Genomic DNA, 57671 nt, shown 5'->3' on the forward strand with positions numbered 1-57671 from the left:
CAGACCTTCCGCTTCCCAGGTGGAGGCGCTCGCGTGTGAGCACTCCCTCCTCCTGCAGAAGGCCCATGAGCCGCACAGCGTCAACTCGGGGGTCTTCGAGCGACGAGCTGACTGTTTCATGGGCGCTGTCGGCGCTCATGCTCTCGCGGCCAAGCCGGGACAACTCGTCAAGGAGAGCGTTCAGTGCATGGCGGACATGGGCCTGTGCTGCCTTCAGTTCGTAGCTTGAGGTTGCGTCGGGGCGGAGGCGGCGAGCTACCGTGCGGATCTTTGCGTCGAGGTAGCGCTCGAAGATGGCGACGCGGCCCTGGTGGCCGGTTGGAAGCGAGTGGGTGTCGGCCTCCGAGAGACTTTCGCAGTACAGGCGGAGGAAGAGTGGCAGCGTGAACTCGGGCGTCAGGAGCGGGATTTTGGGGGCTTCAAGACCATAGTGATCGAAGTAGCGCTGTGTCGCCTCGACTTCCCGCTCAGCGAATCCCGGATGTGTGCGGTGAACGTAATGTCTGTCCTCGGTGCCCTCCAGCACGAGATCGCGGTAGGTGTCACGACAGGAAACGACGAGGGCGACGTGCGGATGCCGGGCGACGGCAGCCCGCAGCCTCGGGAGGTGCGTTCGCCAGAAGTCCGCTGGTGTCGTCTCGTTGAGCGCATCGATGAAGATCAAGAAGCGGCTACCAGACGTCGCGGCAGCTTCGCCGGCGGCATCCATGGCGCTCAGGAGCACATCGCCGCCGACCGGCTCCAGGCCGAGTTGGTCCGCGACGCTCGCCCAGAGGTCACCCCTGCCGAACTGCGCACCGGCCAGGAACACTGCGGGCCGATCAGCGAGCAGAGCACGGTGGGTGGCGTCAAGTAGCAGGTGCGTCTTGCCCGACCCTGCCTTCCCTGTCAGAAAGTAGGTGCGCCGCCGGAAAGCTCGGCCAACCGAAGACTCAAGCCACGAGTGCAGTTCGTTGATCGCTTTGTCCAGCACACCGACGCCATAACCCTCGGCGCGTTGCGGAGGGCTCTGGTTCCGCTTGGGGTCGTCGCTCGGCAGCTCCCGCCACTCGGCCTTCGCCCGTCGCTCGTAGTCCCTGGCAGATTCAATGGCTTCAGCAGTGGCCGACAATTGATCTGTGAGGTGCAGGAGGGTAGTTGGAGGGTCCCCAGCTTGTGCTGCGATGGCGCTCGCGGTCGACTTCAGGGCTGCTGCCGCGTCATGGATGGCTTGATAGGCGAAGGCGCCAGGGTCGTCCTCATCCTTGACCAGGACGTGTAGATCGTTTACAGCGGTGATGACGTCGCGGCGCAGACGATTGAAATGAGTAAGGACCGCCTGGTCGAAGCCGAGCGCGATGAGGTCTTCCTGGATGGGAATGTCGACCTGCAGGTCGGGCCGGTACTTCTCGCCGGCAGCGTCGGCCTGCTCCTTATAGCGCTGCTCCAGCCAGTCGCGCCCGAGTACGACGTGATGCCACCAGAACCAGCGCCGACCGCGGTGCTCCGGCTTGGACAGCTCGTCCAGCAGGTCGCTCTCCTGCACCAACTCGAACTGAATCCTGTCGGCACCGGAGATCGTTTCCTTCCAGGTTGCGACCTTTGCCTCGTACTTCTGCCGCTGAGACTTGCGCTCCCCACCGCGCGTTCCGGTGGCAAGGTTCCAGGAGATCGCGAACGTCAGCTTGCGGAGTTCCGGTCGCTCCTTGGCTACCCGCTTCACCGAATCCGTCATGGCGGTCAGCAGCGGATCGATGCCCTCCACATGCTTGGCCTGCCAGCCCCACTCCGTGCCGTCCTGAAGCGTGGCGTACCACTCCACGCCGCCGTCAGGGTTGCCGGTTCGGATGGCCTGAGTACCTGTTGGCACGCGGTTCTTGAGCAGTTGATACGACAGCTCTTCGAATGCCCGACTCTGCTCGCCGTTCCACGCACGTAGCGTCCTGAAGCTCAATCCGCCTCCACCCCTCGTGTTCCCTTCCGGCTTGTAGACCCAGATGCGATCGCCCCTACGCCCGTCGGGGCCGATGCCAAGTCACGGGACTGGCGGAGCAGGTGAGGAGCCATGGTAGGCCAGGCGCTGGTTGCAGCTCCTTGGCCTCGCCACTGAGCCATGACCACATGTCTGGCCTCAAGCGCACAGGGGCCGAGCCCGATCGCCAGGCGATCTTTGCACCGGAAGGAAGGGTGCGCATCATGCACGGAATATTTTAAGGTATGTTTCTGCGTATACTGCGTTGAGTTGTGTGGTGCTGCACGCTGAAGAGCCTGAGCGCGGGAGGTGGGTGTCATCTTGGATGACATCGTCGACTTGGTGGCGCAGCCCGCCATGTTGACGCTGGCCCGTGAGTCGCGTGGCTGGACACAGGCTGACCTGGCACGGGAGATGACGGGCTGCGCGGCCAACGAAACGGTGTCGCAGGGGTATGTCAGCCGAGCCGAAGCCGGTCGCCTGGCAGTGAGGGGCGAACGACTCGCCCTGTTCGCCGCAGCTCTCAGGTACACGCCGGAGATGCTATGCCGCGCCGCTGACAACGGCGGGGTTGGCGTTGGGCTCGTTCACCATCGTAAGCGCGCCTCCATGGGCGCACTGGCACTGCGACGCGTTCACGCGACGCTGGCGGTTACACGCCTCCAGGTGGAAGCCCTGACGGCCGCGAGCCACGACGACGAAAAGCATACGTTCAGGCATATCGCGGTCGACGACTTTGATACGCCGGCCGATGCCGCGGAGACCCTGCGGTTGGAGTGGGGGCTCCCGTCTGGCCCCGTCCCGAATGTGGTAGAGGTGCTCGAAGCCGCCGGCGCACTGCTCGTGGCCCGCGATCTCCAAACTCGTGAGCTGGATGCCGTGAGCCAGTGGCCGCACGGTGAACGCCCGCTCGTTCTGCTCAACTCGACTGCCCCTGCGGACCGTTATCGTTTCAGCCTGGCGCACGAACTCGGGCACATCGTGATGCACACTGAGCCTGGGGACGGACGCTTGCAGGAACAGCAAGCCGATGAATTCGCAGCCGAGTTCCTCATGCCGCACGAGAGCATCGTGGCCGAGCTCCGGCCGCGTGTGGACTTGGCGCGGTTGTTGGAACTGAAGCGTCGGTGGAGGGTCTCGATGGCAGCACTCGCCCGCCGAGCCAAGTCACTTGGCATCCTCACCGAGTGGCAGTACCGCTCGCTCATGGTGGAGATGTCCGCCCTGGGCTACCGAACCACCGAACCCGTCACCCTCGGGTTCGAGAACCCGCGCCACCTTGCCGAGGTCGTGACCCGACTGAGGCGACAGCACCACCTCGACCTGTCCCAGGCAGCCCACCTGGCCGGCCTGGAACTCGAGGAGTTCACCGAGATCTACTCGTGTCCTTCCTCCACCCCCGGTGACCCCACGGCCACCGGATTCACCAACAGGTAGGTGACAATGGCAAACTCGCCGTTCCCCGGCCGCGCCCCCGCCCTGCGGGTCCTCGATGCGTCGGTACCGGCCACACCCCTGCTGCAGGGACGTGTACTGCTGCATGAGAACGCCCGCTTCGTACCGCAGATGCGGACTCCGCTCGACGATGACCTCGGTGGCGTCGTCACGACCGGGGAGAAGGCGGGTGAACGCGCCTACCAGCTCCGGACCTCCGGCTACACAGGCGCCCTGCTGATCGACACCGCGGCCTACAAGACACACACGGCGACAGCCGATGAACCCTTTCTGCTGGACGGCAACGATCTGTTCGACACCGTCGGCACCTCGCTTCAGCTGCAGAAGGCCCGCGGTGCCAGCGCCGCTCTCACACCGACCGGATATATCCCTCCGGGGGCCTCCAGGGCGCTCAAGGCAGTCATGCGCCAGTCCGAACGCATCGAGCGGGCAGACACAATCGTCAACCTCCCGATCGACATCGCCTGGCTCACCGACGAATTCCTCAGCCAGCTGATCGCCGTCTGCAAACGCATCCCGCATCCGAAGGCTCTGACGCTGTTCCGGCAGTTCGATCCGATGAAGCAGGCCAAGAGCGTGCCCGCCAATCTGCGCCGCGTCGTAGCCGAGCTGCCTGACGTCGCCCTGCTGCGGACCGATCTGGCCGCGTTGGACGCACTCGCGCACGGTGGACTGTTCGCCGGTATCGGTGCCGACAGCGCCAGTCGGCACAGCATTCCGCCCGGCGAGCGGGCATTGTTCAACCCCAACGGCGGTGGACCCCAATATCCGTCAGTGCTGATGCCGAGCCTGATGTGCTTCAAGGGCGCTCAGTCCCTGACCCGCCTGTACGCCAATCACCCACCGGCAACGTGTAGCTGCGATGTCTGCGACGGTCGCGGCCTGGACCGATTCAACGATCCGGGCGGCGAGGCGCGACGCGAGTCGGAAGACCACAACATCAGCACCTGGAGCACCTGGGTCATCGAGATCGCCAGCAGGAAGCCCGGGCTGGAGCGTAAATCGTGGTGGCGCGACAAGTGCGCCGCAGCCATCGCGCACTACGCCCTGGAAAACCAGCGCCTGGGGCTGTCCGCAAATTCGAAGGCGGGCTTTGTAGTCCCTGACCCCCTGGAGGCCTGGGCGACGCTGCCGATCACGTGAGGCACATCACCGAGCGTAGAGCTGCTTATACGCCTCTTCCACGAACCTCCAGCCGGCCACGGTGTGCCGGCGCCGAACGAAGGGACGAGGCGGGACAACGACCTCAACGTCATTGCCGGTCGCGACGAGCAGCCCAATGCCGTAGAACTCTGCCTCCATCACGGCGTCATCTCGACGCCGCAGAGGCCGGTCGATGAAGACGGCCCGTGCGCAGAACGGCGTGAACCATTCGGCTTTTTCCTTGGCGGAGGCCCAGCCTTTGCCCGGGACAACGGCCAGATCGACTCGGATGGGGTGGGTTGCTTCGCGAACGACGACGTTGTCCTGACGGGCAACCGTTCCCGCGGGCATCCGCCGCAGGACACGCTGCTCCGAGTCGCTCAGCGAAGTCGCCGGAACAGGCTCGCCCAAGGGAAGGTTCATCAGCAGGTCCAGTGCCCGAGGATTGGTGAGCTCCCGCGTGCCGACGCGAGCACGTCGCTCGATCTCGTCCTCGTTTTCGCTGTACGCAACTACGGCATCGATACCGAACATGTTCAACACGCCGATATCCGCACCCCGAGGGAACAGAGTGCCAGGCGCCGCCGCACCGGAGATCGCTTCCGCCGGACCCCGCGCCGCCACAGCCATGCTGCTACCTCTACCCTCGCCTCGAGGAGGCTCGCCCTTCACAGACGACCGCCTACTTACCTACCGGTAGGAAACCTTTCACGGAATGGGCTGAACGCGCCAGCACTGACGGCCGCGGCTGCCGCACCCATGACGACCACGCTGCCTGCCAGGCACAACTGAGGCACTACGTCCCGGGTCACGGGCACAAGCCTCTGTCTTCAGGTCAGGCTAGTGCTGTCATGCCTGCCCCGCCGACGGAGTGACAGCGATGACCCTAGTGCGAGCCCTCAGCGGTCCACAACGGTCGTCTTACCATGCAATCCAAACGTTTCCCGCTCTTGATCGATCATACGGAATGCTCGCTCAAGTCGTTCAAGGCTGGGGCACTGAACTGATACGAAGATCCCGCTCTAGCGCAGGCTGATGTCGTGGACAGACCAGCCGCGGGCCGTCATCGCCTCGATGTGCGGTTCCGCTCTTGTGCGGTGCGCGGCGAAGGCGAGCAGGTGGGTGGGGCGGGTGGCGCCGACGAAGACGAGTTGCGCCGCGCGCTGGATCGTGACCTGGGCCTTGGAGGCGTCCTGCTGTCGGCTCAGGAGTCCGAGGACTTCGTGTACGTCGTACTTCTTGCCGCTGCGTTCCAGGCATTCGAGGATGAGTGTGGCCGCGTGTGTTTCGCCCTTGGCGCTCTGGATCGATCCCGCAACCGACGCCACCACACCCTGGTCCGCATCAGCCAGCGCATCGGGCACGGGCGCTGGCTGGGCGACGTACGGGATGTGAGCAAGGGGATCTGCGAGACGGGCGACGCCCTTCAAGGGGCTCTGGGTCAGGTCCGGCAGCAGCCGCAGCAGCCGGGCGGTGAGGACAGCCCATTCGGCGTGGCTATCGAGTGGGCTTGTCAGCAGGTCGTGCAGGAGCAGTCGTGCCCGGCCTCCGGCGGTGGCCGGGTTTCGGTCCAGTCGTCTCAGCGGGGGTAGGCCGCCGGCACTGGCGAGTCGGGCCACATTACGGATCGCGTTCCACAGGAGGGTGACGGCTGCGTGGTTGTCGCCGGATTGCCGAAGTGCCTGGGCGGTGCGGGTCGCCGTGATGAGACTGCCGGTTACTTGGACGGGCGTGCTGGTGAAGCCGGGTACGTAGCAGGAGAGGGATTGTGGAAAGGCCTTGGCGCTTCCCCGGATGAGGCGGGCGCCCAGTACGCGGGGCGGGTTGTCCAGCAGCAGCTGGCGGGGGACCGTGACCGCTGCCATCCGTTCGAAGGCCGGTACGACCTCGGTGACAGTGTCGTCATCGAAGAGCAGCAGGGCGACGGTCCCGTCGTGGCCGGCGCCGTCGATGTGTTGGCGGCGGTGGACCGTGAGGTCACTCGCGAGTGCTGCGATCTTGCTGCCGAACCTGCGGCTGACGGGGAGTTGGGCGGCGTGAGGCAGGGGGAACGACGAAGGCTGTGCGGCATCCGGTCCGTCGGCGAAGATGCGCTGGTTGACGTCACCGACTCGCTGGACGACTGTGCTCGGCGAGCCGAAGACCTTGTCGAGCAAGCGTTGTTGGAGGTCACTGGTGTCCTGCATTTCGTCCAGGAGGACGAAGGGGAAGCGGTGGGCGGCGGCCAGCGCGAGCTGGGGGTGGTGAAAGAGGTGGTGCTCGGCGAGGGCGAACATGTCGTGGTAGCGGAAGACGCCTCGCTCGGTGAGCGTTTCTTTGAGAGCGGCGAATTGTTTGCCACTGTCGCTGGATGCTTTGAAGGGCGGGGTGCCGTCGGGTCCTGTCGCGACCAGTTCTCCGGCGTCGCACACGTAGCGGGCCTCGGCGACGAGCCCGGGGCCGTTCGTGCGATGCCCGAGTGCATTGTTGAGTTTGCGGAACCGGGGGTGGCGTTCGAGCAGCCGAAGGGCTTCGTCCGCGTAGGCCAGGTCGTCCACGGTCTGGACTTCAATACCCCGGGACCGCAGGGCCGGCAGCGCCAAGAAGGTGTTCGTGAAGGCCTGGATCGTGCCAATGAAGTGCGGGTAGTTCAGTAGACGGCGTCCCGCCAGCGTGACGGCAAGGCGGTGGGTGATCTCGTCCTTGGCCGTGTTGGTGTGGGACAGGACGCAGATGCCGCGCGTGGGCGAGGCCCATCCCTGGCCCAGGAGGGCGAGCTTGAGCCCGATCAGGCTGGTCTTGCCCGAGCCGGGAGCTGCTTGGAGATCCAGGGATTCCGCGCTCTGGATGAAGTCCCACTGTTCCTGGTGCGGCAGTTCGAGGCCGAGTTGTTGGGCGAGTGCCTCGACCTTGTCCTTGATGAAGACGTCAGGGGCGTAGGGGGGTGTCATCGCTCAGACCTCGCTGCACAGGTACGTGAAGGCGGCCACGAGATAGGGCGGCAGATCGTCCTCGGTCACGGGCGTGGTATGGAGCAGCCGGGCGGCGTGGTGGGCGGCGATCGGCTTACTGGCCCGGCTCATGCGCAGGGGTTCGTAGATGTCCAAGGCCGCCTTTTCCAGGGGCACTTTGCTCTCGCGCCACTTGGTGACCTCCTCCTTGGCCAAGCGGTCCAGGTCGGCCAGCTTGTCCGCGGTGGGCCAGGTGGTCTTGGAAGCGACAGCGGCGCGGACGGCCTGGTGCATGAGGGTCGCCATGGTCCAGGAGGCGGCGGCCAGGTCGTATTCCAGCGTCCAGCGGTTGGAGACGAAGGTGCGCACGTGCCCGCTGTCCTCTTCCTTCAGCGCTGCGACGTGATCGTCGATCTGCTGCTGGGTCATCTCCGCCGAGCACTTCAGCTTCTTGCGCATCTCCTCCGAGGTGCCGGCGGGGACCAGGTCCCGGTCACGGATGCAGGCCACCGCGACCGGGATCTGCTCACCGTCGCGTTGGAAGATCCGGCTGTAGCGGAAGAGACCGACGCCGCCGACGTTGACAACGCTGACCCCGCATTCACTGAAGGACCGGCCCACCGCCTGGGCGAGTGCGGGCAGGACGATGGCTTCAGCATCGCCCTCGACAATGGCCACACTGCGGGCGAAGAACAGGTTGGCCTTGGTCACGTCGAGGAAGCGAGTGAGAAAGGCGTAGTCGCCCTCGTCGAGCCGGGTCAGTCCCGGGGCCAGGCGGTAGGTGGATCCACGGGCGACGAGGGTGAAGTGTTCGACCGGGATGGCCGAGGCCAGGTTGGGGCTGTGGGTGGTGAGGATGACCTGGACCGGCGGCGTCCCCGCGGTTTTGGCGGCCTCGGCGCGTTCGCGCAGGAGGTCCATGATGCGGGTCTGCAGCTGCGGGTGGAGGTGGGCTTCGGGTTCCTCGATCAGCAGCAGGGGCGCGAAGGCGCTGTTGCCGAGCAGGAGCAGTTCGGCTGCCATGAACAGGGCGTTGTTGTATCCCAGTCCGTGCCTGGTCCACTCCCCCGTGCCCGCGAACAGGGTGAGTTCCAGCCGTTCCAGGGCGCGGGCGAGGGTGGCGTCGCCGGCGACGCCGATCTCGGCGCGCAGGGCGTCGGAGCCGATGGAGAACTTCTGCAGGTAGCCGGTGTTGATGTCGTTCCGGGCCGCCTTCACCGCATCGTTGTCGCTGATGTGGTGTTCCGCGCGGCGCAGGATTCCGACCAGCGTGCTGGCGCTGCCGGTCTCCTCGTCGTAGTCGTCGTCGCCTTGTGCGCGCATGGCCGGGTAGCCGGCGAGGATCTGCGAGAGGCGCGATCCCCGACCGGAGCGCAGTTCGGCCTCGGCATCCCGCAACGGGCGCAGGTAGGTGGCCTTCAGTAGTTCGCGCGCGGCACCGTCCAGAGCGGGTCCCTGTCCGTCGCGTCCGGTGCGCGTGGTTACCGAGACCCTGTGGGGAGGCAGCGGCTCCATCAGCTCCGCTTTGACGGTGACGTAGAGGGCGACGTTGCCGTCGTCGTCGGTGGTGAGCAGTTCCAGGAAGACCCCTTGTTCTTCCGTCGTCAGGTCCTTGAAGCCGCAGGTGATCTTGAAGGTGCCTGCTCGGCCGTCCGGTCCTACGTGGAAGTCGTCACGCGTGATCCGGTAGAAGTCAGCTGCCGTGGTCAGCAGGCACAGGCGGATCGCGTCGATGATGGCCGTCTTGCCGCTGTCGTTCTCGCCGACGAGGACGTTCGCGGCGGGACCGAACTCCAGATTCAGACTGGCGTCCGCGTCGCCGCTCTTCTGCGGGGACGAGCCGAAGATCCTGAAGTTTTCCGCGTACAGACAAGCCAAGTACAACGACGCCCCCGAGAGCCTGAGGCCCATGCCCTCGACAGCACAGGCGGCTGCAACCGCCTCATGTGCCCCACCCGCACGCGGTTTTGACGCATCATACGATTTCTCTCGACACTTGTGCCCCAAGAACTAAATACATCCCCGGCTGCTAAAAATGGACATGCCAAAATCGTGTCGGTCGCCTCCCGGGTCGGAGCGCATCAGCCAGGTCACCCGGGCGCGCCGGAAGGGTGGCCGAAGGAGCGCCCAGGGTCGGCCCGACAACAGGCCGTCCATGCGCCGCAGTACAACAAGGGCTGGCCGCCTCGGCGGCTTCCTGTACACCACACGCGCGAGCCTCAGGACGGACCGCGAGACAGCGAGGACAGGCCACGACCCCAGCACCGCCTGACGAAATCACGATTCTCGGATTGTCACCTCGAACCATCGCGGGCGGAATTACCGGATTCTTCCTGGGCGATGTGATTGACGAGTTTCCCCGGTTCCACATCGAGTCCTGCAGCGATGTCCAGGAGCGTAAGAACGCTGGGGCTGCGCTGTCCGTGCTCGATATAGATGAGGCCGCGGAAGCTCAACCCGCTGCGTTCTGCGAGTTCTTCCAGGCTGTATCCCCGCTCCTCTCTGAGGCGACGGATTTGCATACCCAGGGACAGGAGTCGCGGGTCCGGTGACGGTTCACGTGCTGGCACACGGTGACTCGACCGTCACACCTTTGCGTACACCATGAACAGGTGTGCATAACTACTGGTTGTAGCGGACAGCATCGCCCTGACGGACAGCAGCAAGGCCGCCGCGCACGTCGCCAGGCCAGGACGGAAGGCTCGGCGACGAGTCCAGCACCCAGCTCAGTTTCGCGGGCAGGACACATGAGCAAGCCAATCGAGCCGTTCGACCGCTGGCACAAGAGATATCCAAAACCAGAACGCGGTGACACACCGTGCCAATGCGGTACGCCACAGCAGCCTCTGTACCCGTCTGCGGACCACGGCCGCGGCCATCGCTGGCAGGCCCGGTACACCGACTCCGCAGGAAAGGAGAAACGGCCGACCTTTGCCACCTGGCAGCAAGCCCGCGACTGCTTGGACAAGGTGCTCGCGGATACTGAAAGACGGACGCCGCGAGACAACAATCCAGGCAGCCTTTCGGTTGAATACTTCGCAACCGAGATGATGGAGAGGAGGCGCAAGCGGAAGAAGAACACAAATACCTGCGACACTTACGAAAGCCATCTCCGCAACCACATCCTGCCGTTCGCCGGCCACCGCACCGCAAGCAGCCTGCGCCGCCCCGATTCCATGGCCTTCGTCGACTACCTCCTCGACAAGCAAGGCATCGACTCGGCCTGCACCGTCGTCCAGATCTTCAAGACCTGGCGCATCCTCGTGCATTACATGCTGGACGAGGACGTCCCGCTCCCTCCCAACATCGTGGCGCGGATCGACCTCCCGGACGTCACCCCCCGCGTCAAAGTCGCACTGTCTCCTGGGCAGGTCGCCGCGGTCGCGGCGGCAATGCGGACGGTCGCGCCGCGCTACGAGGTCCTGATCTGGCTCGGAGCCTGCGCCGGATTACGCCAGGGCGAGGCCTTCGGGCTGAAGCGAAGCCAGGTGGCCTGGAAACACGACCTGCTGCACATCGAAGAACAACGGCAGCGCGGTAAGGCCGTACGCCTCAAGACCAAGGCCAGTTACGCGACCTTGCCGGTGGATCGCTTCCTGACTGAGCGGCTGACACACCACGTGTCACGCTTCTCCGAGCCCGAGCCCGTTTCGCCAGCCGCCCAACGCCGCCGCCAGGCACGCGGCTACGTCGAGCCGCCGGACGAGGGCTTGATCGTCACGAACCGTTATGGCCGGCCCGTACTGATCAGCGACTTCCACCAGAAATGGCGAAAGGCCGTGAAGCAAGCCGGGCTTCCGGAAAGTACCCGCTTCCACGACCTCAAGCACTTCTACACCACCACGCTCGGCGGCTCCGGCATGCACGACCCGAAAACCGTGCAAGCACTCTCCCGGCACGCCAAATTCTCCGAGACCTGGGATACCTACGCCCACCCGCCCCTCGCCGTGGAGGAGGTCATGGTCACGGTGTTCGGAACCGCGTTCTCACACATCGACGCTCCGACGACGTCGTTGCGGAACGGGTCTGCCTTCGTGGCTTGCGCGGCGTCCGCGTCCTGAGCGCCTGCCCCTCCTGCCTCCAACTCCGCGTCCAGGAGCAGTCTCAGTCCTTGCTTCGATGGCCGTCTCAGCAGATTGACCGCGCCTCCCTCTGTAGTCCTCACAGGGATCCAGCCAATTCGCAGCGGTACCCGGTTGCCCCGGTTCGAACTTTCGACCGGGGTTCGGCTCCTGGCTGGGCCCTGGCCGCGTCGAACAGCACGGCAGCAGCTCTGGCGTCCGTTTTCGGACTGTGCGCGGGTATGTCCCCTTGTGTGCGCCCGTCGTATCCGACCTAGCGTCTCGATCTTGTCGTGACGCCACCGATGCGACGTAGGGGGAACAGCCGTGGCAGAAGCAGCACAGGTGCTCAAGGAGCTCGTGCAAGCCTGGAATGTGCAGATCGACTCGACCAGCGCGTTGGCGGGAGCCGTTGCCGATGCCGCCGCGAAGGACGACAAGGAACGACGGGAGGACGGGCGCGAACCGCTTCGGCGGAAGCCGGGGTTGAGGGCGTTGCCGGCCACCGAGGTCGGCCCGTCGGTCAGGTTCACGCCCTGGGACGTGCTGCACGCGCTGGGGCGTGCCGCTGTGCTGTCCCGGCAGGGAGCCGGGCGTGGGCTGGCTGAGCACTGGGGTTGTCTGAAGTACTGCCAGGCACTGGACGGCAGCCCTGGTCGGTATATGGCGCTGTCGGAGGAAGGGTTGAACCCCAGGCGCCACTACAAGACCGTGCAGTCCGGCGAGTTGGGCATCGGATTCGCGCTCGCCGTCGCCGAGCGAGCGCTCAAGAAGCGGTACCCAGACCACTTGATCTCGGTCGTGGACGCGGACATCGCCCTGCAGGCGGGCTGGGCGTTGGTGGGCAAGGACGTCAAGCGACGGGACTGGGTGAAGCTGCGCCCCGACTTCCTCCTGGAGGCGTGGAAGCCTGGCGAGCCGTCGAAGGTCGTCCCTCTCGCGTGCAAGGGGACCCATGCGAAGGGCTCTTACGCGCACACCCAACTGGCCGCTGACTCAGCGCAGGTCGAGGCGGTACACATCGGCCCCTGGGATCAGACGCCGACCCTGGTGACGTCGACGGAGCTGCTCGGCCAGGGCGGCATCATCATCCACGTGCTACATGCCCCCGGTGACGGCTCCCTGCCCATGCCACCGGACGTCCTGGACGCGGATCGCGAGCTGGAGGACCTGAACATCTACCCCGACGTCCGCATCCCGGGCACTGACGGCGAGGACGAGCAACGCCTGAGCGGCTTCCAGGTGTTGCCGGATCAGTACCCGTGGTTCCGCCGGGCGCTCGCGCGGGCAGGGGCAGCGGGGCTGATGGGTTTCACCGGCGGCGGTGAACCAACCGCGCAGTACCTGACGGAGCGGCAGGGGAAGCGGCACTTCAAGGGCTTCACGCATGCCGGTACGGGAATCGTGCAGGACATCGATCACGAGATCGGCGGGATGACCTTTGTCGGTACAGATCACGTCTTCCGGTTGAACGGCACGCGGGTGGAGGCATTCTCCGGTCTCGAGGCAAGCCTCTTCGATCACCTGCGAGATGGGCAGGTGGAGGAGTACCGACGCCAGGCACACGCTCTGCGATCGAGGAGGAAGTCTGTCCTCCGCCAGGACGACTGGGACGGGCCCATTTCGCTGCGCGAGGACGGTTCCATCATGGCCATGCGGCTGCTGCCCGAGCCGCCCCGCAAACGCCGCAGCCTCCGCGCACTCTGATCCGAGCCGACAGCGGGTGCTGCACTCCCGGCTGGCTGAATGGTGCCCCTCCGGATACCCATCGAGCTGTTTCCAGGGGCACCTTCATGCCAAAGTCATCCCACGTGACGACCCGATAGCAGGGAGTGGTGCATGCAGGACGGGGGACGCCGGTGGCAGCTCGTGGTGCCGTCCGGCGGGGACGCTCTACGGCAGGAACGTCTCACACGCGATCTGTACGCGGCCCTGCACGAAACGGAGGGTGTGGTCGCCGGCTTCACCGAAGACGACGCGGCAGTCCAGCCCGGCCACAAGGGCGCCGGCGTCGGCGAGTTGGCATTGTGGGCTGCCACCGCAACCGCGGTCGCCCGGCCCGCTTCCCAGGTCCTGATCACCGCGATCAAGGAATGGTGCTCCAGGGACCGTCACCGCAAGGTCGAGGTCACCTACGACGGTCATTCCGTCTCCATCACGGGCCGCCCGGATGCTGCTCAGGAGCGCGTGGTCCGCGAGTTCCTGGACAAGGTGGGTGAGGCCCCGTCCAACGGACCGGAAGGTGACGGCGAGTGACCCGGCTTGTCAGGCGCCGCGCCCTGCTGATCGGCAATGAGCACTACGACGACAGCCGCTTCCCCCCGCTGCCCTCCACACGGGCCGACATCTGGGGCATGGAGCAGGTCCTCAGACACCGCAACATCGGCGGGTTCGTCTCCATCACGTCCCGGGAGAACTTGACCGCCGCCGACATGCAGGAGGCCGTCAGCGAGTTCCTGGAAGCCTGTGAGCAGGGCGAACTGGCCCTGGTGTACGTGTCCGGACATGGCGCGCGACTCGTGCGGGACGGCGGGGAGTTCCACTTCATCGCCACCGACACCGACTTCGACCGGATCGCGGAAACGGGCGTGAGCGCGGGTTTCGTCAACGAGCAGCTGGAGCAGTGCTGGGCGCCGCAGAAGGTCGTAATGATCGACTGCTGCCGCAGCGGCGGCTTCGCCGTGGGCCTGCGCACCTCTGATCGGCAGCCCGACTCGGTCGCGAAGTCCGTCGAGCAGGAGCAGCCCCTGCTCACCAGCCGCGGCGTGTACGTGCTGTCGTCGTCCCGGGCCGGTGAGGACTCGTACGCCGACACGGACAGCACAGGCGAGGCGCAGCCGTCCGCCTTCACCGCCGAGGTCATCGAAGCCCTGCGCACCGGCAAGGTGAGCAAGGACGGTAAGGGTGACGTGTCGGTGGAGGACCTCTTCCACTACGTCAACCGCCGCATGCGCGCCCAGGGTGCACGCCAGGTGCCGGTCAAGTTCGCGCATGGCGTCGACGACCGCATCGTCATCGCCGACTGCCCGTTCGGCGCGGCCCCGCTGCTCACACCGCTCACCCGTCGCCCCACCCTTTCCTCCGAGCCATCGGCCCAGGCACCTACTCGCAAATCCGCCTCGTCGCAGCCGACGTGGCACCAGCTCCTGGACTACTACCGCGAGTGCGTGCTGTCGGACGAGACCGAGACACCGCTGATGTCGGTCAGCGACCACGGCACTTCGCATATCTGCCTCTCCGGCTCGGAGCGACTTCTCTCCGGCGATGTCGACGACGACGGCTGCATCCCCGTCCCGACGGAGGCAGACGCGCTGATCGAGTCGGCCGTCGAGCAGGAGGCCGAACTGTGGGCTGGCTACCCGGCCGTGGTCCTGACCGGGCCACGCGGCGGCCGCCCCTGGTATCACCCGAAATTCGCGCCCCTGCTGATCCGCCGCGTGGAGGTCGTGTCCGAAGACGGCCGGGTACGGCTCAAGCCCTACGGTCCCGTCCAGCCGCACCCTCAACTGGCGCGGGACTGGCTGGGGGACGAAGAGGCCGCCCAGCTCGCCGACACCTTCCAGCCGACCTGGCATCGCGGCCAGCACGACCGCATGGCCGTGGAAGCGAGCAAGCTCCTCCGGGAGGAGTTCGAGATCCCCTGCGTCCAGGAACTCCTTCCCGATCAGCTCGCCGACCGCATCGACATTCACACGCCCGGCGACGGCGCGCGCAACACCGCCGTGCTCTTCACAGCACTGCCAGACACCGCCTACACGAAGAAGCTCCTGGACGACTTCGCCGGGATCACGGAGCAGACGGACCGCATCCAGACGACAGCACTCGCCGCCCTCTCGCCCCACGCGGCGGAACGCACCCGCACACTGGCCCTGTCGGAACCAGAGCCGACACGTCTGGTCACGCCACTGCCCTGCAACGAGGCCCAAGCCGCCGTGCTGCGCTCGGCCATGACCCGCCGGCTGACCGTCGCCACCGGACCGCCCGGCACCGGAAAGAGCCAGCTCGTGGCCAACCTCGTCGCCACAGCGGTGACGAGCGGCCAAACCGTTCTCGTGGCCTCCAACAACAACGAGGCGGTGGACGAGGTCTGGCGCCGCTGCGACACGCTCGTACCCGGCAGTGTCATACGCACCGGCTCGGCCAAGGCCAAGACCGGGAACTACGTCGAAACCGAGGCCACAGGCCTGGACGCTCTGCGCACCGCGCCGGAACCCGTCCCCAACGTGGCCACGGCCGCCATGGACGTCGACATCGCCCACGGCCAACTCACCCGCGTCCGGAAGGACCTCGCCCAGGTCACCACGACCGAAAAGGACCTGCTTCAAGCCGGCCAACTGCGTGAGGAACGCGCCGCCCAACTCGGCCGGGCCGTAACCGAACTGGCCGAGGTCCTGTCACAAGCAACAAGCCTCAATCAGCTGGAGGGCCGGGCACGGCGTCTGGCCCACGCCCGGTTCTTCGGCACCTGGCGGCGCGGCCGCTTCCTGAGCAAGATCGGTCTCAAGTCCTTCGAGGGGGACCGGGCAGAAGGCTGCCTCGCTCTCGCCGACTTCGCTGCTGCGGAAGGAGCCTGGCGCAACGGATACGCACAGGTCGCCCATGTCGATGACACCGCGCTGGCTACGACGGTCGGCGCTGCCGAAGCGGGCGTACAAAACGCCTCGCGCACCCTGCTGGAAAGCACCGTACGGAACAACGCGCGGACCGGCCGTCAGCGCATCCGCAATCTTCTGAGCGCCAGAGACAGCAACCGCACCGACTGGGCCGCCGTGCGTGAAGTGCTCCCTGCCGCACCCAGCTGGGCGGTCACCAGCCTTTCCGCTCGGCGCTTCCCGCTCGGTCCCGTCCTGTTCGACCTGGTCGTCATCGACGAAGCCAGCCAGTGCGCCATCCCGCACGTGCTTCCGCTGCTGTTCCGGGCGCGGCGAGCCCTGATCATCGGGGACGCCATGCAGCTCCCGCACATCGCCAAGATCAGTCCGGAACGCGAGGCTCTGATCCGCCGCAAGACCGGCCTGCGCTCCGGCTGACTGGAAAAGCACCGGCTCGCCCACCGCCGCCACTCCGCATTCCACGCCGCCGAGCGCTCCGCGGGAGGCACCCTCCTCCTAGACGAGCACTTCCGCTGCCACCCGGACATCGCTGCCGTGTCCAACGAACTCTTCTACGACCAGGGGCTGACGGTCCTCACCGACACCCGAGGCCGCCCGTCCCTGCCCAGGCAACCGATCTTCTGGTCCCACGTTCCCGGACGGGCCACCCGGCCCCCGTACGGCGGCTCCTGGGTGAACCACGACGAGATCCGGCAGGTGGACAGTTTCGTGCGTGCCCTGCTGGAGGAACTCTCCGACGAAGCCACGATCGGCGTGGTCACCCCCTTCACGCCCCAAGCCGACGAACTTCGCGCACAACTGAGGCAATACGGCCGGCAACGCGTGCGCGTCGGCACCGTGCACACCTTCCAGGGCGGTGAGCGCGACGTCATGGTCTTCTCCCTCGTCGCTGGTGAAGGCATGCACGACAGCGCGATTGGCTGGGTCCACCGCCAGCTCAACCTCTGGAACGTCGCCATCACCCGCGCCCGCAGCCACCTCATCGTGGTCGGCGACATGAACCTGTGGCGCAGGTGGGGCGGTGTCGCCAGCGAGCTCCTGAACGCCGCCACCACGACCGGGCCTCGCATCGAAGACCATGCGGGAGACGACCTGCTGCAGCGCCTCTACCAGGTCATGTCCACACAACCGGGAACAACAGCGGCGCTCGGCGAGAGCGTCCACGGCCACCCCGTCGATGTCCTGGTACGAACCCAGGACGCTGCCCGTCCACAGGCCGTCCTGCTCGACCGCGGGCCGGACGAAGGCGCTGACGAAGCCCGCCACCTGCGCCTGATGCTGCAGCGCCGTCGGCTCGTGGACAACGGCGAAAAGAGCGGTCATGCCCTGCGGTACCCGGCGTGGCGACTGTACGACACGAACTCACGCTGACCAGTGAACGGCTCTTGGACGCCGGTCAGTCACTTCCCGTAGGCCTGCTTCCAACGCGCTCGGTGACGGGAGTCTCCCTGGCCGCGACCGTTCACACGGCTCAGCGCCAGAAGCGACGCTCCGTTGTTCCACAAGCCGAGGTGATCGCGGTGCACAGCCAGAATGCCGTGCTCGACGGCAAACCTCTCGGAAGGACGGCTGAACCTGGTGGTCGTCACAAACACCGCCACGTCGGCCTGGAAGTGGACCTTGGCACCCAGCAGATCACGCAGCTCACGGCTGGCGATGGTGCTGCTGGGCACGTACCGCTTGCACTGGATCACAAACGTCCGGCCATCCGGCAAGCGACCGACGACATCAGCACCGTTGTCGTGCGAACCACCCACCCGCCGGACCTCCGTACACCCGTCCCTACGGCACAAGTCGGCGACCAGCTCCTCGAATTCGGTGCCTGTCATCGCATCCACCTCGGCCAGGGTCCGCCGACCGGCTTTCACCGCCTCGTCCTGGCGCCAACGGCGATCCCGAGCACGCACCCTCCGGTCCGTACGCCACAGCCACCAGCCCGCGGCTCCGATACCGCCAAGGACCACACTCCCAACGACGTACGGCCACACCTCCGACCAGAACACCATCAGCACGATCAGCAGCCCGCCACCACCGAGCACGATCGGCTTCGCTCCTGTCGCCCGCCCACGACGACGAGCCGGATTCCGTCTACGTTGAACAGCCATCTCGCCCTCCCCCGAACCTTCCTGAAGCGAGAGTCTCGGCAAGGCAGGACAAGCCCGGAAGAGCGCAAGCCAGCCATGGCCGATTCGACTTAGCCAGACCCAGGACTCGGACGGTCACGCTAGCGTAGAGGCGGGCCCTGGCCCCCTAACCGATCCACCCGCCCGCTCGCCACGGCTTGTGCGCCTCTTCCAGGCCACGCAGGACGCATCCATGTCGAGGCACCGCTCACCGCCTGCAGACGACAGCCCGCCGCATTGGTCCGCCAGCCCGATGCGCCCCGTAAGCCGGTTGGGCTGTCACCACACCCCCAATCTCACATGCGCCAGCCGCCCACGGCGCTGAGTGTGCGTGCTCGACCAGATGTCGGCGGCGGGAGGTCGGCGGCCGTCCAGCTCCCCGGGCTAGGGCTGACCCACACGTCCCAACCGGCCGGATATGAACTCCGCGGCCGTGTAGTCCTTCCCTCGTTCAGCAGCCTGGAGAGCATCTGCGAAAATAACCGCTTCGTCAGCGGCGAGGCGATCACCCTGGACCATGCGAGCCAGCAGCTTGTGGATGCTGAAGGGCGTGAGGTTGTGGTGGAGTGATTCAACGCGTGCGTTGTAGTCCTCGCACAGCATGTACGGGTCCATCTGCTGAAGCCGCTCGGCCATGGCCATGATCACTGACTCTGCCCAGTGCTCCGCCGGATGTCTCAGGCTCCTGCCGCTGCGCATGATGTCCTGAATCTCCACGACCCGCTCCGCCGCGACAAGTTCGTCGGTGTCTACGGGTTCGCCGAGCCAGTCGAGTTGCCCCAGCGCTGCTACCGCCAGGTCTTTGATGCCCGGCGGGCCCTGGCTTGCCAGGCGTTCCAGTTCGTCGACGACGACGTCCAGCAAGACGCGGCGCCGCGATACCAGTTCACCCTGGACCGTCTGGCGCAAGTTGTCATCAGCGGCAAGAGACAACAGCGAGGAGGTGTCGACGAACCACAGGGCAGGCTTTGCGGGCGCGGGAGTCGTCACCGCGCTGGCCGGCGTCAGACGAGCACCTCGGGGTCAGCTTCCATCACCGCATCCCACAGAGCATCGTCGTCCTCGCGTTGCAGCAAGGTCGCCACTACGCCCAGGCCCACGTGCTGGTTGCGGGCTGCGTCTACCGCGGCGCTCAAGAGACGCTCGGGCGCGCGGACTGTCTGCCGAACCGTGATCCCCGCACCAGTGGGAGCCACCGAGGCGTGGCGTGTGACGAGATCTCCCACCCTCTGGCTGCGCAGGCGCTTGCTCTGATCGTAGGTGATCAAGCCCATGACGCAGAGCTGGTAGACCAGGGCCGCCAGGGAGACACCGAACTGCTCCATGAGTGCAACCAGGCTGCGCTCGGTGACACGTCCGGCACTTAGCCATTTCAGGGTCTCGCGAATGCCCTCCTCGGGCATCAGCAAGTGGCCCGCAAAGGCGTTGACACGCCTTTCTTGCAGATTGTCCGCGAACATGTCCCGCTCGCCCTCGTTGATGACGTCTCGAGGGTCACCGAGCAGGTGATGGCCCAGTTCGTGAGCGAGTGTGAACCGCACATGACCTTGGGAGAAGTCAGTGCTGGCCACGATCAGCGCCACACCGTCACCATGGATGCATAGCCCATCCGTCTGAGTTCCGAGCGGAGACAACGCTACGTCGACCCCGAAGTGCCGCTCGATCAGTCCGGGCAGGTCACCCAGCTCGTGCGACCCCAGGCCAAGTTGGCGTCTCATTTGCTCGGCCAGGTGTTTGCCCTGGCGTTCGGCCTCGGCCTTGTTGCGCGGACGCTGGGACAGTTCCTTGCGTGCGTAGTCGAAAACCTGCTGCCCTGCTGCGGTCGGCAAGGCGGGAGGCGGCGCCGCGCGCTGAGTCAGAACGTCCTCGACCTCAAGCAACTGCAGGGCGCGGCGCTTGGCGTTGCTGTCCTCGTCCGGGCTGGTGTCGCCTGCCAGCCGGTGAGCCATGGCCAGGGTCGGCCGGGAAGGCTGCCCGAGCAGATGGGCTACCGAGACGCCCAAGGCTTCCGCGAACTTCGGCAGCTCCCGGACACCGATCTTGCGCCGACCGTTTTCGATCTTCGAGATTTGGTCCTTACCCAGCCCGACGAGGGCACCGAGGGCATCACCCGTCAGTCCACGGCGGGTACGGGCCTGTCCGACTCGGTGTCCGACGTCGGCAGGGCTTGCAGCCCGGGTCAAGGACTCCGCAGGAAGCAACGAACCCAGCGCTTCCATGCCTGTCAGTCCGCCTCGCATAGCCGCCTCCCCTCACGCCGTGAGTCTCTCCGATACCAGTGTCGCAACCAATCCCCATCATCGCAACTACTCCTATGCAATGGTTGCGAATCTGGGCGTGCTGTGACGCACTGGACGCCCGCCAGTGCGGCCACGGCCACTCCTCGCACCGAGTGAGACCACACGGCACGCCCAGGCCCAAGCCGTGCCGGCAGCATGCTCACCGCGCGCGACCCAATCGATGTGATGATCTACGTACCCGCGGATTTCGCAACCCGCGGGACAGGAGGAGCGCCAGGCCGAGACCCCTGCCCTGGATGACTCCGCTGACCAGGGCAGAGTGCAGAGGACCCTGGTGGTCTTGCTGGCGGTAGTACGAGCGGATCTCGTCGATCCGGTCGGCGCCCGGTACCTTGCGGGGTCCAGAACATGGTCCACTCGATGACGGCCTCGCCGTCGCCGTCGAGGATGTGGTCGACGACCCATACGGCGTCGATCAGACGGCGCACCTTGCGCCAGTAGTGAGCCAGGTGCTCCCCGCCGCGCACGGGCGGGGAGCCGGGGTTGGGGGCGCGAAAGAAGTGCACGACGTCGTCGGCGAGCGTGGTGCGCGTCAGGTCGGCGTCGCCGGTGCTGCAGCCGTCGTAGTAGCGGCTGATCGTCGCCAGGTGAGTGGTGGGAGTGGTGCCGCTCATCGCTGGATCGCCTTGGTCCCGGTGAAGTCGTCGATGCCGTGGGTGCCGGACTCCCCGCCCAGGCCGGACTTCTTGTAACCGCCGAAGGGCGCGGCCGGGTTGAAGGCACCGCCGTTGATGTCGACCTGCCCAGTGCAGATGCGGCGGGCCACCGCCAGGGCGCGGTCCGGGGCGCCGCTCCAGACGCCGCCGGCCAGGCCGTAGGGGCTGTCGTTCGCGATGGCCACGGCCTCGCCCTCGCTGTCGAGGGGGCTACGGCGGACGGGCGAGTCTCGGTACGACGGCCTGTTGCCAGGACGAGGGCTCTGATTGGGACGAGTGCGCCCTCAAGGGGAGCGCCGAGCTGCTCGACGCGGCCTCATGAGCAACCGGTGCGGCGACGTTGCGTTAGGTGACGAGGACGCGGTGTCGTCAGGCAGCGGGGCCACGGTACCCAGCATGGGCGGGACGCTGGTCGGATCGCCGGAGGGCTTCGTGGAGGACGTGAACTGGTGGCGACGTCAATGGTGACTCCGGCCGGCAGCAGGTTCAGCAGTCCTTCAGGTCCCGCACCAGTGGCCCACATCGCCGCCCAACAGGCCCCCTGGCCATTAGTATGTTCACGGAGTATCGAGGTGCCAGCTGCGCGCCAGCGTCCGCAATGGAAAGGATGCGACTCCCAACCCGACATACTCCGTGTACGTTTTCCACCAGGACGGAGCTGAGGACGTGGTCGAGTCGGTTTCAGCGGGAGCGGTGAGGTTCCGCGACCCTGGAGGCGCCGTCCGGCGAGCGCCCGCGCCGGTACCCGTCGTGTCGCCTACGACCGCCCCAGGGCACCTTCTGCGCCTGGCGCAGCAGGTACACACCGAGCTGTGGGGCTCACGAATCGACAGCCTCACGGGACCGCAGTACGCGACGCTGGTGGCGATCGCCGGATGGGACGACGTCGACCAGCGGCGCGCCGGGCAGCTGGCCTCGCTGGACAAGTCGACCGTCGCCGCAGTTGTGAGCCGACTTGTCGGGAAAGGGTGGGTGCGGCGGGTGCGCCATCCGGATGACGGTCGGCGCCGTCTGTTGACCCTCACCAGCGGATCATTGGATCGATTGGCCGAGGTCACCGAGATTGCGCGCTCGGTTCAACAAGACATCCTGACCCCGCTTCGTCACTCCGACCGCCGGGAGTTCATCGAACGACTGGGGCGGGTCGCACGCATCAAGGAGGCCGACATCGCCGGACAGCAGTACGAGGACGGCGTACTGCTCATGCGCACCACCCCCGGATACCTGATCCGCCGCGCCCAACAGGTGCACACCGCACTCTGGAGCGCCGCCGTCCCCGACGTGACAGGGCCGCAGTACGCCCTGCTCGCCGCGGTCGCACAGCTGGGCGCCGCCGACCAGTCCCGAATCGGCGAAGCCGCCTCTCTGGACACGTCGAGCACAGCCGACATCGTGGCCCGGCTCAGCGCCCAGGGATGGGTTACCAAGGAGACCGCAGCGAACGACCGACGAAGAACCCAGGTCCGGCTCACCGCTCCGGCGAGGACAGCGCTGCACGCCCTCGCGGAGCCGGTGAAAGCAGTCCAGTCCGACGTCCTGGCTCCGCTCGGACCCGACGAGCAATCTGTGTTCATCAGCCACCTCCAGCAAGTGGCGTTCGCCAGGCGGCACACGTAGAGCTTCGCCCCCACATTTGGACGGTCTGTCCGGACCCGTTGACACACCTTGACCATTCACAGCAAGCTAATACTACGTGTACGGAAGATTAGCGAGGTGAACGATGACCACTTCCCGGTTCAGGTCAGACGAGCCAGCACTCGACGCCTTCTACACTGAGCTATCTGACAAGCAACTTCAGCCACTTTGGGAACTACACGGACTGCTCACTCCGACACCTCGTGTGCGGGCGATCCCCTATCGTTGGTGTGCGGATGACCTTGCCAAGCTCGGCCGCCGGGCCGGTGATCTGGTACCGATCGACCGGGGCGGCGACCGGCGGGTGCTGGCGATGGCCAACCCAGGCTTGGACGGCGCGCCGTTCATCTCGTCGACGCTATGGGCGGCGGTTCAGTACCTTCAGCCCCACGAGTCGGCACCCGCGCACCGGCACACACCGGCCGCGCTACGGTTCGTCCTCGACGGGGAGGGCGTGTACACCCTCGTGAACGGCGACCCGATCGCGATGGCCCGCGGAGATCTCGTCCTGACACCGTCATGGACCTTCCACGAACACCACAACCCCGGCGACATGCCGATGATGTGGCTGGACGTGCTCGACCTTCCGGTGGTCGCGGCGCTCGACGCGGTCTTCTTCGAACCGGGCGGCGACTCCGAAGCGGACCGGACCGGCATCCCCCGTTCGACCGCCGAGCGCCGCTGGGGTGCCGGAGCCGGTCTCTCCCCCGTCGGAACACCCGATCTGCCCCCGCACTCCCCCCTGTTGGTCTACCGCTGGCAGGACACCGATGCGGCGTTGGACGACCTGCTGGAGGTCGAGGACACAAACGACGTCACCGTCCGGTTCCAGGATCCCTCCCGCGAACGCGACGTCATGCCAACGATGCGCTGTGAGATGCGGCGGGTGAATCCGGGCACGACGACGCGCCGGGAACGCCAGACCGGAACCCGCGTCACAGCGGTGCTCGACGGGTCCGGCACGGTCGTGCTCGACGGCGAGTCGTTCGACCTGTCTCCCGGTGACGTGTTCGTCGTCCCGTCCTGGTGCACCCACCAACTGCACGCGCGCACCCGCCTGGACCTGTTCACCACCAGCGACAGTCCGGTACTGGAAGCCCTGCACCTGCACCGGTCCGAGGAGGTGGACTCATGAGCGGGCACGACACACTGGTCGTCGGCGGCGGCATCGGGGGGCTCGCGGCGGCATTGGCCCTGGCCCGCGCCGGCCGTCGGACGCTGCTGACGGAACAGGCCCCGCAGTTCGCCGAGATCGGTGCCGGACTCCAGCTGGGGCCGAACGCGATGCGGGCCTTCGACCGGCTCGGCGTCCTCGGGCCGGTTCTCGAAACCGCCGTACTGCCCGCCCGCGCCGTGATCCGCGACGCCGTCACGGGCGATGAGCTCACCGTGCTCGACCTCGGGCACCCGTTCCGTGCCCGGTACGGCTACCCGTACGTCGTCGCGCACCGCCACGACGTGCTGTCCGTCCTGCTCGACGCCTGCCGGGCCGAACCCGGCATCGAGCTGCGGACCGGCCGCACCGCCGCCAGCGTGCGTGAACGGGACGAGCACGCCGACGTCACCTTCTCCGACGGCGAGGTGCTGACCACACAGCTCCTGGTCGGGGCGGACGGCCTCCGGTCCCAGGTGCGGCGCCTCATCGACACGAGCCCACCCCGGTTCAGCGGTCATGTCGCCTACCGGGGCGCGAGCGACCGGTCAGAACTCGGCAGGGGCCTGGCGCCCGACGACGTGACACTCTGGATCGGCCCAGGCATCCACCTGATGCAGTACCCCGTGCGACGCGGCGAGCTGTACAACCAGGTCGCCGTCTACGAGCGCCCCGCAGGTGCACGGGAGCCGCGTGGCGATGCGGAGGAGTTCCGCGCCGCCTTCGCCATCGCGCACCCGAGTGTCCGCGAGTACGTCGCGCTCCTCGATCCCCACCGGGACTGGCCTGTGTACGACCGGGACCCGCTGCCGACCTGGACGACGGCACACACGGCGCTACTCGGCGACGCCGCACACGCCATGCTCCAGTACCTCGGGCAGGGCGCGTGCCAGGCCCTGGAGGACGCGGTCGCGCTGGGCGACGCCGTCTCGGGCCATCAACACTCCCAGGACCGGGCGCTGAAGCAGTACGAGGAACGGCGTATCGCCCGAGCCTCCCGCTGCCAGACCGTGGCCCGGCCGTGGGGCAACCTCTGGCACACCCAGGAGCCGACACTGCTCGCCCTGCGCAACCGCGTGTTCCGGTTGCGCCGGCCCGACGACTACTCCGATCTCGACTGGCTCTACACCGCTTCCTCTGAGGACACCGCATGAAACTGCTCAGCTTCATCAGGCCGGACGGCATCGCCACGGCCGGACGGCTCGACGACGACCGCGTCGTGGACCTCGGCAGGCCGTTGCGGACGCTGCTCGGCGATCCCATACCGGAAGGAACGCCGCGTGGTGCGGACGTTTTCCACCTTGCAGAGGTCACTCTCCAGCCGGTCGTTCCCGAGCCGTCGAAAATCATCGCTGCGCCGGTCAACTACCGCGACCACCAGGCCGAGATGAACGAGGCCTACCACATCGACGCTCTCGGCATCTTCCTCAAGGCCCCGTCGTCGGTCCTCGCCCACCAGGGCACAATCCGACTGCCGTACACCGACCGGCGCTTCGACCAGGAGGGCGAGCTGGCACTCGTCATCGGCCGACCCGGACGCGACATCACCGTAGCCGACGCCCTGAAGCACGTCGCCGGATACACCTGCCTGCTCGACATCACCATGCGCGGCGGCGAGGACCGCTCCACCCGCAAGTCCTTCGACACCTTCACCCCGGTCGGCCCCTACCTGGTCACCCCGGACGAGGTCGGCCCGTTGGAGTCACTGACCCTGCGCACCTGGGTCGGCGACGAACTGCGGCAGGACGCCGACATCAAGGACCTCATCTGGAGCGTTCCCCGGCTGATCGCCTACGCGTCCTCGGTCATGACCCTCCGCACGGGCGACATCATCACCACCGGAACGCCGGCCGGCGTCGGCACCATCACCGAGGGCGACCGCATCACGGTCGATATCGGCCACGTCGGCCGCCTCGAAGCCACGGTGAGCACGCAAGGCGCCGTCCCCTGCCCCACCAAGGGCGCACACCGCGGCCCCGTACCGCCGAAGACGGTGACGCCTACACGCAGCAAATGATCGGTGCGCTTTCCAAGGCCACGACACATGGGAAGCCTGCCATCGCCGTGGCCCGGTGCGTACACGACGCCCCCGCGGCAGGGTCATCTGGGATCCGAAGCGTCAGTTCGAGGCGTTCTTCACAGCAGGGCAGGTCACCGCGGGTCGAGACGACCTCGGGGCGAGGTCGAGGGTGACGGGGGTGTCCGAGGCGTTGGAGAAGGCCACCTCGCGGGCGATGCCGGGGCCGCGAGGCCAGGTGAGGCGGCCGAAGTCCGCGGCGGTCGCGGTGACCGACACCGGCTGGTCGACGGCGCGCTCCGCGTCGACCAGGCCGGAGCCCTGGTCGTACACCGACTCACCGGCGCTGGAGACCAGGGCCTGGGCCACCTGCCGGGGCGTCCCGTCGGGGTGGGCCTGCATGACCAGGGCGGCGGCGCCGTCGACGGCGGGTGCCGCCATCGACGTACCGGACCGGCGGGTGTAGTGGTCGTCAACCGGTCCCACCGGGCCCTCGCGGTCGACAGCGTCGATCGAGGTGCCCGTGGCGCGGGCGGCCGTCTCGGCGACGCCCGGGGTCTTGATATTGGGCTTGACGGTGTAGTCGCCGAAGAGGGGGCCCCGGCTGGAGAAGGTCGCCACCCGATCGTCGCCGCCGGCCGCGCCGACCGCGAGAGCGCCCTCGGCGGCGGCCGAGGGGGGAGGCGGTGGTGCCACTCGCGGGCCCAGACCACCTCAATACCTATGTTTCCCAAGGCACAGTAAAACCAACGGAGTTCAACAATTCCGCCGGAGCCGTCGGCGCCGACCGATGCGGCCTCAGGCAGCGGCCAGGGCCAGGCGCTCGCTGATTTCCCCCGCTGTGGTCAGCAGCTTCTGGGCGACCTCGGCCTCCGCCTCGGGGTAGAGGCGGGAAGCCAAGGCCGCCACGCTCACCGCCGCCACGACCTGTCCGCCTTGACTCCGGATCGGCGCGGAGATACCCACGACGTCGAGGTCGAGTTCGCCGCGGGTGACGGAGTAGCCGAGTCTGCGGATGCGGCCCATACGTTCGATCAACGCATCGACATCGGTGAGGGTGGATGGAGTGAAACGGCGTAGCTCGGCAGCCCCCAACAGCCGGCGAGCCTCGTCCTCGGGGCTCCAGGCCAGCAGAACGAGAGCCGCAGCTCCGGCGTTGAGGGGGAGGGTGCTGCCGCGTTCGTAGGAGATGCGGACCGCGCGGGACTCGCTCTCCGCGCGGTCGACGCAGACGACGAGGTCGCCGGCGCGGCGGGTGAGCAGGACGGTCTCCTGCACCTCGGCCGCGAGTGCCTCCATCAAGGGCAGGGCGACCTCGGAGAGGCCGTAGCTGCGGCGGGCCAGCCGGGCGATCTCCAGGACCCGCAGGCCGAGCCGGAAGCCGCCCCCGGGCGCCTCTTCGAGGAAACGCCCGGCGACCAGGCTCTGGAGGTAGCGGTACGCGGTGGAGCGGGCCACACCCAGCCGCTCCGCCACGACCGTTCCGGAGACGACGAGTTGGTCGTCGTCGAACATGGTCAGGATGTCGAGGGCCCGATCGGCCGTGGAGTTACGCTCGCGGTAGGTGGGGGACACTGTTCCTGACATGCCGGACACTCTAGCGGCTGGGGGCGGGTCGGTGGGGGGCATGTCACCGATGGTCCTTGACGACGGTGTTGCGCAGTTCCCCGATGCCCTCGATGGTCGTCACGAGTTCCTGCCCGGGGCGCAGGAACACCTTGGGGTCCCGGCCCGCGCCCACGCCGCCGGGGGTGCCGGTGAGGATGAGGTCGCCGGGCAGCAGCGTGATGATGGTGCTGACGTAGGCGATGACGTCGGCGACGTCGAAGAGCAGGTCTGCGGTGTTGGACTTCTGCATGGTCTGGCCGTCGACGGCGCACTCGATGGCCAGCCCGGAGGCGCCGGAGGGGAGTTCGTCCGGCGTGACGAGGACGGGCCCTACCGGAGTGGTGCCCTCGAAGGTCTTGCCGGCGAGGAACTCCCTGGTGCGGTGCTGCCAGTCCCGGACCGTGACGTCGTTGGCGACCGTGTACCCGGCGACGTGCTCCAGTGCTTCCTCGCGCGACAGATGGCGGCCTGCCAGGCCGATGACGACGCCGAGTTCGGCCTCCCAGTCGAGGTCGTCGCTGACCGGTGGCATGTGAACGTCGTCCCGGGCGCCGATCAGGGAGCCGTCGTACTTGGCGAAGAGGGTGGGGTGCGCCGGGGTCGGGCGACCCATCTCCTTGATATGGGTGGCGTAGTTCAGCCCCAGGCAGACGATCTTGTTCGGGTGCGGGACTATCGGAGCGAGGGAGACCCTGTCCTGCGGGATCCGGTCCCCGTCCCGGGCGGCTCGTTCTCGCCAGTCGGCTCCGGAGGCGAGCAGCGTGCCGACGTCGGTGTACGGAAGCAGGACGAAATCGTCGCCGTCCTGACGAGCGGCGGTCGTGGTGCGGTACCCGTCGTGGAGACGGACCGTGCTGAGCCTCATCGGCGTACTCCTTGGAATGGCGGTCTCTCGGGGGTGGCTGGGCGGGAGGCGCGGGCGCCGGTAGAACGCCGTAGCTCCACCTCGACATGGCCCGCCTGGACGGGAGGGAAGACGGCGGCCACCACCCGGTCGGGACGTACGAGTACGAAGTGCCCGGCCAGGTCCTGAAGAAAGGACCGGGGGCCACCGTCGGCATCCGTGATCGCGGGCCGCTCGGTGGCGCGGTCGAGTGCCAGGTCACCGATGACCACATCAATCTCGGTGCCAGGCGGGAGGCCGACTTCTCCGACCGAGGTCCAGTCGGCCTCGGTGAGGCCCACGCCCAGGAGACTCCAGCCAGTGCCGAGGACATCGTCGAGGAGGACGAGTCGGTAGCTGGGACCGAGCAGTACGCGCGGCTGCGAAAGCACCGTGCCGACGAGCGGGTGAACTCGTTTGCCCGGCCGGACGACGGCTCCGCTCCGTGCCCGGGTGTCCGGACGGTAGCGCATCTCGGTGAGGTAGCGGCGTCCAGGGCCGGTCAGCAGTGCGGCGCGCACCAACAGATCCCGCAAGTGTGCACGCGGGCGGCTGGTGGTCATGACGGTCCGGCCGAGCCGGACGGACAGGTCGGTCACCGCTTGGGCGTGCGGTCGGCGTTCCACGTCGTAGGTGTCGAGGAGGGCGTCGTCAGCCCGCTCATTCAGAACCTCCGTCAGCTTCCAGCACAGATTGGCAGCGTCCCGGATGCCAGAGTTGAGGCCCTGTCCGGCGAACGGCGGCATCATGTGCGCGGCGTCGCCCAGCAGGAAGCAACGACCCACCCGCAGTCGCTCGGCGAGCAGCGCGTGGAAGCTGTAGGCGACGGCCCGCTCCATCTGCCTCGGAGTGATCTCCCGAAAGGGCTGGAGGAGCCGACGCACGAGATCGAACGGCGGCTCCTGACCGGCCGCACTCTCGCCCGGCCGCAGCAGGAACTCGTAGCGGCAGCGGCCGTCGCGGCCGGGCACGATCACTGTGGGGCGAGAGGGGTCACCGATGTGCATGCCGTATCGCTCGCGGTGCGGGTCATCCAGGGTGTCCAGCACGAGCCACACCTCGTCCGGGAAGCTGCGCCCCCGCATGGGAACGGACAGCAGCCGGCGCACTGTGCTGCGTCCACCGTCACACCCGAGTACGTAGGAGACCTCCAGGTCCTCGGCGGCACCGCCGGTGCTGAGCGAGACGCGGACATGGGTGGCGTGCTGTGCCAGCCCCACCAGCCGGGTGCCGAAGCGTGCCTCGACGTGCGGGTGACGGGCCAGTTCTGCCTGGAGCACCCGCTCCAGATCCGGCTGGGCGAACGGGTTCTTGAAGGGGTGGCCGAAGCGCCGATCACCGCTGCCTCGGGCGTGCACCAGCGGGCGGCCGCCCACGCCGAAGTACCTCGTGCCGGTACCGGGCACGATGATCGGGTACACCGCGGCGGACAGGCCCGCGGACTGCAGGGTGCGCAGCGACTCGTCGTCCAGGCTGATCGCCTTGGCCGCGTCGCTGGTGGTGGTGTTGCGCTCGACCAACAGGACCCGTACACCCAGCGAGCCGAGCAGGTGGGCCGCGGTCAGGCCGACGGGGCCCGCACCGACGATCAGCACGGCGGGGTCGGCGGTGGTCTGCGCCTGACCCGGTGGAGGGCTGGTTCCCGATGTCGGTTCACTCATCAAGTGGGCTCCGTTGTGGTCGTCGGGACGGGGCGGCGAACTCACTGGACGGGCTGATAAGCGGGCCCTCCTTCGGTCAGCAGCCGCTCGGACTCGGCGAGGATCTCCTCGGGCGGCAGGTCGAGGTCGATCGTTTTACGGAAGGGCTGGTGCACGTCCCGCTCCAGCCGCAGGTAGACCTCGTTGCGGTTGCCCTCCGGATCGAAGAAGTAGATCCCGATCGCGTTGCCGTGGGTGACCTCCTGCTGGACCTCGATGCCCTCGGCACGTAAGCGGTGGTGGAAGTCGATGACCGACTCCAGGGAGTCGACTCGCCAGGAGACCTGGTGCGTGAGTTTCGCTCCGTCGGGTGCCGTGCGACCGCGCTGGAGCACGAACTCGTGATGCTCCTCGTCGGGGCGGGCGGACAGGAAGACGATCCCCCGTTCCTCGTCCTCGTCGGTGACGGTCAACCCCATCACGCGGCTGTAGAAGTCGCGCATCAGCTCCAGGTCGTACACCCAGAAACCGGTGTGCCCGAGGCCAGTGATCACTTTCGGCATCTCCCTTTCAGGACTGGATTGTCTGTTGTCAGGACGGATTCTGGTCGAGTGGTGACAGGCTCAGGTCCACCGCGGAGACACCACAGTCCGCCATGAGCACGGCGCCGGTGACGACCGCCGAGCGCGGCCCGGCGAGGAACGCGATGACCTCGGCGATCTCCGACGGTTCCGCTGCACGGCGCAGCGGCACCAGCGATCCGGCACGTCGGTAGGCGGTATCCCGGTCCAGGCCGGACCGGGAGCCGAGCTCGTCCATCACGCGGTCGAGCATCGGGGTGCGCACGGCACCGGGACAGATCACGTTCGCGCGGACCCCGAGGGGTCCGAAGTCGGCGGCCAACGACCGAGTGAGTCCGATGAGGGCGTGTTTGGAGGTGGTGTACGCGGCGGCGGCGGGCACGGCGAGCGTCCCCGCCAGCGAGGACACGAGCACCACGGCACCGCCGGTGTCGATCAGCGCGGGCAGCGCGCTGCGGGTCGTCACGTAGGCGGTGTCCAGGTTGGCCCGCAGCGTGTCCCGCCAGCCGGGCTCCGAGTCCAGGACCGTGCCGAAGGTACCGAGGCCGGCGCAGCACACCACGGCGTCGAGTCGCCCCCCGTCCAGGAGCGCGGTGCCGACCGCGCGCCGTACGTCGTTCTCGTCGGCGGCGTCGCCCGGAACGGCTGTCGTCCGGGGCAGACCGGCGACCTTCCCGAGACCCGGATCGTCCGGCCCCAAGGCGACCACGGTGGCCCCGCGCTCGGTCAGCAGCTCCGCGGTGGCGTACCCGATTCCGCCGCCGCCCCCGGTGATCAGGACGGTACGACCGGTGAACTCTGCGGTACTCATCGGGGTTCCTCCGTGGATACCCCCCGCGTTCAGGCGGGGGAGGAAACGGACTCCTGCGGAGCAGGGCAGGGAGCGGGGTTTCGCCCCCAGGGCGAAAGACCGTTCGTCACCGAGCGTCAGGAGTAGTGCTGATCGGGTGATAAGGTCGGCAGTGCCCGGTCGGCGATAACCAAGCCGTCCGGGTCTACCGCCGGGCTGGCGGGAAGTCAGGTCTGTGGAGCTTGCGTAAGACCATGGGCGGTACACCGTCCCTTGCTGGTAACCCCAGGTGGCTGCGGGCTGTGAAGCAGAAAGCCCGACCCGCGAGGGAAGGAATCCCCTTCGTTCACGAAGGGGAGAAGGTCAAGCGAGGTCCACGGCGAGCGGCTCGGTCCCCGAAGGGACGGTTTCTTCCTCGTCACCGCGGTCGGCCGTCGGCCGACCGCTCGGGGAACGTCGGCCGAGCAGGCGTCGGGCCACCCTGCACAACATCGGCCACACGCCCTGCGGGGCGAAACGAACGATGAGGATCAGCAGGACGCCCTCGATCACCAGGGAAAGCGTCTGCTCATCCTGCAGTGCGCGGGTGAGGCCGTAATAGACGACGGTCACGCCCAGGAGCGGGCCCAGCACGGTGCCGGTTCCACCGACCACAGCCATCAGCACGGCGTTGAGGCTCCAGGACACGCCGGCCACACCGTCCGGGGAGATGACGACGAACTGGAAGGCGATCACCGCCCCGGCCAGTCCGGTGACCGCGCTGGAGGGGAGCAGCACGGCGAGCTGGTGGCGGCGGACGGCGACCCCGAGTCCGGCGGCGGCCGGTTCGTTGTCGCGGATCGCGGCCAGCCGGAGCCCGAAGTCGCTGTGCCGCGCGTGCAGGGTGAGGGCCATGGCCAACGCCGCGACGATCACGGCGAGTTGGAACAGGTTGCCGCCGCTGGGCACGGAGTCGACGGGCAGGGTGACACCACTGGCACCGCCCGCCCAGTCCCAGTTGCGGATCAGTGCCTGGAGAGCGATGGCGATGGCCAGGGTGCCGATGGCGAAGTAGTCGCCGCGCAGGCGCAGCAGCGCGGCGGACAGCACAAGGGCGAGCAGCATGGCGGCGACCGGCGCCGCCACTACGGCCAGGGGCCAGCTCAGGCCGGTGTGGACGAGCAGCAGCGCGGCTGCGTAGCTGCCGGTCGCGACGAAGGCCGCGGCGCCCAGCGAGACCAGGCCGCCGAAGCCGGCGAGTACGTTCCACGCCTGGGCGATGGCCAGGTAGCACAGCAGGGTGACGCCGAGGTCGAGGCTCCCGTGGTCGAGCACGCCGCCGAGCGCGAAGCAGACCAGGGTGGCGAGAAGCAGGGCGAGCGCGGGCCACCAGCGCCGCAGGGTGGGCGTGGGTGTCATGCGGCATGCGCCTTTCGGAACAGGCCCTGCGGGCGGACCGCGAGGACGAGGAAGAAGGCCAGGTAGACGACCACGTCGCGCCAGCCGCCGCCGAAGAGGCCGACGCTGACGGACTGGAGAACGCCCAGCGCCACGCCCGCCGCCAGTACGCCGCCCACGCTGCCGATGCCCGCGAGTGCCATCACGGCGAAGCCGGTGAGCAGCAGCGGCAGGCCGCTGCTGGGGGTGAAGCTCTGCGCGACGCCGGTGAGCACTCCGCCGGCCGCGGCGAGCGCCGTCGCACCGGCGAAGGTCATGGCGTAGACGCGGTTGACGTCGATTCCGAGTACCGCCGCGGTGCCGGGATCGGCTGAGGCCGCCCGCACCGCGCTGCCGGCCCGTGTCCTGGTGAGCACCAGGTGGGTCGCGGCGCACAGCACGACGGCGAGCCCGAAGGCGATGACGTAGACGGTCTGGACGCGTACACCGAGCACGGACAGGCCGGTGTCGGCGTAGGAGGCGGGCAGTGCCTTGGGGTGGGTGCCGAAGGCGGCCTGGAAGAGCGCCTGCCCGAGCAGTGCGAGGCCGAAGGTGGCCACCAGCGGGGCGCTCCTGCTGTCCCTGAGCAGGGGCGTGAGCAGATAGCGCTGCAGCGGGTAGGCGATCAGCGCCATGGTGGCCATGGCGAGCGGCAGCGCGGCGAGCGGATCCCAGCCGGCGTCGACCACGAGCAGCGAGGCCAGGTAGGCGCCGCCGATGACGAGTTCGCCGTGAGCGAGGTTCATCAGTCCGAGCACCCCGAAGACCAGGGAGATCCCCAGGCCGATCAGGGCGTACAGACCGCCGGCCAGAATGCCGGCGGCCAGCACGTCCAGGCTCATGTCTCGACTCCCTTCTGCCGTTTCGGCGGACGGTTCAAGTTAGGCCGGAGAGGGACTTCAGGGGGACGGCGCCCTTGGCCGGCCAGACCTGCTGGATCTTGCCGTTCTCCCACTGCCCGATGAAGGACGGTGTGGTGCTCTTGTTGTCCTTGAACTTCACGGGGCCCAGAGCGGACGACATGTCGGTGGTGGCGAGGGCTTTGTTGATGGCGGCGGGGGTGGCGTCGCCGGACCGGGAGATGGCGCTCATCAGGAGTTCGGCCTCGTGGTAGCCGAGCGCGACCGAGCCCAGATCGTTGAGGGCGGGGTACTTCGCGGCGAACTTGTCGACGATCATCCGGGTGTCCGGCAGTCCCGCGGAGTCCGTCCAGTTCAGCTGGACGAGGGTGCCGTCGCCCAGCGAGCCCAGGGAACTCCAGCCAGGGGTCTGGGCGCACTGCAGGCCGATGGCGAGCTTCGGCTTGTACGCCAGCGCCTTCATCTGCTTCCACATGGCGAAGCAGTCCGGTGGTGTCATATTCACGATAAGTATCTGGGCACCGGTGGACTTGCCGGACTGGATGACGTCGGAGAAATCCGTGGTACCGCCCGGCACCGCCTTGCTGGAGGCGACGGTGAAACCGGCCTTCTTGCCCAGCCCGCCCCACAGCTGCCCGGTGGCCTTGCCCTGGGCGTCATTGGTGTTGACCATGAGGATCTTCTTATTGGTGGACGCTGTGGCGGCGAGTTCGTAGAACTTGTCGGCGCCGTCAGCCAGGGACTGGAAGGAGTTCCAGGCATAGCCCTTGCCCTCGGGCAGCAGTTCCACCGGGAGGGCGCCCATGATCAGGGGGGTCTTCAGCGCGTCGGCCTGACCCTGCATGTCGATGTTCTGCTGACAGCAGGAGCCCAGCAGGGCGACGGCGCGGTCGCTGAGCACCAGGGAGCGGACCTGCTGCACCATCGTGTTGGTGTCGCTCCGGTTGTCCAGTACGACCAGCTTGATCTTGCGCTTGACCCCGCCCACCTCGACTCCGCCGGCCGCGTTCACCTTGTCGACGGCGAGCTGGTAGCCGTCCTTGATCGAAGTCAGCACCGTGGCGCCGGACAGGGAGATGCTGGTGCCGATCACGATGGAGCCGCTGCTGCTCGCGCTGCTCGCGCTCGATGTGTCGTTGCCGGCGCAGCCGGCGACGAGCAACGCGGCGCAGGCGGTGGCGCAGGCCAGGCGCAGGGACGGTCTGACTGTTCTCATGAGGGTTCTCCAGTGGTGCGTGCGGGCGAGCCGGAGTGCGAAGCTCCGGTGGAGACAGAGGCATCCGTGGTGTCGGTGCCGAAGTAGGCGGCGTCCAGGTCCGCGTCGTCCAGCAGGCCGGCCGATCCGCCCCGGTAGGAGACGCGTCCCCGAGAGAGGACGACCGCGTGGTCACAGATGCCCAGGGCACGCTTGACGTTCTGCTCGACGAGCAGGATCGCCACGCCCTGGGCGTTGATCTCGGCGAGTGCCCGGTACAACGCGTCGACGGCGACCGGGGCCAGGCCCAGCGAGATCTCGTCACAGATCAGCACGGACGGATCCGCCATGAGGGCGCGTCCCACGGCGAGCATCTGCTGCTGCCCGCCGGACATCGTGCCCGCGCGCTGCCCCGCGCGTTCGGCGAGCACGGGGAACACGGTATGCACCCGCTCCATCCGGCCTTGCACCTCGCCCCCGGCCAGCGAGAGCGGGGCGCCGAGTCGCAGGTTCTCGGCGACGGTCAGATCGCCGAAGACGCGGCGGCCCTCCTGGCAGTACGCGATGCCCAGGCGGGCCCGCTCGTGCACCGGCAGGCGGGTGATGTCCCGGCCGAACGCCGTGATGCGGCCGGTACGGGTGGCGACGGTGCCCATGAGGGTGCCGCAGAGCGTGGACTTCCCCGCGCCGTTCGCCCCGAGCACGGTGACGATCTGTCCGCGCCCCAGGCGCAGTGAGAAGTCCCGTAGGGCCACCATGTCGCCGTATCCGGAGGTGACTCCGTCCAGGACCAGCACGTCGTCGGTGCCACGCTGAGAGACAGTGACCGCGGCGTCCTGCTCTACACTCCACGCGTCCTGACTATCGACTTGAGAACGGGCGGTAGGGCTGCCGCCCGGTGCAGAGCTGTCGCCGAGGTAGACCGCGCGCACCTGCTCGTCGACAGCAATCTGCGCCGGAGTGCCGTGCGCTATCGGACGCCCCCAGTTGAGCACCAGAACGCGGTCGACGATCTCGCGGACGACCCGTTCGATGTGCTCTACGAGGATCACGGTGGTGCCTCGCTCATGGACCTGGCGAATCAGGTCGATCGCCTCGTCGAGTTCGCGGCCCACCAGCCCCGCGGCCACCTCGTCGAGCATGAGCACCCGCGGCCGGGTGGCCAGCGCCCGTGCGACCTCCAGTCGTTTCAGATCCAGGACGCGCAGCGAGTCCGCGGAACGGGCGGCTTTGGTGTCCAGACGGCACAGGGCCAGCAGGTCAGCGATTTCCGGCCCGCGCATGGGCGGCCCTGCAGCCATGGCCCCGATCCGCACGTTGTCGCGGACGGACAGGCCGTGGAAGGGCCTGGGGACCTGGTGGGCCAGAGCCACGCCCAGTCTGGCGATGCGGTGCGGCGGCAACCGGTCCAGCCGGTGATCTCCGAGATGGATGCTCCCCGAATCCCGCCGGTGCACCCCGGCGATCAGCTTGAGGAGGGTGCTCTTTCCGGCCCCGTTCGGCCCGATGACCGCCACGGCCTCGGCACGGCGCACGGTGAGGTCGACACCTTCGAGCGCCGTCACACCGCCGAAGTTCTTTCCCAGTCCCCGCACGGTCAGGGCGGTGTCCGAAGTACTCACCTTCGCGACTCCTTCGATGTCGTTGACCGACGTGTGGACGCAAGCTACTGTCCCCCCAATCGAAATACCAGTCCTAAATAACAGGACTTTTACGAGACTTCTAAGAGTTGAGGAGCGGCCGATATGTCCTTCGCAGGGCTGACCGGACGCGTGGCGCTGGTGACCGGCGCCGGCAGCGGGATCGGGGCGGCCACCGCGCGGCGCCTCGCCGACGAGGGCTGCTCGGTCGCCCTCGTCGACCGCGACGAGGACGCCGTGTCCGCCGTCGCCGCACAGTGCGGGCCGCAGGCGCTGGCCATCACGGCCGACGTGTCGCAGGAGCCCGACGCCGCGGTCTACCTCCGGGCCGCCGTCGACCACTTCGGCGGTGTCGATCTGTTCCACCTCAACGCGGGGATCTCCGGCCCCTTCGGATCGTTCGCCGACCTCGACGCGGCGGACTACGACCGGGTCGTCGCGGTCAACCAGCGCGGTGTCTTCCTCGGTCTGCGCGACGCGCTGCGTCACTTCCGTGCCACCGCCCGGCCCGGTGCCGTGGTGGTCACCAGTTCCCTGGCCGGGCTGCGGGCGAGCGCCGCGATCGTGGCGTACACGGCGAGCAAACACGCCGTGATCGGCCTGGCCCGCAGCGCGGCGATCGAGGGAGCCCCGCTCGGGGTACGGGTGAACGTCATCGCACCGGGTCTGATCGAGACACCGATGCAGCAGCCCCTCACGGAAGCACTGGGTGGCGAGCCGGCGCTCACCGCACTGCACAAGCACAGCCCGCTCGGGCGCATGGGCACGCCCGACGAGGTCGCCGCTCTGGTCGCCTTCCTGCTGAGCGACGAGGCGCCGTACATCACCGGCGCCGTCCACGTCATCGACGGCGGCGTCGACGCCAGCGACCCCATGCAGATCCGCCCCTGAACCACTCGGCTCGAAAGGCACCGGCATGAACGTTTTCGACGTACGCGACGTCGTCAAGGAGCCCGACGCTCTCCTCGCGGTCACGGAGAACCCGCGGCACAGGGCGATCCTGCTGAACTTCCGCAGGCACGCGCTGCTGGAGGTCTCCGGGCGCTGGCGGGAGATCCTCCAGCCGGACATGATCGTCGACGAGCCCGTCTACCGCATCAACGAGAACGGCACCTCGCTCCGTCTACGCGGCACGGCCGAGATCGCCGCGTTCTACGCGGGCCTCACCGACGCGCGCGCCAACGTCTTCGGGCCGATCACCGACCACGTGGCCGTAGCGGACTGGGGCCTGGCCATCGAGTCCTTCTTCGGCCACCACCTCCCCGGCCGTGTCCTGGCCGAGCAGGGCGAGGACATCGACGACCCGGACGCCTACTATCAACTCACCCACTACATGGCGTCGTTCTGGCCGTACGACGCGGACTGCCGCCTGATCGGCGAGCACATCTACGAGGACACCGGCAGCCGCCGCATCGAGAAGATGGACACGGCGGACGTCATCACCCCGGAACGGGCACGCGAGCTGCTGGCCCCCTTGTTCGACCGCGCCCCGGTCGGCCCCGACCCGGCCGCACACGGATGACCAGCAGGATCTCGCGGGGTGCCGTGGCCAGAGGATGATGGACTGCGGATGAGCGAGGCGAGCGAGGGGGCCGTCATGACGAGCGCGGGTGAGTGGCTGCTGGGATTGCGGCCGGACGGCGACACGCTCGGCCCGGCACCGGCCTCCTCCCCCGCGACCGTCGCCGAGGCCGAAGTCGATCTGGGCCCCGGTCCCGTGGCCTGGGCGGTGGAGACGGCCTCCGGGGCCGCTGAGAAGTTCGTCCGGCAGTCTCCCGAGATCGCCGACGGACCGGTGGGGCTGCGGACGGCACGCCGGTCGGCGGAGGCGTGCTGCATCGCGATCCTGCGGGGGCTGCTCCACGACACTCCCCCGGGCTTCATCGCCGTCCCGCCCGAGGCGGTCGACGGCAACCGTGATCTCGTGCACCGGGGCGTATCGCTGGACCGGATCCTGCGGGCCGTGTGGACGTCTCACGTGCACACCTACGAACGTCTGCTCGCCGCTCTGCGGCTCCTCGTCGAAGCCGACCGCCGGCCCGACGAGAGCGAGCGCGTCGCACGCCTGTCCTTCGCCTACGTGGAAGAGCTGACCACGGCGTTCACCACGCAGTACGCGGCGGAGCGGGAGCACTGGGCGGGCAGTCGCACGGCGGCCCGCCGCAAGCTCGTGGAGGACCTGCTCGCCGGCCGACCCGCCGACCCCACCGCCGTGGAGAACACCCTGGGCCTCGACCTCGTCCACCACCATATGGCCGCCATCCTGTGGACGGCCGACGGGGAGGAGGCGCAGGTCTCGTCCGCGCCGCTGCACCGGCTCGCCGCCGATCTCGTCGGCGCGTCACAGGCCGTACGCTCCCTCGTCCTGCCTACCGGCACGTCCGAGGTATGGGTATGGCTGAGCTGGCCCGGGCAACCGCCGGGGGATCTCGCCGTCTTGATCCGCGAAGGTACGGCGCCGACAGCACGCTGCGCCGGCGGTGTCTACACGGCGCTGGGGCCACCGGCCAGGGGCAGCCAGGGTTTCCGGGCCAGCCACCTGGCGGCCCGGGAGACCCAGCGGGTGGCACAGGCACTCGGCAACCCGGGCACGTACGCCTACGCCGACATCGCTGTGCTGTCCCTGCTGACCGCCGACGCGGAGCACGCCGAGCGCTATATGCGCGATGTCCTGGGACCGCTGGCCGTCCCCGACCCGAAGGTTGCCGTGATCCGGGAGACGCTGCGTCTGTACCTGGCGCACGGACGGAGCCGCAGCCTGGCCGCCGAGGACCTCTTCGTGGCGCCCACCACCGTCGCCTACCGGGTCAAGCGGGCCGAGGAGCTGATGGGCCGGCCCCTGCCGCAGGACCATCTGCCGTTGCTCCTGGCGCTCGAGATCAGCCGGGTCATCACCCCCTGACCGCAGGCCCCGACTGCTCCGCGACGACAAAGCCGGGGCGCGAATCTGTCGTACGGCGCCGAGGACACGCGCAGGACGACATCCGAAGATGACCGGGCCGGGCACGAAGTGGTGTCCACCGGGCAGCGGAGCGGCCCATGAGCCGAAGAGCCCCGGCGCAGAGGCTGTTCCCCGCCGAGGGGGACTTCATGAAAGGGACTTCATGAGCACCCCGTCCGTCCCCGTGGTCGCGACCACACCGATGTCCGTTGCGCCGCAGGCTCAGCCTGCCGGACCCAGCCAGAACTGGCCGACGGAGAACAAGTGGCTGAACGGCCCCTTCTCCCCGTGGGCGGAGGAGAGCGACGGCTACGACCTGCCCGTGAAGGGCACCATTCCGGAGGATCTCGCGGGCGCGCTGTTCCGCATCTCCTCCAACCCCCGTTTCCAGCCCCGCAACCTGGACCGCTACCACTGGTGGGAGGGCGACGGGATGGTGGCCGGGCTCTACCTGCGGGACGGCAAAGCGGCCTTCCGTACCGGCTGGGTGGCGACGGACTCGATGAAGTTCGAGGTCGAGCAGGGCGAGGCCGTCTACAGCGGCTTCGTCAACGGCGGCACGCCCGGGCGACTGCCCAAGGGCGCCCCGCCCGCGAAGAACGTGGCCAACACCAATGTGGGTATCTTCGACGACCACCTGCTCGTCTACTTCGAGGGCGGTCTGCCGACGGCGATGCACCCGCAGACACTGGAGACGTACGGCGCCTACGACTTCCACGGGGGCATCGACGTCCTGTGCACCGCCCACTACAAGACCGACCCGGCCACCGGCGACCTGCTGTTCTTCGCCGCCACCGGCCCCGTCATCACCTGGTACCGCGCCGATGTCCGGACCGGGCAGGTCATCGACTCCCACACCATCGACATCGGTATCCCGGCACTCATGCACGACTTCGTCGTGAGCGAGAACTACGCGATCTTCTTCGTCGCGCCCAACCTGTTCCGTCTCGACCTGATCGCTCAGGGCCGCCCCGGCGTGGTCTGGGACGAGTCGGTGCTGCCGCACGGCACCCAGATCGTGCTCATGGACCGTCGTACCCACGAGGTGAAGTGGTACGAGGCCGGCGGCATGTTCGCGCCCACCCACTTCTACAACGCCTACGAGACCGGTGACGAGGTCGTCATCGACATGCACCGGATCTCCCGCATCGGCAGCCCCGCCGACGCGCTCACCCCGCTCGGCTCCCACGAGTGGTTCCCCCCGGGCTACTCATGGCAGTGGCGGATCGACACGACGACCGGAAAGGTCAGTGACCGCCGCGTCTCCGGCGTCGCCGGCGAATTCCCGAAGATCAACGACGGTTACGTCGGCCGCCGCCACCGCTACGGCTACTTCGTCACCACCCGCGACCTGGCGCCGGAGACCATGACCGACGGCCTGGCCGTACACGACTACCTCAAGGACTCCACGACCGTCGTCGAGGGACCGCACCCGCTCACCAGCCCCAGCGAGCCGGTGTTCGTCCCCCGTGACAACCCGGCCAGTGAGAACGACGGCTATCTGCTGACCCTGTGGTGGAACCCCGAGACGGGTCTGAGCGAGTTGCTGATCCACGACGCGTCCGACCTCGTCGCAGAGCCGCTGGCCCAGGTCCGGCTGCCCGTGCGGGTGCCGTTCGGCTTCCACGGCAGCTGGGCCGACCAGGCCGTCCTCGACAAGAGCGTGTCCGCCCTCAGCGACAGGCACTGAGCCCACCCCCCTTGAGCCGCCCACCGACCCCGGAGACCACCTTGAGCACGACAGTTGAGACCTCGTCAGCCCCCGACCGCCTGCCATGGGACGGCAGGATCTTCGACGGCACCTGGATCCAGGGCCACGGCGGGACCCTCGAAGTGACGGCACCGGCCACCGGCGGGCTGCTCGCCACGGTCGGCGCCGCCTCACCCGCCGACGTCGACCGAGCCGTCGAACGCGCGGCGAAGGCCCAGCGGGACTGGGCCCGGTTGCCCTACGACCAGCGGGCGGAGGTGTTCCGCAGGGCGGCGTTCGCCCTGGAGAGCGACCCCGACCGTCTGGTGCGCTGGATCGTTCCCGAGGCCGGGTCGGGAGCGGGCAAGGCCGCCTTCGAGACAGGTCTGGTGGTCTCCGAGCTCTTCCAGGCCGCCGCCCTCGCCGCGGAGCCCTACGGCGAGCTGCTCCGCAGTACACGGCCACGGATGTCACTCGCCCGCCGGGTCCCCCTCGGGGTGGTCGGGGTCATATCGCCCTTCAACTTTCCCGCCATCCTCTCCATCCGCTCGGTGGCGCCCGCGCTCGCCCTGGGCAACGCCGTCATCCTCAAGCCCGACCCGCGCACCCCGGTCTCGGGCGGACTGGCTCTCGCCCAACTCCTGGCCGAGGCAGGGCTACCCGAAGGGCTCCTGCACGTGCTGCCGGGCGGCGCGGATGTCGGTGAGACGCTGGTGACCCATCCCGGCGTGCCCTGCATCTCCTTCACCGGCTCGACGGCCGCAGGCCGCGCGATCGGTGCCGCCGCCGGGCCCCTGCTGAAGAAGGTGCACCTGGAACTCGGCGGGAACAACGCCCTCCTCGTACTCCCCGACGCCGACCTCGACGCGGCCGCGTCGGCCGGAGCCTGGGGATCCTTCCTGCACCAGGGACAGATCTGCATGACCACGGGGCGTCACCTGGTGCACACCTCCGTCGCCGAGCAGTACGTGGCCAAGCTCGCGGAGAAGGCCAGGGCCATCACCGTCGGCGACCCGACCGATCCTCAGAACATGCTCGGCCCGATCATCGACGAGCGCCAGCGTGACAGGGTCCACGACATCGTCACCCGCAGCGTGTCCCAGGGTGCGCGTCTGGCTGCGGGCGGAAGCTACGACGGGCTGTTCTACCGGCCCACCGTCCTGGCCGACGTTCCTCACGACGCCCCCGCGTACACCGACGAGGTCTTCGGCCCGGTCGCCCCCGTCTCCGTCTACGAAACCGTCGAGGAGGCCATCGAGCTGATCAACCGCTCCGAGTACGGCCTGTCGGTCGCCATCCTCACCGAGGACGTGTTCGGCGCGTTGGAACTCGCCGAACGCATCGAGTCCGGCGCCGTCCACATCAACGACCAGACCGTGGACGACGAGGCCGTGGCACCCTTCGGCGGCGCCAAGGCGTCCGCGGCCGGCGGTCGCTTCGGAGGCGGAGCCAACCTCGACACCTTCACCGAGGTGCAGTGGGTGACCGCGCAGGCGAAGATCGAGCGGTACCCGTTCTGAGCAGAGCCGGTCGGGGCCACCGTCAAGAACGGCGACTTGGGCCATGACGCTTCTGCGGCCTCTGCGGCCCGGCCAGGAGTACTGGCCGGACCGCAGACTCTGCCCTGCTGGGCGACACGCTCTTGTTCGCCAGCGGTGCCGGACTCAACGGCCCTGGAGTCGACGGGCCGTCATGCGCCGACCGTGCGGGTGACCCAGCCAGCGCAAAGCCGCGCGGTCACTCGGTCAGCGACTTGATCGGCCGGCGATGCAGACCACCGGACTGCCGTCCTCGTCGGCCCTCACGGCGAGCACGCGCAGCACGATGATGTCGTGGTCGCCCGCCGGACACGTGTGCTCGATCGGGCACTCCAGCCCCAGACCGGAGGACCTTCTCCTCGGCACGCTCCCGCTACGCTCGGACGGCGTGCCTGGCGCTCAGCCCTGGCCCGCACCGCCGCGCTTCGCACTGATCGCCTGCGAGAGCGGCGGCGATCTGCGCTTCGCCGAGTCCATCGGTCTGGCGACAGCGATGATCCACAACGGCGCCCGACCGGTCACCGACACCCACTGGGCGCTCCCCACCAGCTTCGCCTCCCCCTGGCCGATCTGCCGGAGTCCCTACGGCCCCTCACGGAGGCCGTGGTCGCCATGGACGCGGCCCACGAGGACCACGACCCCGATCCGCCATCTCGGTGCCTGGCAGCGACAGCAGCTGCTCAGCACGTAAAACCCAGGGCATACAACGGAGGTGTCCAGCTCAGCAGGGCCTTTGAGAAGTGCCGAGGTGGGCGGTTCGCCTGCTGAGAGCCGGATGTGACGGCTTGTCGGCTTCTGCCGGAGGCACCCCTGAACGCAGAACAGGCATGGCCGCTGGTGATCATGTGGGTGTCGAGTCCGTATGAGCACCGAGCGAGTCCATGCCTGCACTGCGTCCGCCCCCGCCCGAACCGGTACGTCCCCTCGAAGGGCGGGCCAGCACGGCACTCCGGACGAAACGCGATCACGCAACGGCCCCTGCCAGGAAGAGGCGCCGTAGATGCCTGCGAGGAAGCTGCCGGCATGAGCCAGGCACCGGCATCCGCGGGTCAATGGGAGTGCCTTGACACAGCATCGGCCCACGGATGCCCGCCTTGTCAGCCGGTGTTGACGGCTGCGTCGAGTTCGGCGGCGTCCGACCAGCTGCCGTGAAATCCCATGGGAACCCGGTGGTTGAGCTTGATGCGGGCGATGGGTGCGGCCGTGAAGTCCTGGGCCTCCTGGACGATGACCTCGCTGCGGTCGGTGGCCGGGTCCCACCAGATCGACAGCAGCCAGCCGTCGTCCTCGGCCGTGGCGCCGGGACGGGGCACGAACTCGGGTTCACCGGGTGAGGTCAGCACACCGTCGAGCGTCTGGATCGACGTCTTGCCCGTGAGGTGGTCGTGCTTGGCCAGACCGTCGGTGAACCAGTCGCCGGCTCCGCGTGTCGTCGCGTAGTAGCCGTACCGGTGGGACAGGCCGGTCAGTTGATCGTTGATCCGGGGGAATTCCCCCAGTACGTCGGTGAGCTGGCTGTCCTTCGTCTTCCCTGTGGCGAGGTCGAGTTCCCAGCGCCAGGGGGTGGCGACCATGCGCTTGAACCACCAGTTCCAGTCCCCGCCCGGCGGCGGTGACTCCAGATCCTTTTGGGTGGGGCCGAATTGGTCGACGCGGTGCCCGTCGATGACGATCTTCGTGCCGTCCTGGTAGGCGTTGAGGAAGTGGGTCTGGGCGAAGGCATCAGAGGCCTCCACCCAGGTGACCTCACCAGTCCTGCGATGCAGGACAGCCCAGCGGCAGGTGTCCAGCGTCTCCGGCTCCCAGGTCGTCGCTGGCCGACCCGTGAGCATGCTCTCGAAGCGGACCATTGCCGGGCTGACCAGGAAGATCGCGTAGTCGGGGGTGACGACGTAGTCATGGGTGAAGGTGGGGACCCCCAGGTCGACCGAGTGACGGTCGACGATGTTCCCGTGGCGATCGGCTCGATACCACGTGACCGCGCCGTCCATGTTGTCGTGGGTGAGCAAGTCTCCGTTCGCCGGGTCGATCTTGAAGTGGGGACCTATGGGACCGGTGATTCCCCCGCCGAAGTCGTAGCACTGGCTGACGGTCTCCAAGGTGTCCGGCCGCAGGTCGTGCGGCGGGCCTACGGAGAAGACCAGCAGGCGTTTGTCGAAGAGGGTCACGTGCGTGTTGGCGGGGTTCTTCGGGAAAGCGCCGGGCGGAAGGGGGGTAGCACTGCCGTTCATGAAACCGCCGTAGATCGACCGGCCCAGTTCCATCTCCTCCTTCAGGCCCGCGGTCTCCACGTAGCGGTTGCGGTAGGTCGCGCGGCCGTCGCGCAGGAAGAGGGCGCTGACCATGCCGTCACCGTCGAACCAGTGGTACCGGCTCGGGTCCTCCGGGCGGTAGAACTGGCTGGTGTTCATCCGGTACAGCGCACCGTTCAGCTCGTCCGGCAGACGGCCCTCGATCTCCAGATCGAAGGCTTCGCCCTGCTCGCGCCAGGGTGCGTAGGGCCCGTTGAGAAACATGTTGTCGGAGTCCCACATGGAGGCCCCTCCTCGTGAAATGTGTCCTGTATATCGAGACATAGAGCCTGTTAATTGGGATTTTGAGCGAAGCGCAGGTTCCGAACTCAAGGTGAAGTGACGTCAAGTCCGCAGCTGTAAGGCGAATCGTGCACGACTATTGCCGCGCGTCCACTTCGAGCCTACCGTCCCTCATGGCAGGACTACAGTCCTAACTTGGAGATGCTATGACTGATACCCCTGTCCGTTCTGCTTCCGCACCTCCCGCCGGGGCCCTGTCGCCGCCCAATCCGTTCGCCGGCCTGCGGGATGTCGTGTCCGTCGAGGACAAACTGACGCAGGAGTACCACGACGCCGTCGTCGAAAAGGTCTTCCGGCCGTCGTGGCTCCTCGTCGGGAACGCCAACGACTTGCCCAAGCAGGGCAGTTACTTCGTCCTGGACGTGCCCACCTTCAACATCTCCGTACTGGTCCAGCCAGGGGCCGTTGCGTGATCGCGTTTCGTCCGGAGTGCCGTGCTGGCCCGTCATTGGAGGGGACATCCCGGTTCGGGCGGGGGCGGACGCAGTGCAGGCACGGTCTCAGTGATCATGTGAGTGTCGAAGTCCCATGAACACCTGGCGAGTCCGTGCCTGCTCCTGCATCTTCTCCCATGCCCACCGCGCTGGCCCAACTGGGCCGGACTGCCGCACCGGTCCCGCTGGCAGACGCGGTCGCACTGTCCGGCTTCCTGGATCTGGTGCCCGATCCGAGAGGCGTCCGTGGCCACCGCTACCGGTTGTCGGCTCTGGTCGCCGCGGCCGCGGCGAGTGTCCTGGCCGGTGCCCGCTCGCTCACCGCGATCACGGAATGGATCAGCGACGTCCCTGCGTGGGCCTGCCGGGTTCTCGGCTTCCCCATCGACCCGTTCTCCGGCGCCGTGTCCGTCCCGCACCCCCACACCCTGCGCCGTCTGCTCGTCCAACTCGACGGTGACGCCCTGGACCGGGCAATCGGCGACTTCCTCACCGCCCGCGCCACCCCGGCCGGCCCCGGACCGCGGGCGATCGCTGTTGACGGCAAGGCCCTGCGCGGCTCGCGTACCCACGTCACCGGGCACGTCACCCTGCTCGCCGCTATGGACCACACCGGTCACGTCCTGGCCCAGGCGGCAGGTCGCCGACAAGAGCAACGAGATACCCGCCTTCCGGCCCCTGCTGGACGGCGTCGACCTGACCGGCACGGTCATCACCGCCGACGCGCTGCACACCCAGCACGCTCACGGCACCTACCTCCGCGAGCGCGGTGCCCACTACATCGCCCAGGTCAAGGCCAACCATCCCGGTCTGTTCGACCGCATCTGCCGCCTGCCCTGGCGCGAGATCACGCTCGACCACTACGACCGCACCCGGGCCCACCACCGCCTGGAGATCCGGCGGCTGAAGACCGCCGCCTTCGCCCACCTCGACTACCCCGACGCACGCCAGGCCCTGCAAGTCGTGCGCTGGAGGAAGGACTTCACCACCGGCAAGCTCACCATCGAGCGCGTCTACCTGATCACCAGCCTGCCGCCCGACGCGGCTACCGGCGCCCAGCTCGCCGACTGGATCAGAGGGCACTGGAAGATCGAAAACCTTCTGCACCACGTCCGCGACCGCACGTTCCGCGAAGACGACTCCAAGATCCATGCCGGCAATCTCCCGCGCATCATGGCCGGCCTGCGCAACCTCGCCATCGGCGTCCACCGCCAGGACGGCCACGCCAACATCGCCGCCGCCCTCCGCCACACCGCTCGCGACTGGCGAAGGCCCCTGTCAGCCCCCGGCATCACCGGATGAACCCGGACAGACCGCATTCATGCAAAGACCCTGCCCAGCTCAGAGCCTTGTGCAACACGCTTTAGAAGACACCTCGTACATGTACTTCCGAATCTATCCGCCACCTGAATGTCCACTGCAGACCGGCGTTGGACCACCTTTAACACCCGGAATGCCCGGATCTGCCGCATAGGCGGTGGGACAGGGACGACAATACGCGGGCCCGAATTCGACCCGGGAGTTTGTTCAGCCAGGAAACATGGCCTCTGACCTGCGAAAATAAGGAGCGGCAGACGAGTCGGGCTATACGCCGGGTTCTGTCGCCCGGTCGCCTCGCGGCGGCCGGGGAGACGGCCATCCATCTAGGGCCGGCGTTGCCGCCGGCCTCGTGCGGTCTACCCGCGGACTCGGGCGGGCAGCCCTCGAACGTCCGCGCAGAGCGCTTTTCAGGGCGCTCCTCTTGACCTTGCTCCGGGTGGGGTTTACCTAGCTGCCCAGGTCACCCTGGGCACTGGTGGTCTCTTACACCACCGTTTCACCCTTACCGAGGCCCGTACGGATACGGTCCCGGCGGTTTGTTTTCTGTGGCACTGTCCCGCGGGTCACCCCGGGTGGCCGTTAGCCACCACCCTGCCCTGTGGAGCCCGGACGTTCCTCGGGAAGCTCCCCGTCAGGGGGACTCCACGCGGCCGTCCGCCCGGCTCGTCTGCCGTGTGGACCATGCTACCCGGCGGGAGCGAGGGGTCGGTCCCGCCGATGCCGTCGCCAGGAACGAGCCCGCCAGGATCAGGGCGAAGGAGGCCATGATCGCTGGGGTCAGTTGCTCGTCCAGGAAGACCGCTCCCGCCGCCACCGCCACCGCCGGGTTGACGTACGTGAAGACCGTCGCCCTCGTCGGGCCCACCTCTCGGATCAGTTCCAGGAAGGCCACGAAGGCCAACGCCGTGCAGATCACTCCCAGGGCCGCGAGGGAGATCAGGGCCGAGGTGGAGGGGAGTACCGACGGGCGGGTGACGGCCGCTGCGGGGGCGTAGACGACTGCCGCGAGGAGCAGGACCGGGGCTATCAACTGGAGTGTGGGGACCTGCTTCAGGTGGCGGGCCATGATCAAGGGGGCCGTCGCGTAGCCGATCACCGTGATCAGGACCTCGGTGAGGGAGAGGACGTTTCCGCCGGTCAGGTGGGGGATCGTAAGGACGCCTACGCCTCCCAGGCCCAGGGCCAGGCCCGTCATGCGGCGGGCTCCCAGGCGTTCCGCGTCGCCGAAGAAGCGGGCCAGGAGCACGCTCACGATCGGGACTCCCGCGATCAGGAGGCCGGCCGTGGAGCTGGAGAGGTGGCGTTCGGCGTCGGTCAGGGTCCACCACGGGCCGATGACCTCGATCACGGCGAACGCGAGCATCGGGCGCCAGTGCTGTCGGACCACGCGGGTCAGGTTCCCCTGGCGGATCGCGAAGGGGAGCAGGAGAGCCGCGCCCAGGGCACAGCGTACGAAGACGACCATGGACGGGGAGACCTCGTCCACAGCCACTTTGATCATCAGGTAGGGGATGCCCCAGAGGACTCCCATCAGGGAGAAGAGGAACCAGCCGCGAGCAGTCATGGGGGAAGTTTCGGGCAGGTCAGCGGTGTCGGTCTTGAACGCTGTTGCGGTACGCCGCGGGGGTCACTCCCAGCACCTTCCTGAACCAGCGCGTCATGTGCGCCTGGTCCGCGAAGCCCACCTGGACCGCTGCTTCCGCCGGGCGGGCGCCCGCCTCCAGCAGGCCCCGGGCCCGCGCCACCCGGTGCTGGGCCAGCCATGCGTACGGGGGCATGCCCATCGTCGTACGGAAGGCGCGGAGGAGTTGGTAGCGGGAGAGGCCCAGGTCGGTGGCGAGGTCGGCGAGGGAGGGGGGAGCCACCAGCTCATCGGCGAGGCGGTCGCGTACGGCGAGGGCGATCGTGTCGGCGCCGGGGAGCCTGTCCGAGGTGAGGCGGGACGTCGAGTGGCGGCGGGCCAGGGCCGTGAGCAGCCAGGGGAGGCGGGACTCGGATTCCAGTGGGTCGGGGCAGGTGCTCAGCTCGGTGTGGGCCGTGCTCAGGGCGGCGGCGAGCTCGGGGTCGTGGAGGAGGGGGTCGCGAAAGTGCGGGGTGCCGCCGAGGATGCCGTCGGTGAGCAGGGCGGGGACCGGGTAGAGGGCGCGGTAGGCGTAGGTGCCGAAGGCCGACTCGCCGGTGTGGACCTCGCCCGGGGCCAGGACGACGATCGTGCCCTCCCCCACCGTCAGGGCACCGCCCCGGTAGTCGATGCACGAGGCGCCCCGGACACAGATGCCGATACTGAATTCCTCGTGGGTGTGCGGGGCGTAGCGGTGGCGGTCGAAGCGGGCGGTCAGGAGGTCCAGGGGGCGGTCGGGACGGCCGAGGGTGGTGCGGGTCCAGAGGGTCTCGCCGTGTGTGCTCACCTCTGCCCCCGCTCCGCTCCGCCTCGCCCCGCCGGTCCTTCAGGCTACGCCCGGCGGGGCAGGAGGAGGGGGGCAGGAGTCAGAGGAAGTCAGCGGACGTCAGAGGAAGTCCGAGGTCTCCAGGTCGAAGGCGAACGGTTCGGGGAGGGTGAGCGGCTTACCGAAGGCGCGTGTGCAGTGTTCGCGGTAGTCGTCCTTCTCCGGGCTGCTGAAGAGCGTGACCTGGGAAGCGTCACGATCAGCCAGCAGGTAGAGAGGGATACGACTGCGGGCATAGCAGCGGCGCTTGGCCTCCCTGTCTGCTGCCGGCTTGGTGGACGTCACCTCCACCACCAGGGCGACACCGTCGCAGGGCATCCAGGATCCGGCACTCCCGAAGAGATCGAGTTCGATGGGCGCGAAAGTGGCATCCGGGACCACGTGGTTCTTGGGGCAGGCCTCCCCGCTCCTGAGGATCAGCCCCTTGTTCCCGGAGAAGTCCATGTCGGTGCGAGACAGCTTGATCACCTGCCTCACGATCCGGCTGATGTACTTCTCGTGTTCTCCGTCCGGCGGCGGTGTCACGACGATCTCCCCCTCGATCAGCTCCGCCCGGAATCCCTCCGGGGTGTCCAGGGCGAGAAAGCCCTCCAGCAGGACGTCTTCCTGCGAGAGCGGCTCGTGGGCCATGGCACTCATGTCACGCCCCTCCTTCTTCGGTCGCTCGCCAGACTGGGACATCGGCTGATCACCTGGCCCTGAGATCGGGAACCGTTCCCTCGATCGTGGCACATGATCCCGGTCACTGTCCGTCGCCGGGCCCGACGCTTGACCCTGCCGCAGCGTCAACGTTTCTACTGGTCGTATGCGGATCGGAGAACTCGCCGCGGCCGTCGGGGTCACCCCGCGTGCCGTGCGGCACTACCACCATCTCGGGCTGCTGCCGGAGCCGGATCGGCGGGCCAACGGGTATCGGGACTACACCTTGCGGCACGCGGTCGTGCTCGCGCGGATCCGGCGGCTGACGGAGCTGGGACTCGGGCTGGCCGAGGTGCGGGACGTGCTCGTGGACGACGCCGGGCGTGAACTCGTCGAGGTGCTCGCCGAGTTGGACGAGGATCTGGCGCGGCAGGAGGAGGAGATCCGGGAGCGGCGGGGGCGGTTGCGCGTGCTGATGGAGGACGCGCGTGCCGGGCGGTTACCGACCGAGGGGCCCGTTTCACCTGAACTCGCCTCTCTCTTCGGGAAGTTCGGGCCCACGCCACACTCTCCGATGGCCGCCAAGGACCGGGAGGTGTTCGCCCTCCTGGAGACGACCGCCACGCCCGAGGCTCGCGCGGAGCTGCTCGCCTCGCTGGAGAGCATGATGTCGGCCCCGGGCGCGGTGGAGCGGGTGCACGAGGCGTATGCGCTGCTCGACGCGCTCGCCGACGCCGAGCCCGACGACCCCCGGGTCGCGGAGGCCGCGCGCGTACTGGCCGGCCTCGTCCCGCCGGAGATGGTCCCGCAGGACACCGGTATCGACCTCGACGACGGCAGGGACAGTGGGGACAGCGGCGGCAACGGGACCGCCACCGGCAGCTTTCTGCGTGCCTTCTACGCCGACTTCGCACCGGCCCAGGCGGAGGCCATCCGCCGCACGCTCCGGATACTGAGGGAGGACCGCCCATGAGGACGATCGAGAGTACGTACAGTGTCGCGCGCTCTCTCGTGCGTCATGAACTTCTGCTCCTGGCCAGCCTGTTGCGCTGGGTGGCTCGCCGGCCGCACGGGGTCGGCGAGGAGGGCGCGCGGGGTTTCGGGTACGCGCGGGGGCAGGGGGCCATGATGTTCGGGTTCGGCTTCGTGTGTGTCGTCGAGACCGTGACCATGTCCGTCCTGCTGCGGGACTTTCCGCTCGTGCACTCCGCCTTCCTCGTCCTCGACCTCTATACGATCCTCATCGTCGCCGGGCTGCACGCCGCCTCCGTGACGCGCCCGCACGTCCTCACCGGCACGACCCTGCGGCTGCGGCGCTTCGCCACCGTGGATCTGTGTGTCCCGCTGAGCGCCATCGCCTCCGTCCGCCGCGAATTGCGTACGACGCACGAGAAGCGGGACGGCGAGCTCAACATGGAGGTCGGGTCGCAGACCACCGTCACCGTCGAACTGGTCGACCCCGCCGCCTACTTGACGTTCTTCGGACGTCGCAGGGAAGTGCGTCTGGTGCGCTTCCACGCCGACGATTCCGATCACCTCGTAAGCCGGATCATGGATGTGCGGATCGCGCCGGACCCCTGGCCTTCTTGAGCCCCGCTCCCCACCCCGTACGCTGTCGCGGAGCCCCGAGAACGTTGCGGAGCCCCGAGAACAAGGAGTACCCGTGCTCGTCCTGCTGCCCCCGTCCGAAGGCAAGGCACCCTCCTCGGGTGGCGCTCCCCTGAAGCTGGAGGGGCTTTCGCTGCCCGCGCTCACCGGGGCGCGGGAGGCGGTCGTCGGTGAGCTGGTGGAGCTGTGCTCCGGCGACGAGGACAAGGCGCGTGAGGTGCTCGGGCTGAGCGAGGGGCTGCGCGGCGAGGTCGCCAAGAACGCGGAGCTGCTGACGGCGGGGACGCGGCCGGCGGGGCAGGTCTACACGGGTGTGCTGTACGACGCCCTCGGGCTCGCCACCCTGGAGACCGCCGCGAAGCAGCGGGCGGCGCGTTCGCTCCTGGTCTTCTCGGGGCTGTGGGGTGCGGTCCGGGTGACGGACCGGATCCCCTCCTACCGGTGCTCGATGGGCGTGAAGCTGCCCGGCCTCGGAGCGCTCGGTACGCACTGGCGTACGCCGATGGCGACAGCGCTGCCCGAGGCCGCCGGTGACGGGCTCGTCCTCGATCTGCGGTCCTCGGCGTACACGGCCGCGTGGAAGCCGAAGGGCGAGGTGGCCGGGCGGACCGCCACCGTGCGGGTGCTGCACGCGCCGACGCGGAAGGTGGTCAGCCACTTCAACAAGGCGACCAAGGGCCGCATCGTACGGAGCCTGCTGTCCGCCGGGATCGCCCCCGCGAGCCCGGCGGAGCTGGTGGAGGCGCTGCGGGGCCTCGGGTACGTGGTGGAGGTGGAGCCGCCGGCCGGGGCCGGGAAGGCGTCGACGTTGGATGTGCTGGTGGACGAGGTCCACTGAGGCGCCCGCCAACCTGCTGCATTGCAGCATGCGCAACGGTCGTTGTGCATGCTGTTTCCCCCGGGCAGGATGACGGCATGTCCACATCGCCGCCGCCGTCGTCGTCACGGGCGTCTGCCTCCTCGCGCGTCTCCGTTCTCGACCTGGCGCCCGTCCTGCCCGTGGTCGTCGTCGACGACCCCGCCGACGCGGTGCCGCTCGCGCGGGCGCTGGTCGCCGGCGGGTTGCCCGCGATCGAGGTGACCCTGCGGACGCGGGGCGCGCTGGATGCCGTACGGGCCATCTCGGCGGAGGTTCCGGGTGCGGTGGTGGGGGTCGGCACCGTCATCACTCCCACACAGGTGAGTGAGTCCGTCGCGGCGGGCGCACGTTTTCTGGTCAGCCCGGGGTGGACGGACATGCTGCTGCGGGCGATGCGGGAGTCGGGGGTGCCGTTCCTGCCGGGGGTGTCGACCGCGTCGGAGGTCGTGGGGCTCCTGGAACGCGGGGTGCGGGAGATGAAGTTCTTCCCGGCCGACGCGGCCGGCGGTACCGCGTATCTGAAGTCGCTCGCCGGGCCGCTGCCGCAAGCGCGCTTCTGTCCGACCGGTGGGGTCGGGCCGGTCAATGCTCCGGAGTACCTCGCGCTCCCCAACGTCGGCTGCGTGGGCGGCACTTGGATGCTTCCGGCCGACGCCGTGGCCGCCCGGGACTGGGCGCGGATCGAGGGGCTGGCGCGGGAGGCGGCGGGACTCCGGAACCACCCGCCCGCCGCGAATACCTCAGCGCAGATGTGACGTGTCGTTGAGCAGGCGGAGGGTGGCGTTGCCGTCGGCGTAGTACGCCAGGGCCGACAGGGACGCCGCCGACAGCTCCATGCGGAACAGGGACTCCGGGGGTGCGCCGAGGGCCAGGCGTACGAGGGTCTTGATCGGGGTGACGTGCGTGACGAGCAGGACCGTGCGGCCCCGGTGCGTCGCGATCAGCGCGTCGCGGGTGGCGGCGACGCGGTGGGCGACGGCCGCGAAGCTCTCGCCGCCGCCGGTGGGTTCGGCGTCCGGGGAGGCCAGCCAGGCGTTCATGTCGTCCGGGTAGCGTTCCCGCACCTCGCCGAAGCTCAGGCCCTCCCACGCGCCGAAGTCCGTCTCCCGCAGCCCGTCCTCCACGGCCACCTTCAGGCCCAGTCGGGCCGCGACGATCCCGGCGGTCTCCCGGCAGCGGGCCAGTGGCGACGACACGACCTCCTGGATCGTCCCGCGAGCGGCGAGGGCCGCGGCGACCCGCTCCGCCTGATACCGGCCGACGTCGGAGAGGGACGGGTCCGAGCCCCCGCTCCCCGAGAACCGCTTCTGGGGGGTGAGGGGCGTCTCACCGTGCCGCAGCAGCACGAAGGTGGCGGGTGTCCCGAGATCGGGGGCGGCGGAGGCGACGTTCCTGGCGGCGCGGAGGTCGGCGGCGGTTTTGGCAGCCGGGTCTGCGGCGGCCTTGGCCGTCAGGTCAGCAACGGCAGCGGCGGTCGTGTCGCCGGCAGCGGTGTGGGCACCTGCCTGACTCGCCCCCGCCAGTGCAGCTCGCACCTTCGCCGCGCCCGCCGCCGCGTCCCCGGGTGGGCCCGACAGCTCAGACGCGGCAGTCGCGGCGGCCCGTGCCGCGCGCGTGTCCAGGTCCGCCGTCGACGTCGCGGCCGACCACTGTTCGCCCCGCTTGCCCGCGTCCATCGCCTCGTTGGCCAGGCGGTCGGCGTGCTTGTTCTGCTCGCGCGGGATCCACTCGTACGTCACACGGCCGGGCGGGAAGACCCGCGCGGCCTCGGCGGCCAGCGGCTTCATGTCGGGGTGCTTGATCTTCCAGCGGCCCGACATCTGCTCGACGACGAGCTTGGAGTCCATCCGGACCCGGACGGCGGCCGCCGGGTCCAGCTCGTACGCGGCCTTCAGGCCTGCGATGAGCCCGCGGTACTCGGCGACGTTGTTCGTGGCCACCCCGATGTACTCGGCGGCCTCCACCAGCGTCTCACCCGTCACCGCGTCGAGGACGACCGAGCCGTAGCCCGCGGGCCCCGGGTTGCCCCGGGAACCGCCGTCCGCCTCGACGATGAACTCCCGCATGCCGAAAGCCCTTTGCCGCTCCTACGCCCTTCCCGCTCCCGCTCCTAGAGGCCCGACTCGGACGTACGGACCAGGATGCGCCCGCAGTTCTCGCAGCGGAGAACCGTGTCGGCGGCGGCCTTGCGGACGTCGTTGAAGTCGGTGATCGACAGCTCCTGGCGGCAGCCCTGGCAGGTGCGCTGGTACAGCTTGGCCGCGCCGATGCCGCCCTGCTGGTCGCGCAGCTTGTCGTAGAGCTTGAGGAGGTCCGCGGGGACCGACGCCGCGATGACCTCGCGCTCCTTCGTCACCGTCGCCACCTCCCCGTCGATCTCCTCGAACGCGGCGTCCCGACGGGCGGTCGCGTCGTCGACCTTCCCCTGCACGGCACCGACCCGCTCGGTCAGCTCGGCGACCCGCTCCTGCACGGACTCCCGGCGCTCCATGACCTCCAGGACGATGTCCTCCAGGTCACCCTGCCGCTTGGCGAGCGAGGCGATCTCGCGCTGGAGGTTCTCCAGGTCCTTCGGGGATGTGATCGCGCCCGAGTCCAGGCGCTGCTGGTCGCGGACGGCGCGCTGGCGCACCTGGTCCACGTCCTGCTCGGCCTTGGTCTGCTCGCGGGCGGTGTCGCTCTCCTCGGTCTGCGCGGCCACGAGCAGGTCGCGCAGCTGGGTGTGGTCCTTCGTCAGCGACTCGATCTCCGCGTGCTCGGGCAGCGACCGGCGCTTGTGCGCGAGCTGCTGGAGGCGTACGTCCAGGGCCTGGACGTCGAGGAGGCGGATCTGGTCGGCGGGCGCGGCGTTCAGTTGGGGGCTCCCAGTGTTTCGGTGGCGGTGGAGGACGCCGCGTGGGCGGTCCAGGGGTCGGTGACCGTCTTGGAGACGTGGACGCGCAGGTCCCATCCCTCCCGGTCGGAGATCTCGTCGAGCTGGGCGGCGGCCAGCTCGCACCAGGGCCACTCGGTGGCCCAGTGCGCGGCGTCGAGCAGCGCGAGAGGCGCCTGTGCGGCTTCCGTGGCACGGGCGACGGCCTCGGAGGCCGGGTGGTGGCGCAGGTCCGCGGTGAGGAAGGCGTCGACACCGGCCGCGCGTACGTCGTCGAACAGGCTGTCGCCGGAGCCGCCGCTGACGGCGACCGTACGGACGAGTGCCTCGGGGTCGCCGGCCACCCGGATGCCCTGCGCGGTGGCGGGCAGCCGCTCGGCGGCCCGTGCGGCCAGTTCCCGCACGGTCAACGGGTGGTCCAGCTCGCAGACCCGGCCGAGACCGCGACGCCCCGCGGGGTCGGCGGGGTCCGGCACGAGAGGGCGTACGACCCTGAGGTCCAGCGCGCCGGCGAGGGCGTCGCTGACGCCCGGGTCGGCGGTGTCGGCGTTGGTGTGGGCGACGTGCAGCGCGATGTCGTGCTTGATGAGGGTGTGCACGACGCGGCCCTTGAAGGTGGAGGCCGCGACCGTCGTCGTCCCGCGCAGATAGAGGGGGTGGTGGGTCACCAGCAGGTCGGCGCCCAGCTTCACCGCTTCCTCGACGATCTCCTGGACCGGGTCGACGGCGAACAGGACGCGGCCGATCTCCTGGTCGGGGTCGCCGCAGACCGTGCCGACCGCGTCCCACCCCTCGGCCCTCTCGGGCGGCCAGAGGGCGTCGAGCGCGGCGATGACTTCAGACAGACGGGGCACGCACAAAGGCTACCTGCACTCCTCCTCTCCCCGACCGGCCGCGGGTCACTTGACCAGTCGCCCCTCGACGAGCACATCCGTCGCCGTTCCCTCAGGCGAATCACCGGACGAGCACCCTTATGTGTGAAGGGGGCGCGGGTTGTCCCATGTCTGTGCGTACGAAAACTAGCTTCGTCACCGGAGGTGATCGAAGGATGACGGCCTGTACACCCCCCTCCCCCACCACGGGCCACGGGAACGACGCGGGACGGGAGGACGACGCGCCGATCGCCGGCCCGGGGAGCGGAGAGCGGGCAGACAGCGGCGGCAGCAGTGGAGGCCACGGCGGTGCCAGTATCAGTACCAGTACCAGTACCAGTGAGAGCGGCAGCGGAGACGGGTACGACACCGGACGCGGGTACGGCACCGGACGCGGGTACGGCACCGGACGCGGGTACGGCACCGGAAGCGGGTACGGCACCGGAGGCGGGTACGACACCGGAAGCGGCGGGCCGGGTGGAAACGGGTACGACCGCAGGGGCGGCGGCCCGGGTGGGGGCGGTGGGGGCGTCGAGCCCGCGCCGCCCGGTTGTGTGATCACCGCCGACGGGACGTACGCGGCGCGCCTCGCGCTCGACGGTGAGTCCTGGTTCCCCGAGCGCTGGACCCTCGACGGCCACGAGCCGTACGCCGTCCCCCTGCCGGGCAACCAGCCGGAGGAGCCCGGCACCGAAGTGCTCCCCCTCACCGACGGCCGGGTCCTCATCCACCGGCTGGCCGCCGATCTGCACCTGTTCTCGCTCCTCTATCCCACCGGCCCCGGCACCGGGGAACTGCCCCTCGGCGCGGTCGAATGCGCCGACCCGGCGACCCGGGTACGGCTCCTGCCGCCCTCGCCGTGCGGGGAGCGGGCGTACGCCCTCGCCCTGGGCCGGAGTGCGACGGCCGTGTGGCTGGTGGCAGGCGGAACGTTCGGCCCGGAGCTGCTGGCGCAGGTGCCGGGCCGGTGCTCGGGCGGCGTCTGGCTGGACGCGGAGGGCCGGCTGCTCGCCCTCGACCAGGAGTCGGGCGGTCGGACGAAGTCGGTGGTCGTCGATCTGGAGCAGGGCGGCGCGGTCTCGCCGCTGTTGCAGATCGCGGACGACAGCGACGACCGGGTGCTGCTCGCCGATCCCGACAGCGGACTGCTCCTCATCCGCTCGGACGCGCCCTCCCCGGGTCGGCACCGGCTCGGCTGGGGGGTGTT

Annotated in this window: 50 protein-coding genes, 1 other RNA gene and 3 pseudogenes (2 of these 54 running past the window's edge); 25 read left to right on the top strand and 29 right to left on the bottom strand. The window is 68.5% G+C overall.

Going from position 1 to position 57671, the window contains the following annotated elements; all coding sequences use genetic code 11:
* Positions 1-1933, bottom strand: partial view of a hypothetical protein gene (locus GWK25_RS32175; protein WP_215455082.1) — the beginning only. Its footprint begins 2585 nt before the window's first position; only the first 1933 of its 4518 coding nucleotides appear in the window; its start codon is at positions 1931-1933; its stop codon lies beyond the left edge, outside the window.
* Positions 1934-2272: 339 nt separating this feature from the next.
* Between GWK25_RS32175 and GWK25_RS32180 the strand changes: the two genes are divergently transcribed.
* Positions 2273-3388: an ImmA/IrrE family metallo-endopeptidase gene (locus tag GWK25_RS32180; RefSeq protein ID WP_251829128.1), complete on the top strand. Its 1116-nt coding sequence runs from the start codon at positions 2273-2275 to the stop codon at positions 3386-3388.
* A 6-nt stretch (positions 3389-3394) separates the two neighbouring features.
* Positions 3395-4549: a hypothetical protein gene (locus GWK25_RS32185; protein WP_215455083.1), complete on the top strand. Its 1155-nt coding sequence runs from the start codon at positions 3395-3397 to the stop codon at positions 4547-4549.
* Positions 4550-4555: 6 nt separating this feature from the next.
* On the opposite strand, the gene GWK25_RS32190 is transcribed toward GWK25_RS32185, so the two are convergent.
* The 4 genes from GWK25_RS32190 to GWK25_RS32205 all read right to left on the bottom strand — a co-directional run bounded on the left by GWK25_RS32190 (position 4556) and on the right by GWK25_RS32205 (position 10001).
* On the bottom strand, positions 4556-5179 hold the full coding sequence (locus GWK25_RS32190; RefSeq protein ID WP_251829129.1) for a hypothetical protein: 624 nt from the start codon (positions 5177-5179) through the stop codon (positions 4556-4558).
* A gap of 392 nt (positions 5180-5571) precedes the next feature.
* Positions 5572-7479 (bottom strand): UvrD-helicase domain-containing protein, encoded by a 1908-nt coding sequence (locus GWK25_RS32195; protein WP_215455084.1) that lies wholly within the window; start codon positions 7477-7479, stop codon positions 5572-5574.
* 3 nt (positions 7480-7482) lie between these two features.
* The gene (locus GWK25_RS32200; protein WP_215455085.1) at positions 7483-9390 is read right to left on the bottom strand and encodes an ATP-dependent endonuclease; all 1908 of its coding nucleotides are present in this window, start codon (positions 9388-9390) and stop codon (positions 7483-7485) included.
* Positions 9391-9773: 383 nt separating this feature from the next.
* Positions 9774-10001, bottom strand: a complete 228-nt coding sequence (locus tag GWK25_RS32205; protein WP_251829130.1) for a helix-turn-helix domain-containing protein — start codon at positions 9999-10001, stop codon at positions 9774-9776.
* Between the two features lie 225 nt (positions 10002-10226).
* Between GWK25_RS32205 and GWK25_RS32210 the strand changes: the two genes are divergently transcribed.
* The 5 genes from GWK25_RS32210 to GWK25_RS43920 all read left to right on the top strand — a co-directional run bounded on the left by GWK25_RS32210 (position 10227) and on the right by GWK25_RS43920 (position 17524).
* Positions 10227-11540, top strand: a complete 1314-nt coding sequence (locus GWK25_RS32210) for a site-specific integrase (protein ID WP_251829131.1) — start codon at positions 10227-10229, stop codon at positions 11538-11540.
* 327 nt (positions 11541-11867) lie between these two features.
* Positions 11868-13247, top strand: a complete 1380-nt coding sequence (locus tag GWK25_RS32215) for a hypothetical protein (protein WP_215455086.1) — start codon at positions 11868-11870, stop codon at positions 13245-13247.
* Positions 13248-13379: 132 nt separating this feature from the next.
* Positions 13380-13796, top strand: a complete 417-nt coding sequence (locus GWK25_RS32220; RefSeq protein ID WP_215455087.1) for a hypothetical protein — start codon at positions 13380-13382, stop codon at positions 13794-13796.
* Positions 13793-16570 (top strand): caspase family protein, encoded by a 2778-nt coding sequence (locus GWK25_RS32225; protein ID WP_308404364.1) that lies wholly within the window; start codon positions 13793-13795, stop codon positions 16568-16570. The genes GWK25_RS32220 and GWK25_RS32225 overlap by 4 nt, the downstream gene beginning before the upstream one ends.
* Positions 16571-17524, top strand: a complete 954-nt coding sequence (locus tag GWK25_RS43920) for a DEAD/DEAH box helicase (protein ID WP_251830409.1) — start codon at positions 16571-16573, stop codon at positions 17522-17524.
* A gap of 29 nt (positions 17525-17553) precedes the next feature.
* On the opposite strand, the gene GWK25_RS32230 is transcribed toward GWK25_RS43920, so the two are convergent.
* From GWK25_RS32230 to GWK25_RS32250, 5 genes and pseudogenes are all read right to left on the bottom strand, one after another.
* A complete protein-coding gene (locus tag GWK25_RS32230; RefSeq protein ID WP_308404365.1) occupies positions 17554-18192 on the bottom strand; it encodes a restriction endonuclease in 639 nt (212 codons plus the stop codon).
* Between the two features lie 468 nt (positions 18193-18660).
* Positions 18661-19266, bottom strand: a complete 606-nt coding sequence (locus GWK25_RS32235; RefSeq protein ID WP_215455089.1) for a hypothetical protein — start codon at positions 19264-19266, stop codon at positions 18661-18663.
* 14 nt (positions 19267-19280) lie between these two features.
* A complete protein-coding gene (locus tag GWK25_RS32240) occupies positions 19281-20495 on the bottom strand; it encodes an ImmA/IrrE family metallo-endopeptidase (RefSeq protein WP_215455090.1) in 1215 nt (404 codons plus the stop codon).
* Between the two features lie 251 nt (positions 20496-20746).
* Positions 20747-21190 carry a nuclear transport factor 2 family protein gene (locus GWK25_RS44870; RefSeq protein WP_215455091.1) on the bottom strand — a complete coding sequence of 148 codons (444 nt, stop codon included), beginning with the start codon at positions 21188-21190 and terminating at the stop codon, positions 20747-20749.
* Positions 21187-21426 (bottom strand): annotated as a pseudogene (locus tag GWK25_RS32250) (aldehyde dehydrogenase family protein); the annotation flags it as partial. The gene GWK25_RS44870 and the pseudogene GWK25_RS32250, both read right to left, overlap by 4 nt.
* A 556-nt stretch (positions 21427-21982) precedes the next feature.
* Between GWK25_RS32250 and GWK25_RS32255 the strand changes: the two are divergent.
* The 4 genes from GWK25_RS32255 to GWK25_RS32270 all read left to right on the top strand — a co-directional run bounded on the left by GWK25_RS32255 (position 21983) and on the right by GWK25_RS32270 (position 26037).
* Positions 21983-22849: a MarR family winged helix-turn-helix transcriptional regulator gene (locus tag GWK25_RS32255; protein ID WP_308404366.1), complete on the top strand. Its 867-nt coding sequence runs from the start codon at positions 21983-21985 to the stop codon at positions 22847-22849.
* 331 nt (positions 22850-23180) lie between these two features.
* On the top strand, positions 23181-24002 hold the full coding sequence (locus tag GWK25_RS32260; RefSeq protein WP_251829132.1) for a cupin domain-containing protein: 822 nt from the start codon (positions 23181-23183) through the stop codon (positions 24000-24002).
* Positions 23999-25174, top strand: coding sequence for an FAD-dependent monooxygenase (locus GWK25_RS32265; protein ID WP_215455095.1), 1176 nt, complete (start codon positions 23999-24001; stop codon positions 25172-25174). Before GWK25_RS32260 ends, GWK25_RS32265 begins: the two co-directional genes overlap by 4 nt.
* Complete coding sequence (locus GWK25_RS32270) at positions 25171-26037, top strand: fumarylacetoacetate hydrolase family protein (RefSeq protein ID WP_215455096.1); 867 nt, start codon at positions 25171-25173, stop codon at positions 26035-26037. The genes GWK25_RS32265 and GWK25_RS32270 overlap by 4 nt, the downstream gene beginning before the upstream one ends.
* 102 nt (positions 26038-26139) lie before the next feature.
* On the opposite strand, the gene GWK25_RS32275 is transcribed toward GWK25_RS32270, so the two are convergent.
* The 10 genes from GWK25_RS32275 to GWK25_RS32320 form a co-directional block, all read right to left on the bottom strand.
* Positions 26140-26733, bottom strand: coding sequence for a S8 family serine peptidase (locus tag GWK25_RS32275; RefSeq protein ID WP_215455097.1), 594 nt, complete (start codon positions 26731-26733; stop codon positions 26140-26142).
* 102 nt (positions 26734-26835) lie between these two features.
* Complete coding sequence (locus GWK25_RS32280; RefSeq protein ID WP_215455098.1) at positions 26836-27624, bottom strand: IclR family transcriptional regulator; 789 nt, start codon at positions 27622-27624, stop codon at positions 26836-26838.
* Between the two features lie 43 nt (positions 27625-27667).
* Positions 27668-28510 carry a fumarylacetoacetate hydrolase family protein gene (locus GWK25_RS32285; RefSeq protein WP_215455099.1) on the bottom strand — a complete coding sequence of 281 codons (843 nt, stop codon included), beginning with the start codon at positions 28508-28510 and terminating at the stop codon, positions 27668-27670.
* Complete coding sequence (locus tag GWK25_RS32290) at positions 28507-30189, bottom strand: FAD-dependent monooxygenase (protein ID WP_215455100.1); 1683 nt, start codon at positions 30187-30189, stop codon at positions 28507-28509. Before GWK25_RS32290 ends, GWK25_RS32285 begins: the two co-directional genes overlap by 4 nt.
* 41 nt (positions 30190-30230) lie before the next feature.
* Positions 30231-30722 (bottom strand): VOC family protein, encoded by a 492-nt coding sequence (locus GWK25_RS32295; RefSeq protein ID WP_308404367.1) that lies wholly within the window; start codon positions 30720-30722, stop codon positions 30231-30233.
* Positions 30723-30759: 37 nt separating this feature from the next.
* Positions 30760-31560, bottom strand: coding sequence for an SDR family NAD(P)-dependent oxidoreductase (locus tag GWK25_RS32300; RefSeq protein ID WP_215455102.1), 801 nt, complete (start codon positions 31558-31560; stop codon positions 30760-30762).
* 342 nt (positions 31561-31902) lie between these two features.
* On the bottom strand, positions 31903-32937 hold the full coding sequence (locus GWK25_RS32305; protein ID WP_215455103.1) for a branched-chain amino acid ABC transporter permease: 1035 nt from the start codon (positions 32935-32937) through the stop codon (positions 31903-31905).
* The gene (locus tag GWK25_RS32310) at positions 32934-33797 is read right to left on the bottom strand and encodes a branched-chain amino acid ABC transporter permease (RefSeq protein ID WP_215455104.1); all 864 of its coding nucleotides are present in this window, start codon (positions 33795-33797) and stop codon (positions 32934-32936) included. The genes GWK25_RS32305 and GWK25_RS32310 overlap by 4 nt, the downstream gene beginning before the upstream one ends.
* Positions 33798-33831: 34 nt before the next feature.
* Complete coding sequence (locus tag GWK25_RS32315; RefSeq protein WP_215455105.1) at positions 33832-35031, bottom strand: ABC transporter substrate-binding protein; 1200 nt, start codon at positions 35029-35031, stop codon at positions 33832-33834.
* Entirely contained in the window at positions 35028-36632 is a 1605-nt protein-coding gene (locus GWK25_RS32320; protein ID WP_215455106.1) for an ATP-binding cassette domain-containing protein, read from the bottom strand. Before GWK25_RS32320 ends, GWK25_RS32315 begins: the two co-directional genes overlap by 4 nt.
* A 123-nt stretch (positions 36633-36755) precedes the next feature.
* On the opposite strand from GWK25_RS32320, the gene GWK25_RS32325 reads away from it, so the two are divergent.
* The 5 genes from GWK25_RS32325 (at position 36756) to GWK25_RS32345 (ending at position 42801) form a co-directional block, all read left to right on the top strand.
* Complete coding sequence (locus tag GWK25_RS32325) at positions 36756-37541, top strand: SDR family NAD(P)-dependent oxidoreductase (protein ID WP_215455107.1); 786 nt, start codon at positions 36756-36758, stop codon at positions 37539-37541.
* A gap of 25 nt (positions 37542-37566) precedes the next feature.
* A complete protein-coding gene (locus tag GWK25_RS32330) occupies positions 37567-38172 on the top strand; it encodes a hypothetical protein (RefSeq protein WP_215455108.1) in 606 nt (201 codons plus the stop codon).
* 48 nt (positions 38173-38220) lie between these two features.
* Entirely contained in the window at positions 38221-39552 is a 1332-nt protein-coding gene (locus GWK25_RS32335; RefSeq protein WP_215455109.1) for a CdaR family transcriptional regulator, read from the top strand.
* A gap of 202 nt (positions 39553-39754) precedes the next feature.
* Positions 39755-41281, top strand: a complete 1527-nt coding sequence (locus GWK25_RS32340) for a carotenoid oxygenase family protein (protein WP_251829133.1) — start codon at positions 39755-39757, stop codon at positions 41279-41281.
* Between the two features lie 41 nt (positions 41282-41322).
* Positions 41323-42801 (top strand): aldehyde dehydrogenase family protein, encoded by a 1479-nt coding sequence (locus tag GWK25_RS32345; protein ID WP_251829134.1) that lies wholly within the window; start codon positions 41323-41325, stop codon positions 42799-42801.
* Between the two features lie 225 nt (positions 42802-43026).
* Here the strand turns inward: GWK25_RS32345 and GWK25_RS44875 are convergent, their stop codons facing one another.
* Positions 43027-43185: a flavin reductase family protein gene (locus GWK25_RS44875; protein ID WP_215455110.1), complete on the bottom strand. Its 159-nt coding sequence runs from the start codon at positions 43183-43185 to the stop codon at positions 43027-43029.
* Between the two features lie 22 nt (positions 43186-43207).
* On the opposite strand from GWK25_RS44875, the gene GWK25_RS32355 reads away from it, so the two are divergent.
* A complete protein-coding gene (locus tag GWK25_RS32355) occupies positions 43208-43510 on the top strand; it encodes a hypothetical protein (RefSeq protein ID WP_251829135.1) in 303 nt (100 codons plus the stop codon).
* 406 nt (positions 43511-43916) lie between these two features.
* On the opposite strand, the gene GWK25_RS32360 is transcribed toward GWK25_RS32355, so the two are convergent.
* Positions 43917-45353, bottom strand: coding sequence for a carotenoid oxygenase family protein (locus GWK25_RS32360; RefSeq protein WP_215455111.1), 1437 nt, complete (start codon positions 45351-45353; stop codon positions 43917-43919).
* 206 nt (positions 45354-45559) lie between these two features.
* Here GWK25_RS32360 and GWK25_RS32365 point away from each other — a divergent pair, with 206 nt between their 5' ends.
* The 3 genes and pseudogenes from GWK25_RS32365 to GWK25_RS32370 all read left to right on the top strand — a co-directional run bounded on the left by GWK25_RS32365 (position 45560) and on the right by GWK25_RS32370 (position 47149).
* A complete protein-coding gene (locus tag GWK25_RS32365) occupies positions 45560-45826 on the top strand; it encodes a hypothetical protein (protein ID WP_215455112.1) in 267 nt (88 codons plus the stop codon).
* Between the two features lie 158 nt (positions 45827-45984).
* Positions 45985-46275, top strand: a pseudogene (locus tag GWK25_RS43925) (transposase family protein); the annotation flags it as partial.
* Positions 46276-46384: 109 nt separating this feature from the next.
* Positions 46385-47149, top strand: coding sequence for an ISAs1 family transposase (locus tag GWK25_RS32370; RefSeq protein ID WP_251829136.1), 765 nt, complete (start codon positions 46385-46387; stop codon positions 47147-47149).
* 269 nt (positions 47150-47418) lie between these two features.
* On the opposite strand, the gene rnpB is transcribed toward GWK25_RS32370, so the two are convergent.
* The 4 genes and pseudogenes from rnpB to GWK25_RS32390 all read right to left on the bottom strand — a co-directional run bounded on the left by rnpB (position 47419) and on the right by GWK25_RS32390 (position 50253).
* An RNA gene (gene rnpB / locus GWK25_RS32375) (RNase P RNA component class A) lies at positions 47419-47833 on the bottom strand.
* Positions 47834-47951: 118 nt separating this feature from the next.
* Positions 47952-48731, bottom strand: a pseudogene (locus GWK25_RS44880) (DMT family transporter); the annotation flags it as partial.
* 19 nt (positions 48732-48750) lie between these two features.
* On the bottom strand, positions 48751-49575 hold the full coding sequence (locus GWK25_RS32385; RefSeq protein ID WP_215455113.1) for an AraC family transcriptional regulator: 825 nt from the start codon (positions 49573-49575) through the stop codon (positions 48751-48753).
* A 99-nt stretch (positions 49576-49674) separates the two neighbouring features.
* Positions 49675-50253, bottom strand: coding sequence for a Uma2 family endonuclease (locus GWK25_RS32390; protein WP_215455114.1), 579 nt, complete (start codon positions 50251-50253; stop codon positions 49675-49677).
* 166 nt (positions 50254-50419) lie between these two features.
* On the opposite strand from GWK25_RS32390, the gene GWK25_RS32395 reads away from it, so the two are divergent.
* The 4 genes from GWK25_RS32395 (at position 50420) to eda (ending at position 53475) form a co-directional block, all read left to right on the top strand.
* A complete protein-coding gene (locus GWK25_RS32395; RefSeq protein WP_215455115.1) occupies positions 50420-51226 on the top strand; it encodes a MerR family transcriptional regulator in 807 nt (268 codons plus the stop codon).
* Positions 51223-51843 (top strand): hypothetical protein, encoded by a 621-nt coding sequence (locus tag GWK25_RS32400; RefSeq protein ID WP_215455116.1) that lies wholly within the window; start codon positions 51223-51225, stop codon positions 51841-51843. Before GWK25_RS32395 ends, GWK25_RS32400 begins: the two co-directional genes overlap by 4 nt.
* 73 nt (positions 51844-51916) lie before the next feature.
* Entirely contained in the window at positions 51917-52699 is a 783-nt protein-coding gene (gene yaaA, locus GWK25_RS32405) for a peroxide stress protein YaaA (RefSeq protein ID WP_215455117.1), read from the top strand.
* A 77-nt stretch (positions 52700-52776) separates the two neighbouring features.
* A complete protein-coding gene (gene eda, locus GWK25_RS32410) occupies positions 52777-53475 on the top strand; it encodes a bifunctional 4-hydroxy-2-oxoglutarate aldolase/2-dehydro-3-deoxy-phosphogluconate aldolase (protein ID WP_215455118.1) in 699 nt (232 codons plus the stop codon).
* Here the strand turns inward: eda and GWK25_RS32415 are convergent.
* The 3 genes from GWK25_RS32415 to GWK25_RS32425 are packed head-to-tail and all read right to left on the bottom strand — an operon-like array spanning position 53461 to position 56446.
* Positions 53461-54786, bottom strand: a complete 1326-nt coding sequence (locus tag GWK25_RS32415) for a bifunctional RNase H/acid phosphatase (protein ID WP_215455119.1) — start codon at positions 54784-54786, stop codon at positions 53461-53463. The genes eda and GWK25_RS32415 overlap by 15 nt on opposite strands.
* Before the next feature lie 44 nt (positions 54787-54830).
* Positions 54831-55574: a zinc ribbon domain-containing protein gene (locus tag GWK25_RS32420; RefSeq protein WP_215457759.1), complete on the bottom strand. Its 744-nt coding sequence runs from the start codon at positions 55572-55574 to the stop codon at positions 54831-54833.
* Positions 55571-56446 carry a Nif3-like dinuclear metal center hexameric protein gene (locus tag GWK25_RS32425; protein ID WP_215455120.1) on the bottom strand — a complete coding sequence of 292 codons (876 nt, stop codon included), beginning with the start codon at positions 56444-56446 and terminating at the stop codon, positions 55571-55573. Before GWK25_RS32425 ends, GWK25_RS32420 begins: the two co-directional genes overlap by 4 nt.
* Positions 56447-56640: 194 nt before the next feature.
* On the opposite strand from GWK25_RS32425, the gene GWK25_RS32430 reads away from it, so the two are divergent.
* On the top strand, positions 56641-57671 hold the 5' portion of the coding sequence (locus GWK25_RS32430) for a hypothetical protein (RefSeq protein WP_251829138.1). Its footprint extends 607 nt past the window's final position; 1031 of the gene's 1638 nt are visible here — the first part of the coding sequence; its start codon is at positions 56641-56643; its stop codon lies off the right edge, out of view.

Origin of the sequence: Streptomyces sp. ATCC 21386, from assembly GCF_018728545.1 — a bacterium.
In the GTDB taxonomy this organism is placed as follows: domain Bacteria; phylum Actinomycetota; class Actinomycetes; order Streptomycetales; family Streptomycetaceae; genus Streptomyces.

What these genes read in the sequence shown, in the direction of transcription:
- GWK25_RS32290 (WP_215455100.1), bottom strand. Translation starts at nt 30,189, where the DNA reads ATGAGTGAACCGACATCGGGAACCAGCCCTCCACCGGGTCAGGCGCAG.
- GWK25_RS32210 (WP_251829131.1), top strand. Translation starts at nt 10,227, where the DNA reads ATGAGCAAGCCAATCGAGCCGTTCGACCGCTGGCACAAGAGATATCCA.
- GWK25_RS32310 (WP_215455104.1), bottom strand. Translation starts at nt 33,797, where the DNA reads ATGAGCCTGGACGTGCTGGCCGCCGGCATTCTGGCCGGCGGTCTGTAC.
- GWK25_RS44870 (WP_215455091.1), bottom strand. Translation starts at nt 21,190, where the DNA reads ATGAGCGGCACCACTCCCACCACTCACCTGGCGACGATCAGCCGCTAC.
- GWK25_RS32280 (WP_215455098.1), bottom strand. Translation starts at nt 27,624, where the DNA reads ATGTCAGGAACAGTGTCCCCCACCTACCGCGAGCGTAACTCCACGGCC.
- eda (WP_215455118.1), top strand. Translation starts at nt 52,777, where the DNA reads ATGTCCACATCGCCGCCGCCGTCGTCGTCACGGGCGTCTGCCTCCTCG.
- GWK25_RS32395 (WP_215455115.1), top strand. Translation starts at nt 50,420, where the DNA reads ATGCGGATCGGAGAACTCGCCGCGGCCGTCGGGGTCACCCCGCGTGCC.
- GWK25_RS32195 (WP_215455084.1), bottom strand. Translation starts at nt 7,479, where the DNA reads ATGACACCCCCCTACGCCCCTGACGTCTTCATCAAGGACAAGGTCGAG.
- GWK25_RS32390 (WP_215455114.1), bottom strand. Translation starts at nt 50,253, where the DNA reads ATGAGTGCCATGGCCCACGAGCCGCTCTCGCAGGAAGACGTCCTGCTG.
- GWK25_RS32400 (WP_215455116.1), top strand. Translation starts at nt 51,223, where the DNA reads ATGAGGACGATCGAGAGTACGTACAGTGTCGCGCGCTCTCTCGTGCGT.
- GWK25_RS32300 (WP_215455102.1), bottom strand. Translation starts at nt 31,560, where the DNA reads ATGAGTACCGCAGAGTTCACCGGTCGTACCGTCCTGATCACCGGGGGC.
- GWK25_RS32330 (WP_215455108.1), top strand. Translation starts at nt 37,567, where the DNA reads ATGAACGTTTTCGACGTACGCGACGTCGTCAAGGAGCCCGACGCTCTC.
- GWK25_RS32220 (WP_215455087.1), top strand. Translation starts at nt 13,380, where the DNA reads ATGCAGGACGGGGGACGCCGGTGGCAGCTCGTGGTGCCGTCCGGCGGG.
- GWK25_RS32360 (WP_215455111.1), bottom strand. Translation starts at nt 45,353, where the DNA reads ATGTGGGACTCCGACAACATGTTTCTCAACGGGCCCTACGCACCCTGG.
- GWK25_RS32260 (WP_251829132.1), top strand. Translation starts at nt 23,181, where the DNA reads ATGGCCAACCCAGGCTTGGACGGCGCGCCGTTCATCTCGTCGACGCTA.
- GWK25_RS32325 (WP_215455107.1), top strand. Translation starts at nt 36,756, where the DNA reads ATGTCCTTCGCAGGGCTGACCGGACGCGTGGCGCTGGTGACCGGCGCC.
- GWK25_RS32200 (WP_215455085.1), bottom strand. Translation starts at nt 9,390, where the DNA reads ATGGGCCTCAGGCTCTCGGGGGCGTCGTTGTACTTGGCTTGTCTGTAC.
- GWK25_RS32415 (WP_215455119.1), bottom strand. Translation starts at nt 54,786, where the DNA reads ATGCGGGAGTTCATCGTCGAGGCGGACGGCGGTTCCCGGGGCAACCCG.
- GWK25_RS32285 (WP_215455099.1), bottom strand. Translation starts at nt 28,510, where the DNA reads ATGAGGCTCAGCACGGTCCGTCTCCACGACGGGTACCGCACCACGACC.
- GWK25_RS32270 (WP_215455096.1), top strand. Translation starts at nt 25,171, where the DNA reads ATGAAACTGCTCAGCTTCATCAGGCCGGACGGCATCGCCACGGCCGGA.
- GWK25_RS32340 (WP_251829133.1), top strand. Translation starts at nt 39,755, where the DNA reads ATGAGCACCCCGTCCGTCCCCGTGGTCGCGACCACACCGATGTCCGTT.
- GWK25_RS32265 (WP_215455095.1), top strand. Translation starts at nt 23,999, where the DNA reads ATGAGCGGGCACGACACACTGGTCGTCGGCGGCGGCATCGGGGGGCTC.
- GWK25_RS32190 (WP_251829129.1), bottom strand. Translation starts at nt 5,179, where the DNA reads ATGGCTGTGGCGGCGCGGGGTCCGGCGGAAGCGATCTCCGGTGCGGCG.
- GWK25_RS32205 (WP_251829130.1), bottom strand. Translation starts at nt 10,001, where the DNA reads ATGCAAATCCGTCGCCTCAGAGAGGAGCGGGGATACAGCCTGGAAGAA.
- GWK25_RS32365 (WP_215455112.1), top strand. Translation starts at nt 45,560, where the DNA reads ATGACTGATACCCCTGTCCGTTCTGCTTCCGCACCTCCCGCCGGGGCC.
- GWK25_RS32240 (WP_215455090.1), bottom strand. Translation starts at nt 20,495, where the DNA reads ATGGAAGCGCTGGGTTCGTTGCTTCCTGCGGAGTCCTTGACCCGGGCT.
- GWK25_RS32305 (WP_215455103.1), bottom strand. Translation starts at nt 32,937, where the DNA reads ATGACACCCACGCCCACCCTGCGGCGCTGGTGGCCCGCGCTCGCCCTG.
- GWK25_RS32185 (WP_215455083.1), top strand. Translation starts at nt 3,395, where the DNA reads ATGGCAAACTCGCCGTTCCCCGGCCGCGCCCCCGCCCTGCGGGTCCTC.
- GWK25_RS32315 (WP_215455105.1), bottom strand. Translation starts at nt 35,031, where the DNA reads ATGAGAACAGTCAGACCGTCCCTGCGCCTGGCCTGCGCCACCGCCTGC.
- GWK25_RS32335 (WP_215455109.1), top strand. Translation starts at nt 38,221, where the DNA reads ATGAGCGAGGCGAGCGAGGGGGCCGTCATGACGAGCGCGGGTGAGTGG.